Origin of the sequence: Solwaraspora sp. WMMA2101, from assembly GCF_049179175.1 — a bacterium.
Taxonomy (GTDB): Bacteria; Actinomycetota; Actinomycetes; order Mycobacteriales; family Micromonosporaceae; genus Micromonospora_E.
Map to the genome: position 1 here is coordinate 5,265,011 of NZ_JBMHMA010000006.1, position 56,998 is coordinate 5,322,008.

Genomic DNA, 56,998 nt, shown 5'->3' on the forward strand with positions numbered 1-56,998 from the left:
TAACTTAGGGAGAAGGGGGGCCGGAGACGTGAAGCCCCTTGCGGGTGGAGCGTTGTATGGCCGCAGAGACCAGGGGAAAGCGACTGTTTACTAAAAACACAGGTCCATGCGAAGAAGTAATTCGATGTATATGGACTGACGCCTGCCCGGTGCTGGAACGTTAAGGGGACCGGTTAGCTCTTCGGGGCGAAGCTGAGAACTTAAGCGCCAGTAAACGGCGGTGGTAACTATAACCATCCTAAGGTAGCGAAATTCCTTGTCGGGTAAGTTCCGACCTGCACGAATGGCGTAACGACTTTCCTACTGTCTCAACCACAGGCCCGGCGAAATTGCAGTACGAGTAAAGATGCTCGTTACGCGCGGCAGGACGGAAAGACCCCGGGACCTTTACTATAGCTTGACATTGGCACTCGAATTAGCTTGTGTAGGATAGGTGGGAGACTGTGAAGCTGGTACGCCAGTATCGGTGGAGTCATTGTTGAAATACCACTCTGGTTGATTTGGGTTTCTAACTTCGGACCGTGATCCGGTTCAGGGACAGTGTCTGGTGGGTAGTTTAACTGGGGCGGTTGCCTCCTAAAGAGTAACGGAGGCGCCCAAAGGTTCCCTCATCCTGGTTGGCAATCAGGTGTTGAGTGTAAGTGCACAAGGGAGCTTGACTGTGAGACTGACAGGTCGAGCAGGGACGAAAGTCGGGACTAGTGATCCGGCACTTGCGTGTGGAAGCGGTGTCGCTCAACGGATAAAAGGTACCCCGGGGATAACAGGCTGATCTTCCCCAAGAGTCCATATCGACGGGATGGTTTGGCACCTCGATGTCGGCTCGTCGCATCCTGGGGCTGTAGCAGGTCCCAAGGGTTGGGCTGTTCGCCCATTAAAGCGGTACGCGAGCTGGGTTTAGAACGTCGTGAGACAGTTCGGTCCCTATCCGCCGCGCGCGTAGGATACTTGAGAAGGGCTGTCCCTAGTACGAGAGGACCGGGACGGACGAACCTCTGGTGTGCCAGTTGTCCCGCCAGGGGCACGGCTGGTTGGCTACGTTCGGAAGGGATAACCGCTGAAAGCATCTAAGCGGGAAGCTCGCTTCAAGATGAGGTGTCCCACCCACTTGATGGGGTAAGGCTCCCAGTAGATGACTGGGTTGATAGGCCGGAGATGTAAGCCAGGTAACTGGTTCAGTTGACCGGTACTAATAGGCCGAGGACTTGACTTCGAAGGTGTACGCGTCCACTGTGTGATTCTGGGCAAACGAACATTCCTGTGGGTGTGTTTGGTTTGTTGTTAGGGTTACGGCGGTTATGGCGGAGGGGAAACGCCCGGTTACATTCCGAACCCGGTAGCTAAGCTCTCCAGCGCCGATGGTACTGCACTCGTGAGGGTGTGGGAGAGTAGGTCACCGCCGGACATCTTTATACTTCAGGGCCACCCGTTTCGGGTGGCCCTGAAGTGTTTCTGGCCTGAAGTGTTTTCCGGCAGGGGAGGGCGCTCCGCGCGCCCCAACGACACCGTTCCTCAGTCTCGTTGCTGAATGTCGTCGCGTAGCTGCGCCAGCAGGTCAGCGGCCTCGTCCACGGTCCGGCCAGGGAACAGCGCCACCGCGATGCTGCCGTGGTCGGCCCAACCGCAGACCGGCATCTCCTCGGCATCGGCCGGCGTGCTGCCGCATTTCATCACCCCGCCGTACCGGCCGGCCGGCACACTGTGCAGCCCGGAGACGGCGCCCTCCTCGTCGCCGACCAGGCCGATCAGTGTGTCCAGGTCCCGTTCCGGTGACCAGAGCATCGTGGTGCCGCCAAAGAACAGCACACTGCGGTCCGGGTCGGCCGGGTCGCGGTAGACGACGGCGGAGCTGTGGTCAAGATCGATGCCGGCAGCGAACGCGCTGTGCAGGTACTCGGCGGTGTCGCGGGCCGACGCGCTGTTGTCGCGGACCAGTCCGGCGGCCTCCGGCGTCGGCAGCAGGGTGGCGTCCTTCTGCTGCAGGATGCGCAGCGTGGCGGAGCCGAACAGTCCCGCGCCGAGCAGACCGGTGGCGACCACCGCACCGATCACGATCCGCCGGGTACGGCGGGTCCGAGGCTCGCGGTCGGAGCCGTCGCCGGGATCCTGGCCGGCGGCGTCACGGGCCGGTGGGGTGACGTCCACTGGCTCGGGGTCCTGGTGGGCCCGCCGGCCGCCGAAGATGTCGTCGACCATTGCGCCACCGTACGTCACCGGGGCGGCCTGTCCGGGCCTGGGTCAATTCGGGTGTGGCGGCTCCGTAAACTCGATGGGTGACCGAGAATCCGCAGACCCGCCCCAGCGACGCCTCCGACCTGCCGGCGCAGTACCAGCCCGGTGAGGTGGAACAGCGACGGTACGCGCGGTGGGTAGCCGAGGGCTATTTCACGGCCGACGCGACCAGCGGTAGACCGCCGTTCACGATCGTGCTTCCGCCGCCGAACGTCACCGGTTCGCTGCATGTCGGCCACGCCTTGGACCATTCGATCCAGGACACCCTGACCCGCCGTAAGCGGATGCAGGGTTTCGAGGTGCTCTGGCTGCCCGGCATGGACCACGCCGGGATCGCCACGCAGAACGTCGTCGAGCGTCAACTGGCCGCCGACGGGCTGTCCCGGCACGATCTGGGCCGGGAACGCTTCGTGGAGCGGGTCTGGCAGTGGAAGGCGGAGTCCGGCGGGGCGATCCTCGGGCAGATGCGTCGGCTCGGTGACTCGGTCGACTGGAGCCGTGAGCGGTTCACCATGGACGAGGGCCTGTCCCGTGCGGTGCAGACGATCTTCAAGCGGCTCTACGACGACGGGCTGATCTATCGGGCGGAACGCATCATCAACTGGTGCCCCCGCTGCCTCACCGCGTTGTCCGACATCGAGGTCGAGCACAGCGACGACGAGGGCGAGCTGGTCTCCATCCGGTACGGCGACGGCGACGCGTCGATCGTGGTGGCCACCACCCGGGTCGAGACGATGCTCGGCGACACCGCGGTCGCGGTGCACCCGGACGACGAGCGTTACCGGCATCTGGTCGGCACCGAGGTCGAGCTGCCGTTGACCGGCCGACGGATTCCGATCGTCGCCGACGCGCACGTCGACCCGGCGTTCGGCACCGGCGCGGTGAAGGTCACCCCGGCGCACGACCCGAACGACTTCGAGATCGGCCAGCGTCACCAACTGCCCAGCCTGACGATCCTCGACGAGCGGGGTGTGGTCACGGCGGCGGGGCCGTTCCAGGGTCTGGACCGCTTCGAGGCGCGGCCGGCGATCGTCGCGGCGTTGCGCGCCGACGGGCGCATCGTGGCAGAGAAGCGGCCGTACGTGCACGCGGTGGGGCACTGCTCGCGGTGCCGGACCACGGTCGAGCCGAGGCTGTCGCTGCAGTGGTTCGTCGACACCGGTCCGCTGGCCAAGGCGGCCGGCGACGCGGTGCGTGACGGCCGGACCCGGGTGGAGCCGCCGGAGCTTGCCCGGCGCTATTTCGCCTGGGTCGACAACATGCACGACTGGTGCATCTCCCGCCAGCTGTGGTGGGGCCACCGGATCCCGGTCTGGTACGGCCCGGCCGGCGAGGTCGTCTGTGTCGGCCCGGACGAGCAGCCGCCCACCGGCGAGGGCTGGCGGCAGGACGAGGACGTGCTCGACACCTGGTTCTCCAGCGCGCTGTGGCCGTTCTCCACGCTGGGCTGGCCGGAGCAGACCGACGACCTGCGGACCTTCTACCCGACCAGTGTCCTGGTGACCGGCTACGACATCCTCTTCTTCTGGGTGGCCCGGATGATGATGTTCGGGCTGTACGCGATGGACGGCCGTCAGCCGTTCGACGTGGTCGCGTTGCACGGCATGGTCCGGGACCAGTACGGCAAGAAGATGTCGAAGTCGTACGGCAACGTGGTCGACCCGCTGGACTGGATCGAGCGCTTCGGCGCCGACGCCACCCGGTTCACCCTGGTCCGGGGCGCGAACCCGGGCGCCGACGTGCCGGTCAGCGAGGAGTGGTGCCAGGGTTCCCGGAACTTCTGCAACAAGCTGTGGAACGCCACCAGGTTCGCGCTGCTCAACGGCGCGCATCTGACCGGGCAGCTGCCGGCCGCAGCCGACCTGGGGATGACCGACCGGTGGATCCTGTCCCGGTTGCAGCAGGTGGTCACCCAGGTCGACGAGCAGTTCGAGGCGTACGAGTTGGCGAAGGTCTGCGACACGCTGTACCACTTCGCGTGGGACGACGTCTGCGACTGGTACCTCGAGTTGAGCAAGCCGGTGCTGGCGGCGGGTGGCGAGGCCGCCGAGCGGACCCGCCGCGTCCTGGGCCACGTGCTGGACCAGCTGCTGCGGCTGCTCCACCCGGTCATTCCGTTCGTGACCGACGAACTGTGGCTGGCGTTGTCGCGGGCCGGCGCGGACCAGGCCGGCAGCGTGATGGTCGCCAGCTGGCCGGTCGCTGACCGGTCCTGGCACGACCCGGCGGCCGAGGCAGAGCTGGCTGCGGTGCAACGGGTGGTGACCGAGGTGCGCCGGTTCCGCTCCGACCAGGGGCTGCGGCCGACCCAGCGGGTCAGCGCCCGGCTGACCGGTCTGGCCGACGCCGGCGTCGGTGGGCACGAGCCGCTGATCCGGTCGTTGACCCGGTTGGACACCCCGGCGGCGGACTTCTCGGCGACCGCGAAGCTGGCTGTCACCGCACAGATCACCGTCGAGTTCGACACCCGGGGGGCGATCGACGTGGCCGCCGAACGGGCCCGGCTGGAGAAGGACCGTGCCGCCGCCGAGCGTGAGGCCCAGCAGTGCCGGGGCAAGCTGGGCAACAGCGCGTTCGTGGACAAGGCACCGGCCCCGGTGGTGGAGAAGATCCGGGCCCGGTTGGCGGTGGCCGAGGCGGAGCTGGCCCGGATCGCGGGCGCGCTCGCGGCGCTGCCGGCCGGTGACGGCGGGCAGTCGTGACGGCGCGGCGACCGGAGCGCTCCGGCGACGGTGCGGCCCGCCCGGGGCGTACGGGCAGCGAGTTCGCGGCCGTCGAGCAGGCCCTCGACGGCCGGGGGTTCACCCGGATGGTGTTCGACCTGGACCGGATCGGGCAGTTGCTGGACCTGCTGGGCAGCCCGCAGCGGGCGTACCCGTCGATCCACCTGACCGGGACCAACGGCAAGACCTCGACCGCCCGGATGATCGATTCGCTGCTGCGGGCGTTCGGGCTGCACACCGGCCGGTACACCAGCCCGCACCTGGAGACGGTGCGGGAGCGGATCAGCCTGGACGGTGAGCCGGTCAGCGAGGAGCGGTTCGCCGCCGTGTACCGGGAGGTCGCCCCGCTGGCCGAGCTGGTCGACAAGCAGGCGGCGGAGCCGTTGACCTACTTCGACATGACGACCGCGGTGGCGTTCGCGACGTTCGCCGACGCCCCGGTCGACGTCGCCGTCGTCGAGGTCGGTCTCGGCGGTGCCGAGGACGCCACCAACGTGCTCTCCGCCGGCGTCTGCGTGATCACCCCGATCGGACTGGACCACACCGAGTGGCTCGGCGACACCGTGACCGACATCGCGTTGGCGAAGTCCGGCATCGTGCACGCCGGGGCGACGGTGGTGACGGCGGTGCAGCCGGCGGAGGCGGCGGAGCCGATCCTGCAGCGGTGCGCCGAGGTGGGGGCCACCATCGCCCGGGAAGGTGGCGAGTTCGGCGTCGCGCAGCGGGCGGTCGCCGTCGGCGGGCAGATGCTGTCACTGCAGGGGCTCGGTGGCCGCTACGACGAGATCTTCCTGCCGCTGCACGGTGCCCACCAGGCCCAGAACGCGGCGCTGGCGTTGGCGGCCGTCGAGGCGTTCCTCGGTGCCGGTCCGGGCCGGATGCTCGACACGGAGCCGGTCCGGCAGGGTTTCGCGGCGGTGTCGTCGCCGGGGCGGCTGGAACGGGTCCGCAGTGCGCCGACGATCCTGCTCGACGGGGCGCACAACCCGCACGGAATGGCGGCGACGGTCACCGCCCTGCAGGAGGAGTTCGCGTTCCGGCGGCTTGTCGTGGTGCTCGCCGTGCTCGCCGACAAGGACGCCGAGGCCCTGCTCGACCTGCTGGAGCCGGTCGCCGACGCGGTGGTGGTGACCGGTAACTCGTCACCGAGGGCGATGCCGGTGGGGCAGTTGGCCGGGCTCGCCGTGGAGGCGTTCGGGGTGGACCGGGTGCGGGTGGCGGCGGACATGCCCGACGCGATCGAGGCGGCGGTGGTGCTCGCCGAGGAGGATGTCGACGGTGAGCTCAGCGGGGTCGGCGTACTGATCACCGGCTCGGTGGTGACCGTCGCCGACGCCCGCCGGCTGCTGACCCGATGACGCGCCGGTCCGGGCTGCGCAACCCGGCGGCGGCCGCCCGGGGGCTGGGGGCGGCGACCCTCGGGCTGGAGGCGCTGGTCCTGGTGCTCGCGATCCAACCGATCCGGATGCTGGGCGACGGTGTCGGCGTGGCGGCGATGTCGGTCAGCGCGGCCCTGGCGGTGGCGGCGGTCGTCGTCGCCGGCCTGCTGCGGTACGGGTGGGCCTGGCATGCCGGGACCGTGCTGCAGGCGGCGGTGCTGCTGGCCGGCCTGCTGCACTGGTCACTGCTGGGAGTGGGCCTGGTGTTCGCCGCCGTCTGGGCGTACGTCTGGCACGTCCGTCGGGTCATCCTCAGCTGACCCGCGCTGGCGTTCCCGCCATTCGATGATGGCGATGCCGTGGCCGTCCGGGTCACGGAACGCGGCGGCCCACAGCTCCAGCCGGGCACCACGGTTGACCGCACGTGGTGCGTAGGTGAACCGCACGCCTTTGGACTTGAGCTCGTCGTGGACCCGCTGCAGGTCGTCGACTTCGAGGTTGAGGTGCATGAGTCGGCGGTTGACCGGGGCGACCTCGGGGATCGACCGCAGCACGAGTCGGGTCTGCCCGGAGGCGAGCACCGCGTTGCCGTCGCCGCCGTCGATCTCGAAGAAGCCGAGCATGTCGCGGTAGAAGGCGACCGAGCGGTCGAGGTCGGCGACGAGCAGGGTGAGTCCGACGCCGTGGATCGGACCGGGGTCGTCGTCGGGGTCTGCCGGCGTGTCGGGCCCGTCGACGTCGATGTCGATGTCGACAGGGGGCGACGGGTCGCCGGTCAGGTCCGCGCCGGCCGGCGGATCGGCCAGGGCGGTGCCGGTGGCGGCCGTGCCGACGGTGGTTTCCGGCCGGGTGTCGGCGCGTGCCGGGTCGGTGGCCGCGGTGGTGCCGCTGCCCGCCGTCGGTGTCTGCTCCGGGCCGGCCGTGCCGTGCGGGGTGGGCCGGGGGCGTCGGGGCAGCGGCACCGGTGGTGGGTCGACCAGGGTGCCTTCCAGGACGATCGGGCCGCCGGGTGTCTGGCTCACCACGACGGTGTCACCGGGGCGGTCGTCTGCGGACCGGGGGGTGGGTGCCTCGATGTCCGGGTCGAAGTCGGGTCGGGTGAAGTCCGGGCGCGGGTTCTCCGCCGGGTCCCGCCTGCTCTCGGGCGGCCTGCGGTCGTCGGCGTCCCCGCGCGGTGCCTCGGCGACGGGTAGGTCGTCGGAGTCGGCGAAACGGTCATCGTCGTCGTCGTGACCTGGCCGGGCCCAGGGCGGCTGGTCGTCGCCGTCGAGCAGGTCGTCGTCGGTCACCAGGTCGTCGCCGGCGAGGTCGAACTCGGGCTCGTCGAACTCCGGCGGCAGCTCGGTGGGTTGGGCGGCGGCCTCCGCGTGGGTGAGGACGTCGTCCCACATGATCCGTACGTGCCGTTGGTCGTCGATCGCCACCATGATCGGCAAGGTGGCGCCGGGGTCGGGCCACTTGGCCACCGGTACCCGTGGATCGCGGATCTTGACCGAACGCGGCGGCACCCCGGGGGCGTCGACCAGGATCTGCAGCTCGCAGCGGCCGTAGGTGGACGACGCCGGTGGTTCGGAGACGCTGCGGACGTGGGCGATCCCGGCGACCCAGGCCCGTTCCGCGCCCGGGAAGGCGGTGATCAGCACCAGGCTGATGGCGAGCACCAGCAGCGCCACGCCGAGCGCGGCGATCGCCCAGCTCGTCATGCCGGCGCCGAACAGGATGATGAACGTGGCGAGGGTGCCGAGCACCGCCGCGACGAGTTTGCGGGCGGTGGAAACCGGTCGACGGCCGTTCGCCACAGTAGACCTCCCTGCGTTATGGCCAGGCTAGGCCGGGCACGGCGCGGATGGAAGAGTCTCCATCATGCCGCGCCGTCCGTCGACCCGCCCGATCCGCCTGCGTCGTGGCGCGCCGTCAGCGGCGTACCGCCGGTGTCGGCCGTGCCGCAGGGCCCCGGGTCGGCGGCATTGTGGGCAAGCCGGTCGGGGCGTACCCGCCACCCACTAGGCTGACAGCGCCAGGTCCCGTACCGGGCGGCGTCGCCGTGGCCCGCCGTCGCGGTCCGTTGAGGAGGAGTCAGCGTGTCCAGCCCCACCGAGGTGCAACGTACCCTTGTCCTGATCAAGCCGGACGCGGTCCGCCGTGGCCTGGTCGGTGAGATCCTCGGCCGGTTCGAGCGCAAGGGTCTGCGGGTGGTGACCCTGACGCTGCGGGAAATGGACGCGGAGCTGGCGGACGCCCACTACGCCGACCATGTGGACAAGCCGTTCTACCCGCCGCTGAAGGAGTTCATGACCGGGGGTCCGCTGGTCGCGCTGGTGCTCGCCGGGGACCAGGCGATCGACGTCGTCCGGGGGCTCATCGGGTCGACCGACGGCCGGAAGGCGGCGGCCGGCACGATCCGTGGTGACCTGGCGCTGTCCAACCGGGAGAACCTGGTGCACGCCTCGGACTCTCCGGAGAGCGCGGCCCGGGAGATCAAACTCTGGTTCGCCGACCTGGCCTGACTGGTCGCGGCCGGGTCGGGCGGGTCCGACGACGCCTGACCGGTCGGGTCGGGCGTTCGTGTCGGCGTCGCCCGGCGGTCACCTCATCCGGTGGCTGCCGTTGTGTTCCATCGATAGACCTCAGGGGCCACATCAGTTCGCCCAGGAGGAGCTTCGATGGATTTCGTTGATCGCCGTACCGCGCTGCGGGCCGGCCTGGCCGCCGGCGCCGGACTCGCCGGCGGCGCGCTGCTCGGCGGGCCCGGCGCGGCCGCCGGTGCCGGCCGACCGGGCGCCCCGGCCTGGCGGCCCAGTGGCCGACCGGTGCTGACCCACGGCGTGCAGAGCGGCCTCGTCGGCCCCGGCCGGGCGGTCGTCTGGACCCGGGCGGACCGGCCGGGCCGGCTCGTCGTGGAGATCGGCCGCCGACCCGACCTGCGCGACGCCCGGCTGGTGCCCGGCCCGGTGCTGGACGCCGGTCGGGACTTCACCGGCAAACTGCGGCTGCGCGGGCTGCCGGCGGGCGAGCGACTGCACTACCGGGTGCGGGTCACGAGTCTGGACCGGCCCGGACTGGCCAGCGAACCACTGACCGGCTCGCTGGTGACCGGCCCACCTGCCCGGCCGGGCCGGCGTCACTGCGCCGATGTGCGGTTCGTGTGGACCGGTGACATCGCCGGCCAGGGCTGGGGGATCAGCGACGAGTTCGGCGGCATGCGGATCTTCGAGGCGATGCGCCGCCGCGCGCCGGACTTCTTCCTGTGCAGCGGCGACACCGTGTACGCCGACAACCCGCTCGCCGAGTCGGTGACCCTGCCCGACGGGCGGGTGTGGCGCAACCTGGTCACCCCGGAGAAGACCAAGGTCGCCGAGACGCTCACCGAGTTCCGCGGCCAGTTCGCGTACAACCTGCTGGACCGGCATCTGCGGGCGTTCGCCGCGCAGGTGCCGCAGCTCAACCAGTGGGACGACCACGAGGTCACCAACAACTGGTACCCGGGGGAGGTCCTCACCGACGACCGGTACACCGAGACCCGGGTCGACGTGCTCGCCGCCCGCGCCGCACAGGCGTTCCACGAGTGGCTGCCCACCCCGGGCGACGGTCCGCTGTACCGGGTGGTGCCGCACGGGCCGCTGCTGGACGTGTTCCTGCTGGACATGCGTACCTACAAGGACCCCAACGACGGCAACACGTACGCCGACCCGCGCCGTGGGCTGCTCGGCGCGCAGCAGCGGGCCTGGCTGGTCCGGGAACTGAAGCGGTCCACCGCGACCTGGAAGGTCATCGCCAACGATCTGCCGCTGGGGCTGATCGTGCCGGACGGCGCCGCCCAGGAAGGGATCGCGCAGGGCGACGACGGCGCGCCGGCCGGAAGGGAACTGGAGTTCGCCGAGATCCTCGGCGCGGCACACCGGGCCGGGGTCACCGGCATCGTGTTCCTCACCGCCGACGTGCACTACACGGCCGCGCACCACTACGACCCGGCGCGGGCCGCGGTCGGCGACTTCACCCCGTTCTGGGAGTTCGTCTCCGGGCCGGCGCACGCCGGTGGGTTCGGGCCCAACGCGCTGGACGGCACCTTCGGCCCGCAGGCGGTGTTCGTGCACGCCCCGCCGCGCGCCAACACCTCCCCGGCGGAGGGCTTCCAACACTTCGGTGAGGTGCACATCGACGGGGCGTCGCGGGCGCTGACCGTGCACCTGCGTGACCGCGACGGCGACTCGCTCTGGTCGACCACCCTGCCGGCGGCCGAGCGCTGACCCGTGCCCCCGCCACGGGGGGCGGGGGCACGGAGGGCGGGGGCGGCGGAAACGGCTGGCGCGGTCCGCTACGCTTGGTGTCACCAGGCGACGACCCGGCCATCACCGGCGAGCCCCCGGAAGAACCGGCCGTCGACCCGACGGCCGCAGTAGAACCGGGCGGGTCCGGCCCGTCACAGCCGGCCGACGAGCGGGCGGTCGATCACTCGACCGTCAAGCGAGGTGGTACCGCGGCCCATCGTGGGCGGCACCCGGCCGGCGGCCGGTTGCCTTCCCGGCGGGTTCGTCCTCGCAGACCACGACGACAGTGAGCTGCGCGAGGAGAACGACCACCATGGCGTACCCGATGACCGGCCCCGTCACCGGGGCGTCCGACGGCAGCGGCGGCCCGGCCGCGACCGGCGTGCCGGCCAGCCCGGACCTGCCGGCGGTGGAGCGCCGGGTCCTGGAGTACTGGGCGGCGGACAAGACCTTCGAGGCCAGCGTCGACCAGCGCGACCCCGGCCCGGACGGCGCCAACGAGTACGTCTTCTACGACGGCCCGCCGTTCGCCAACGGGCTGCCGCACTACGGCCACCTGTTCACCGGCTACGTCAAGGACGTGGTGCCGCGCTACCAGACGATGCGGGGCCGGCGGGTCGAACGACGGTTCGGATGGGACTGTCACGGGCTGCCCGCCGAGGTCGAAGCCGAACGCCAGCTCGGTATCTCCACCAAGGCGGAGATCGTCGAGCTGGGCATGGAGCGCTTCAACGAGGTGTGCCGCAGCTCGGTGCTGACCTACACCCAGGACTGGGAGCGTTACGTCACCCGCCAGGCCCGCTGGGTCGACTTCGCCAACGACTACAAGACGCTCGACCTGGACTACATGGAGAGCGTCATGTGGGCCTTCAAGGCCCTGCACGACAAGGGCCTGATCTACGAGGGCTTCCGGGTGCTGGCGTACTGCTGGCGGTGCGAGACGCCGCTGAGCAACACCGAGACCCGGATGGACGACGTCTACCGCGACCGCCAGGATCCGAGCGTCACCGTCTGGTTCGAGCTGGCCCCGGCGCAGCCCGGCGGGCCGACGGAGCGGATCGGGGTGTGGACCACCACGCCGTGGACGCTGCCGTCGAACCTGGCCCTCGCCGTCGGCCCGGACATCGAGTACGCGGTGCTGCAGCGCGACGGGCAGCGTCACCTGCTCGGGGCGGCGCGGGTCGAGGCGTACGCCAAGGAGCTGGAGGGGTTCGAGCGGGTCGGCACGGTACGCGGCGCCGACCTGGTCGGCCGCCGTTACACCCCGCTGTTCGACTTCCTGGTCGACCGGGCCGGCCCGAACGCCTACCAGGTGCTCGGCGCGGACTTCGTCACCACCGAGGACGGTACCGGGGTGGTGCACATGGCCCCGGCGTTCGGCGAGGACGACCAGAACGCCTGCACCGCCGCCGGCATCCCGACGATCGTCACCGTCGACGACCACACCCGGTTCACCGCACTGGTCCCGCCGTACGCCGGCGAGCAGGTGTTCGACACCAACAAGCCGATCATCCGCGAGCTGCGGGAGCGGGGTGTGCTGGTGCGCCACGACACCTACACCCACTCGTACCCGCACTGCTGGCGCTGTGACACGCCGCTGGTCTACAAGGCGGTGTCGTCGTGGTTCGTGGCCGTGTCCAGCTTCCGGGACCGGATGGTGGAGCTGAACCAGCAGATCGAGTGGTCGCCGGCGCACGTCAAGGACGGCTCGTTCGGCAAGTGGCTGGCCGGTGCCCGGGACTGGTCGATCAGCCGTAACCGGTTCTGGGGCTCACCGATCCCGGTGTGGCGGTCCGATGACCCGGCCTACCCGAGGGTCGACGTGTACGGCTCGCTGGAGGAGCTGGAGCGTGACTTCGGGGTGCGCCCGGCCGACCTGCACCGGCCCACCATCGACGAGCTGACCCGGCCCAACCCGGACGACCCGACCGGCCGGTCGACGATGCGCCGGGTGCCGGAGGTGCTGGACTGCTGGTTCGAGTCCGGGTCGATGCCGTTCGCCCAGGTGCACTACCCGTTCGAGAACCGGGACTGGTTCGAGCACCACTACCCGGGGGACTTCATCGTCGAGTACATCGGGCAGACCCGGGGCTGGTTCTACACCATGCACGTGCTGGCGACGGCGCTGTTCGACCGGCCGGCGTTCCGTACCTGCGTCAGCCACGGCATCCTGCTCGGCGCCGACGGGCGCAAGATGAGCAAGAGCCTGCGCAACTACCCGGACGTGTACGAGGTGTTCGACACCTACGGCTCGGACGCGATGCGCTGGATGCTGATGTCCTCGCCGGTGCTGCGTGGCGGTGACATGGCGGTGGTGGAGAGCGGCGTGCGCGACGCGGTCCGGCAGGTGCTGCTGCCGCTGTGGAACGTCTGGTACTTCTTCGCGTTGTACGCCAACGCGGAGGACCACACCGCGACCCGGCGGACCGACAGCACCCACCTGCTCGACCGGTACGTGCTGGCCAAGACCGGTGAACTGGTCGACGAGGTCACCCGGCAGATGGACGGCTACGACATCGCCGGCGCCTGCGCCAGTGTGCGGACCTACCTGGACGCGTTGACCAACTGGTACGTACGCCGGTCCCGGGACCGGTTCTGGTCCGGCGACGCCGACGCCTTCGACACGCTCTACACGGTGCTGGAGACCCTGGCCCGGGTGGTGGCGCCGCTGGCGCCGCTGACCAGCGAGGAGATCTGGCGTGGGCTGACCGGGCAACGGTCGGTGCACCTGACCGACTGGCCGACGGCGGCCGAGTTCCCCGCCGACCACGACCTGGTGGCAGCGATGGACGCGGTCCGCGAGGTCTGCTCGGCCGGCCTGTCGCTGCGCAAGGCCCGTGGCCTGCGGGTGCGGCTGCCGTTGCCGGCGTTGACCGTGGCCACCTCGGCGGCGGACCGGCTGCGGCCGTTCGCCGACCTGGTCGCCGACGAGGTCAACGTCAAGGCGGTCGAGTTCACCGACGACGTGCAGACGTACTGCCAGCAGGTGTTGACCGTGGTGCCCCGGGTGCTCGGGCCCCGGGTGGGTGGCCAGGTCCAGACGGTGATCAGGGCGGTGAAGGCCGGTGACTGGGAGCTGGGCGACGACGGTGCGCCGCTCGCCGCCGGGGTCCGGCTGGCCGAGGGGGAGTACGAGCTGAAGCTGGTCGCCGCCGACCCGGACAGTTCGGCGCCGCTGCCCGCCGGGCAGGGGGTGGTGGTGCTGGACACCACGGTCACCCCGGAGTTGGCGGCCGAAGGCCTGGCCCGGGACCTGGTCCGGGTGATCCAGCAGGCCCGGCGCGACGCCGACCTGCGGATCACCGACCGGATCCGGGTCACGGTCGCGGCCAGCGACGGCGTCGCCGAGGCGGTCCGGGCGTACCGCGACTTCGTCACCGGTGAGGTGCTCGCCGACGAGGTCACGGTCGTTGCGGTGGCTGCCGAGGGTGCCGCGTCGGCGGTGGGGTTCGCCGGCGAGGTCGGCGACGGCGAGCCGGTGTCGGTGCGGGTCGAGCGGGTCTGACCGGGCGGGGGGTGACCCCGTCCGCTACCGTGTCTGTCCGACCCACCCCACGCCTGTCCCGTCGCCGGAGGATCCGTGCCGCCGCTGTATTCGATCGGCAAGCTCACTGTCGGACCCGCGCTGCTGCTGGGCTGGCGGCCCAAGGTGGAAGGCTGGGAGAACGTCCCGAAGACCGGTGGGGTGATCCTGGCCGCCAACCACCTGTCCGTCGCCGACGAGTACTTCCTCGGGGCGGTGCTGCCCCGGCACGTGGCGTTCTGGGCGAAGGCCGAGTACTTCGACGGCACCGGGGTGCGGGGGCTGTTGACCAAGGGTCTGGTGACCGGCCTGGGGGCGATCCGGGTGGAGCGTGGCGGCGGCCGGGCGGCGTTGAGCGCGTTCGACGGTGCGATTCCGTTGCTGCGGGCCGGCCGGCAGGTGGCGGTCTTCCCGGAGGGGACCCGCTCACCCGACGGCCGGCTCTACCGGGGCCGCACCGGGGTGGCCCGGCTGGCCCTGGCCGCCGGGGTGCCGGTGGTGCCGGTCGGGATTTCCGGCACCGACGAGATTCAGCCGATCGGGCGGCTCTGGCCGAAGCTCAAGCCGGGCCGGATCACCTTCCGGTTCGGTAAGCCGCTGGACTTCACCGGCCGGGGCGACGACCGGTCCGAGATGCGCCGGATCACCGACGAGGTGATGAGCGAGATCCAGCGGCTCACCGGCCAGGAGTACGTACCCCGTTATGCACCGCCACGGGCCGCTCCCGGCGGTGCGGCGGCGGCCGAATGACCACCGCCGGCTGATCACTGCCGGCTGATCGCGTCGCCGCGCAGCCGGTAGGTCAGTTCGGCGCTCTCCTCGACGGAGCGGCGGGTGAACAGTGCCGTGCCGAGGCTGCCGTGGTCCGTCCACACACAGACCACCACGTCGGTGCCGTCGGCCTGCCCGGTGCCGCAGTTGAGATGGCTGCCCCGGTCGTCGGTGTCGAACGCGGTGACCGTGTCCAGCTGGTACTCGTCGGCGATCCGGCCGAGCTCGTCGTCGAGGTCACTGCCCGGCGTCATCCGGAACCCGGTGATGCCGTAGAGCACCACCTGTTTTCCGTTGCCGTCCCGGTAGACCCCGGCGAAGGTCTCCTCGGCCAGCAGGTGGGTGCTGCGCATCTCGCCTTCCAGCCGGGCCACCGTCTCCTGGCTGTTGCCGTCGTCGCTCAGCCGCAGGTCGGCGAACTGCCCGGGCAGAGCGGGACTGGCCGGATACTGGTCCCACAGCGGTTTGCCGTAGTAGGCGGGGCAGCCGCAGCAGCAGGCCACCGTCAGCAGCGTCAACAGTGACATCGTCGTCGGCCAGCGGCGCCGGCGCCGGGGCCGACGGGCGGCCGGTGGCGGACCCTTCGGTGCCGGAGGCGGAGGCGGGGCTGGTGGAGCCGGCCGGGCGGCCGGGGCCGGGCGCGGCGCGCGACGTGCCGGTTGCCCGTGCGGCGGCATGGTGAAGGGCGCAGGGGCTGCCACCTGCGGTGGCGGCGGTGGTGCCTGGTGGACCTGCGGCGGTGGTGCCTGCGGCGGGCGGGGCTGCTGCTGCTCGGCCTGCGGTTGGCTCGGCGGCTGCGGGTGGGCCGGCGGCGGGTAGCCGGGGTGGTCGGTCGCGGCCCAGTCGTCGTGCGTACCGCCGGGATGGGCGACCGGCCACGGGTCGGCGCCGGCCCACGGGTCCACCGGCGTCCGGGTCTCCGGGTCGTCGGACGGCAGGTCGCCCGCCGGCAGGAGCAGCGTGGGATCCCGAGGCGGTGGCGGGCCGGCCGGGCCCTGGTCGCGCTGCCACCAGCGCTGCTTCGGCCGGGGCGGCGGGACCTGCGCCGCGCCGCGCCACGGCGCGGGCGACGTCGGCGGTTCGTCGCCCGGGGCGCGGTCGACAGCGGTCCGATCGACGGCGGTGCGGTCGTCGAAGGTGGTCCGATCGTCGTTCGGACGATCGATGGTGCCGTCGCCGGTGGTGCCGTCGGCGCGGACGCTGTCGGGCAACGGCGCGGTCGGTGGACTGCCGACCTCGGGCGTCTGGTCCGTACGGGGATCCTCGTCCGGTTGCGGCGGCCGCATCGCAGTTGCATCTCCTCTCGGACCCGTCCGAGGTTAGTACCGCGTGGCGAACAGCGTCACCGGCGTACCGCCGGACCCGGCCCTGCGGTTGCCCCGCCGGTGCCGTCGTGGGTACGCGTACCCTGGGTGGTTGATCCGGCGTCCGGTGCGGTTTGGAGGAGGTTTGATGGGTGTCACGGCGGTTCCCGCCCCGACGGCGACCACGGGTGCGGCCCCGACGCCTGCCCGGTCGGTCTGGCCCCGGTTGGAGCCGTTGCTGCCTCAGGTCAGCAAGCCGATCCAGTACGTCGGCGGCGAACTGGGCGCGGTGACCAAGGACTGGGACGCCGCGGTGGTGCGCTGGGCGCTGATGTACCCCGACGCCTACGAGGTGGGCCTGCCCAACCAGGGTGTGCAGATCCTCTACGAGGTGCTCAACGAGCAGCCGGACGTGTTGGCCGAGCGGACGTACGCGGTCTGGCCGGACCTGGAACGGCTGATGCGTGAGCACGGGGTGCCGCAGTTCACCGTCGACGCGCACCGGCCGGTCGTCGACTTCGACGTGTTCGGCGTCTCCTTCGCCACCGAGTTGGGCTACACGAACCTGCTGACCGCGATCGACCTGGCCGGCATCCCGCTGCTGGCCGCCGACCGAGACGACGCGCACCCGGTGGTGCTGGCCGGCGGACACGCGGCGTTCAACCCGGAGCCGATCGCCGACTTCATCGACGCGGCGGCGCTCGGCGACGGCGAGGAAGCCGTCCTGGAGATCACCGCGATCGTCCGGCAGTGGAAGGCCGACGGGTCGCCCGGCGGGCGCGACGAACTGCTGCTGCGGCTGGCCCGGACCGAGAGCGTCTACGTGCCGCGCTTCTACGACGTGGACTACCTGCCGGACGGGCGGATCCAGCGGGTCGTGCCGAACCGGGCGGACGTGCCGTTCCGGGTGCACAAGCGCACCACGATGGACCTTGACGCGTGGCCGTACCCGAAGAAGCCGATCGTGCCGCTGGCCGAGACGGTCCACGAACGCTACGCGGTGGAGATCTTCCGCGGCTGTACGCGCGGCTGCCGGTTCTGCCAGGCCGGCATGATCACCCGTCCGGTGCGGGAACGCTCGATCACCACGGTCGGCCAGATGGTCGCCGACGGGCTGGCGTACTCCGGTTTCCACGAGGTCGGCCTGCTCTCGCTCTCCTCGGCCGACCACTCGGAGATCGGCGACATGTGCTCCGGTCTGGCCGAGCAGTACGCCGGCACGAACGTGTCGCTGTCGCTGCCGTCGACCCGGGTCGACGCGTTCAACATCGACCTGGCCCAGGAGCTGTCCCGCAACGGCCGCCGCACCGGGCTCACCTTCGCGCCGGAGGGCGGCTCGGAGCGGATCCGGCGGGTCATCAACAAGATGGTCTCCGAGGAGGACCTGATCCGTACGGTGGTGACCGCGTACACCAACGGCTGGCGTCAGGTGAAGCTGTACTTCATGTGCGGGCTGCCCACCGAGACCGACGAGGACGTGCTGCAGATCGCCCGGCTCGCCCACGAGGTGATCAAGGCTGGACGGGCGGCGACCGGGTCGAAGGACATCCGCTGCACCGTGTCGATCGGCGGGTTCGTGCCCAAACCGCACACCCCGTTCCAGTGGGCGTCGATGCAGCCACCGGAGGTCATCGACAACCGGCTTCGTCTGCTCAAGCAGGCGATCAACGCCGACCGCTCGCTCGGCCGGGCGATCGGTCTGCGTTACCACGACGGCGAACCGTCGCTGATCGAGGGCCTGCTGTCGCGGGGCGACCGGCGGGTCGGTGCGGTGATCCGCCGGGTCTGGGAGTCCGGCGGCCGGTTTGACGGCTGGAGCGAGCACTTCTCGTACCAGCGGTGGGTCGACGCGGCCGCCGAGACGCTGCCGGCGTACGGGGTCGACCTCGACTGGTACACGGTCCGGGAGCGGGACGCCACCGAGGTGCTGGCCTGGGACCACCTGGACTCCGGGCTGGACAAGGACTGGCTCTGGCAGGACTGGCAGGACGCGACGAGCGAGTACGAGCAGGACGACTGCCGGTGGACACCCTGTTTCGACTGCGGGGTGTGCCCGTCGATGGACACCGAGATCCAGATCGGCCCGACCGGGCAGAAACTGCTGCCCCTGACGCCGGTGAACACCGGTCTGCGGGCTCCGGCGGCGGGCTGACTGGCGGACCTCGCCCGGCTGGGCGAGGATGACGGACATCCCTTGTCCCTTTCCGAGGAGCGTCACAATCAGCAGGAAGCCACAGCCGGAGGGCGGTCAGGCACCGGTCGTCCAGCGGATCCGGATCCGGTACGCCAAACGCGGGCCGCTGCGGTTCACGTCGCACCGTGACTTCGCCCGCGCGTTCGAGCGGGCGTTGCGCCGGGCCAACGCGCCGGTCGCCTTCTCCCAGGGGTTCACCCCGCACCCGAAGATCTCGTACGCCAGCGCCGCGCCGACCGGCGTCGCCAGCGAGGCCGAGTACCTGGAGATCGGCCTGCAGCGGGCCGTCGACCCGGACGAACTGAGGGTGGCGCTCGACGCCGCCCTGTCACCCGGGCTCGACGTGTTGGCCGCGGTGGAGTCGGCCGGCGGCAGCCTTGCCGACCGGATCGACGCCTCGCACTGGCGGATCGAACTCGCCGGCGTCGGGTCGGCGCAGGCCGAAACAGCGGTCGCAGCCTTCCTCTCCGCCGGTGAGGTGCTCGTCGAGCGCCTCACCAAGCAGGGGCGGCGCACCTTCGACGCCCGCGCCGCGGTACTGCGTATGACGGTCGCGGCCGGGGCCGCCACCCCCGCCGGACCAGGTGTCCGACCCCCGGACGGCCTACCTTCCGAGGTCAGCTCGGTGCCGTGTGCGATACTCGACCTAGTCGTCCGGCAGGTCACCCCGTCGGTACGACCCGATGACGTCCTTTCCGGCCTGCGCGTCATGGCCGACCTGGAGCCGCCGGTGCCGCCCCGCGTGACCCGGCTAGCACAGGGAACACTGACCGCGCAGGGGGAGATCGTCGATCCGTTGGAGGCGGATCGCGTCGGACAGCCATCGGTGAACGCCAGCCGTGTTCCGGCCGGCGCTCAGTAAGCCAGACTTCGGCGGTCTGCCTCCAGGTCTTTGGCCCACCCGGGTCGGGAGCCCAGCGGTGTGACCGCCGGAACACCTTTTGCGGCAACCCTGCGTGGCAGCGCTCACCCGCGCCCGGGGCAGCCAGAACTGGAGAACGTCCAATGCTCGACAACGAGCCCGAGGGCGGGAAGCGTACCGGTGGGGAACCGGGCGACGACACCGCCGATGTGACCCGATCCGCACCTGCCCGGACCACCCGGCGGCGGACCAGCAAGGCTGCGGCCGCCGCTGCGGCCGAGCCGGCCGCCGCGACGGGGGCCGCTGCGGCCGCCAGCCCGGATCCGGCCGCCGCTGCCGCCGAGGCCGGCGGGCAGACACCGCCGGAACCGGCTGTCGCGCCACGGACCCGCCGACGCCGCGCGGTCGCGGCCGAGCCGGTCGGCGAGGCCGTCGCGGTGGAACCGACCGGGGAGGCCGTCACACCAGCGCCGGCCGAGCCGGTGGAGCCGGTGAAGAAGGCGACCCGGACCCGGCGCAAGAAGACCGCCGAGCCGGCGGTCGTGGTACCGGTCGAGGCCAGCGAGCCGGCCCCCGGCGCGGCGGCCCCCCGGATGACGGCACCGTCGGCGGTGGAGCCGGCCGGGCCGCCCACCCCGGCCAGCGAGCCGTTGACGACCGGCCCGGCGACGGAGGCGACCGACGGCGAGGCGGCTGTCGAGGAGCCGGCTGCCGACCAGGTCGCGGCACCGACCACCCGTGGCCGGCGGCGCAGCGCCGCCACCCCGCCCGCCGTGCTGTTCATGGCACCGGACCCGCAGACCGCACCGCCCGTGGTCGGGCGGGCCGCAGCGGTGGCGACCGCCGCGACCACTGCCGCACCTGCCGCCGCCGCGCCGACGGCCAGCGCCGTCCCAACCGAGGGTGACACCGAGACCGAGGAGCCGGTACGGCGCCGTCGGCGGGGCCGCCGTGGCGCCGACAGCGAGGAACCGGCGGCGTCGCCGGTGCCCGACGAGGCCGCCGCCGTGCCGGTCGACGAGGCCGATGACGCGACCGATGAGGCCGACGAGGCCGACGACTCCGACGACGACACCCCTGCGGGCCGTCGGCGGCGTCGCCGGGGCCGGCGCGGCCGTGGCCGGGGCAAGGGCGGCACGGACGACGACACCGACGTCGACGAGGAGTCGGCGTCGGCGGATGCCGAAGCGGAGGCGGCCGACGACGGCGACACCGCCGACGGTGACTCGCTGACCCGTCGGCGCCGCCGTCGGCGTCGACGCGGATCCGGCGACGCGGAGTCGGGTGCCGAGGACGGCGTACCGACGGTGGTGAAGATCCGTGAGCCGCGTAAGAACGTCGACGAGGTGCAGGGTGTCACCGGCTCGACCCGGCTGGAGGCCAAGCGGCAGCGCCGCCGGGACGGCCGCGAGCAGCGCCGGACCCGGCCCCCGATCCTGAGTGAGTCGGAGTTCCTGGCCCGTCGGGAGGCGGTCGACCGGGACATGGTGGTCCGCCAGCGTGGGGACCGTACCCAGATCGCGGTGCTGGAGGACGGCATCCTCGTCGAGCACTACGTGACCCGGGCCTCGTCCGGCACGATGGCCGGCAACGTCTATCTCGGCAGGGTGCAGAACGTGCTGCCGAGCATGGAGGCCGCCTTCGTCGACGTGGGGCGGGGCCGCAACGCCGTGCTGTACGCCGGCGAGGTCAACTGGGACGCCACCGGGTTGGAAGGGCGGGCCCGCTCGATCGAGCAGGCGCTGCGCTCCGGTGACTCGGTGCTCGTGCAGGTCACCAAGGACCCGATCGGCCACAAGGGGGCCCGGCTCACCAGTCACATCGCGCTGTCCGGGCGGCACCTGGTGTACGTACCGAACGGCAACGCCTCGGGGATCAGCCGTAAGCTGCCCGACACCGAGCGCAAGCGGCTGCGGGACATCCTGAAGAAGCTGGTGCCCGACGGCGCCGGCGTGATCGTGCGGACCGCCGCCGAGGGGGCCAGTGAGGACGAGCTGGCCCGCGACGTCAAGCGGTTGCAGGCGCAGTGGGACGACATCCAGGCCAAGGCCGGTTCCGGCGGCGCGCCGACGCTGCTGTACGAGGAGCCGGATCTGGTCATCCGGGTGGTCCGGGACCTGTTCAACGAGGATTTCCGCGAGCTGGTCGTGCAGGGCGACACCGCGTACGGGCTGGTCGAGTCGTATCTCGCGCACGTGTCGCCGGACCTGCTGCCCCGGTTGCGCCGGCACGCCGGCGTGGCGGACGTGTTCGCCGACCGGCGGATCGACGAGCAGATTCTCAAGGGTCTGGACCGCAAGGTCTTCCTGCCTTCCGGCGGCCACCTGGTGATCGACCGGACCGAGGCGATGACCGTGATCGACGTCAACACCGGCAAGTACACCGGTGCCGGCGGCAACCTGGAGGAGACGGTCACCCGCAACAACCTGGAGGCCGCCGAGGAGATCGTCCGTCAGCTGCGGCTGCGCGACATCGGTGGCATCGTGGTGATCGACTTCATCGACATGGTGCTGGAGTCCAACCGTGAGTTGGTGCTGCGTCGGCTGACCGAATGCCTGGGCCGGGACCGGACCAAGCACCAGGTGACCGAGATCACCTCACTCGGGCTGGTGCAGATGACCCGCAAGCGCATCGGTGCCGGGCTGCTGGAGGCGTTCAGTGAGACCTGTGACTGCTGCAAGGGCCGCGGACTGATCATCCACACCGAGCCGGTGCCGGAGAAGGCCCGCTCGGCCGGCGGCGGCGCGGGGGAGAAGGTCAAGGCGGTCGCCGCCGCAGCCCCGGCCGCCCCAGCTGCCCCGGCCGCGCCGACGACGGCCGCTGGTCGACGGCGCGCCCGCAAGGCCGCCGAGACCGCACCCGAGGTCGCCGAGGTGGCAGCTGACATCGTCGAGGACGTGGTCGAGGTCGCGCCGGACGTGGTCGAGGCGGCGGGTGACATGACCGGGTTGCCGGGCGTCGACGCAGCGGGCACCGCGCCGGAGCCGGCTGTGACGCCGCCGGCCAACGCGGCGTCGGTGCCGGTCGTGGCACCGGAGCCGACGGCTGCCGCAACACCGGCCGGCCCGTCGACCGGGCCGGTCGTCTCCGGGGTGATCACCGGGGTCATCGGTGGTTCGGGCGTCGTCAGCCCGCAGCCGGTCGTGGCCGCGACGGAGGACGAGGACGAGACCATGGGCTACGACCTGTCCCGGTACGAGGTGGACGAGGTCGAGCCGGTCAGCAACGGGGCGGGGTCGACCCGCCTCGCCGGGGACGGCGACCCGGATCTGGCCGGCGATCCGGACGAGGACGACCCGGAATCGGACGTCTCGGGCGGGGAGCATGCCTCCGGCGGTCGGCGGCGGGTGCGCCGGACCGGTACCCGGCGTCGTACCCGCCCCTGACCGGGGCACCGATTTGAGGGACGCCACCGGCATGGCGTAGTCTTGCCGGTGGCGTACCCGGTGCGCCAGGTTCCCGTGTGCCCGTGACCCTCAAGGTCCGCCACCCCCGGTGCCGTGTCCGTACGGATCGCCGCGAGGGTGACGAACCGTCACGAACACCATCCGCCAGCGACAAACGACAGGAGTCCGCGTCCGATGTACGCGATCGTCAAGACCGGCGGCAAGCAGTACAAGGTCGCTGAGGGCGACGTGATCGAGGTCGAGAAGCTCACCGGTGCCCCCGGCGACGCGGTGGCGCTTCCCGCAGTGCTCCTCGTCGATGGCGACGACCTGGTGACCGACGCGACCGCGCTTGCCCAGGTCGCGGTGACCGGCGAGATCGCCGCGCACACCAAGGGTCCGAAGATCCGGATCCACAAGTTCAAGAACAAGACCGGCTACCACAAGCGCCAGGGTCACCGCCAGCCGCTGACCCAGGTCAAGGTGACCGGCATCTCGAACGGGAAGTAGGCACCAGACATGGCACACAAAAAGGGTGCATCCAGCTCGCGTAACGGTCGCGACTCGGAAGCCAAGCGCCTCGGTGTCAAGCGCTTCGGCGGTCAGGTCGTCAGCGCCGGTGAGATCCTGATCCGCCAGCGTGGCACCAAGTTCCACCCCGGCGACCTGGTCGGCCGGGGCGGCGACGACACGCTGTTCGCGCTGGCCGCCGGGTCGGTGCAGTTCGGCACGAAGCGTGGCCGCAAGACGGTCAACATCGTGCCGGCGGCACAGTAGCGACTGCCGACAGCGCCGCCACGGCGGCCGCTGGGCGTCGCGACGGCGACGTGTCGAGTAGAACGCGACGAGCGGGCTGTGGACCTGGTGTCCCGGCCCGCTTTGTCGTGTACGTCGGCGGTCGGCGACGACGTCCGGTCATGCTGACGCGTGGGGTGGGTGGCGGATCTGCACCCGCAGACCGCGCGATCGAGGAGAGGATAAGGCTGTGACGACCTTCGTCGACCGGGTTGTGCTGCACGTACTGGCCGGCAACGGCGGGCACGGTTGCGTCTCGATCCACCGGGAGAAGTTCAAGCCGTTCGGTGGTCCGGACGGCGGTAACGGCGGGCACGGCGGAAGCGTCACCCTCGTCGTCGACCCGCAGGTGCACACCTTGCTGGACTTCCATTTCCGGCAGCACGCCAAGGCCGAGAACGGCAAGGGCGGTGCCGGCGGCAACCGAGACGGCGCCAAGGGCGCCGACCTGGTGCTCAAGGTGCCGAACGGGACGAACGTGCTGACCCTCGACGGTGAGGTGCTGGCCGACCTCGTCGGGGTGGGCACCAGCCTGGAGATCGCCCGGGGTGGCCGGGGCGGTCGGGGCAACGCCGCACTGGCCAGCGCCCGACGCAAGGCACCCGGCTTCGCCGAGCTCGGTGAGCCGGGCGAACAGCTCGACGTCGTACTGGAGCTCAAGAGCGTCGCCGACGTCGGACTGGTCGGGTTTCCGTCGGCCGGCAAGTCGTCGCTGATCTCGGTGATCTCGGCGGCCAAACCCAAGATCGCGGATTATCCGTTCACCACCCTGGTGCCGAACCTCGGCGTGGTCCGCGCCGACGAGCACACCTTCACCGTCGCCGACGTACCCGGCCTGATCCCCGGCGCGGCGACCGGCAAGGGACTCGGTCTGGAGTTCCTGCGCCACATCGAGCGGTGCGCGGTGCTGGCGCACGTGGTGGACACCGCCACGCTCGAGCCGGGGCGGGACCCGATGGCCGACATCGACGCGATCGAGGCCGAGCTGGCGGCGTACGGCGGCCTGGCCGACCGTCCCCGGTTGGTGATCCTGAACAAGATCGACGTGCCGGACGGTCGTGCGATGGCCGAGCTGGTCCGCGCCGACCTGGCCGCCCGGGGGCTGCCGGTCTTCGAGGTCTCCACGGCCACCCGGGAAGGACTGCGGGAGCTGACGTACGCCCTGGCGGACATGGTCGCGCAAGCTCGGGCGGACGCACCGGAGCTGGAGCCGACGAGGATCGTGCTGCGCCCCGCCGCGGTCGACGACGCCGGGTTCACCGTGGAGCCGCTGGCCGACGGCGAGTTCCGGATCCGCGGCACCCGGCCGGAGCGGTGGGTACGGCAGACCAACTTCGACAACGACGAGGCTGTCGGTTACCTGGCCGACCGGTTGGCCCGCCTCGGGGTGGAGGAGGCGCTGGCCAAGGCGGGGGCCCAGCCGGGTGCGCTGGTCCGGATCGGCTCGTGGGAGTTCGACTGGCGGCCGGAGCACTTCGCCGAGGTGGAGTACGTGCCGGGTTCGCGGGGCACCGACGTGCGGCTGGAGGAGCCGTCGACGCGGGTGGGTGCCGCCCAGCGGCTCGCCGACCGCAAGGCGCGGCGGCAGCGCTTCGAGGACGTCGCGGGTGCGTCGACCGGTGGCGTTGGCGAGACCGCCGGGGCTGCTGCGGGCGACCCGGCAGGCCCACGAGTGGACGTACCCGAAAGTAACTGAACGTTACGGTAGTGGTGTGGTCGGCTGATCGGCGAGTTGTCGAAGTTGGGCCTGATCCTGGCCAACTGGACGAAACCTCCAGGAAACGCGCCGCGCCTACCGTGACAGAGTGTTAATTGAGCGTCGCCCGTCCATCGATCCGGAGGTCGCCGCGCTGGTCGCGACCCAGCAGCGCGAGCTGGCCGAGTCAACCGAGGCGCCCCGTGGTGGTCGGCCGGTCGTTGCGATCGGCCGACCGGGCCACGACGATGCCCGGTACCTGGTCTGTGTGGTCGACGGGCGTGCGGTGGCCTGCGGCGCCGTCCGGTCGGTCGACGGGCAGACCGCCGAGATCACCCGGATGTACGTGCGGCCGGCGTACCGGGGCCGAGGGATCGCTCGGCATCTGCTGACCGCGTTGGAGGAGTCGGCGTACGCGCTGGGCCACACGGTGTTCCGGCTGGAGACGGGCAGCAACCTCGCGGTCGCGCTGCGCCTGTACGCCTCGGCGGGGTACGCGCAGATCCCGGCGTCCGGTGACGACCCCGCCGGTCCGTACCGCGTCTGTTTCGAAAAGCGGCTTCCCGCTGCTGCCGCGTGACGCCGGGTCCGGGCGACGGGGTGGCCGATGTCGGGGCAATGGTGGACGATGTCAGGCCATGAGCGATTCGCCGGTTCTGAACAGCATCGAGGCCATTGACGCGCATCTGGCGGTCGCCATCGAGCGGTGGGAACGCAAATGCCGAGGGGTCCGGTTCGTGCTCTGCGATGGCGATGACCGGGTGCAGATTCACTGCCCGGTGGACGATCTGCCGACGAACCCGGACCCGGCTGTCTGTCGCCGGGCGGTCGAGATCTTCGCGACCGCGCTCGCCGAGCGCGCCAGGGGCGGATCGATGTTGGTGGTGCTGACCCGGCCCGGGTCGAGTGCGGTCAGTGATCCTGACCGGGTCTGGTTCCACGCCGCGTACGACACCTGCGGCAGAGTCGGGGTGCGGCTGCTCGGAGTCCACCTGGTGACGCCGACGGACCGGCGGCCGATCCTGCTCGACGACGCACTCTGAATCGGCCCGGTCGTGTAAAAGATTATTGACATCTCGTCAGGTCTTCTTTACCTTGGAGATGTCAAACTTCCTTTACATGAGGGGCGTGCGGTGTCGTACGAGGAGAAGGGCACCTGGGTGTTCCTGGTGACCACCCTGGGCACGTTCGTGGGCTACGTCGTCGCTGTCGCCCGCCGGGCCGGTGATCAGCCGCTGACCGAGGCGCCGTACGTGTCGACGATGTTGTGGGCGGTCGGCATCGCCGTCGTCGCGTCCATGGTCGTGCGGATCGTGGTCGAGATGGCCGCGCCCAGCGAGACCTACCAGATCGACGTGCGCGACAAGGACATCAACCGGCAAGGTGACTACGTCTCCGGGCTGATCCTGTCGGTCGGGATGGTGCTGCCGCTCGGGCTCACCCTGGCCGAGCTGGACCACTTCTGGATCGCCAACGCCATCTACGCGGTGTTCGTGGTCTCCACCTCCATCGGCGCGATCGTCAAGATCGTCGCGTACCGGCGGGGGTGGTGACGCGTGGGCAAACCGACCAGGGTGACCAACTCGATCCGGGCACTGCGCTTCGCCAACGGTGAGATGACCCAGGCCGAGCTGGCCAAACGACTCGGCGTCACCCGGCAGACGGTGATCGCGATCGAGCAGGGCAGGTACTCGCCGTCGCTGGAGATGGCGTTCCAGATCGCCCGCGTCTTCGCGGTCCCGCTCGACGCCGTCTTCCAGTACGCCGACGACGAACCGGCCTGACCGCCGGTTTCTCCGCCACCCCGTCCACCACCCTGTTTCCGGGAGGGCCCGCCATGCAAGCGATCACCCAGGACGCGTACGGCCCGCCGCAGGACGTGATGGTCCTGCGCGACGTTCCCCGCCCGGTGCCGGGCGAGCGTGACGTACTGGTCCGCGTGCACGCCACGCCGGTCAGCGGCACCGACTGGCACCTGGCCCGGGGGCTGCCGTACGTCGCCCGGCCGATCACCGGCTGGCGTCGACCGAAGTCCCGGATCCCCGGCTACGACCTGGCCGGCACCGTCGTCGAAGCTGGCCCGGCGGTGACCACCCTGCGCCCCGGTGACCAGGTGTACGGCTGGGCGGCCGGCACCTTCGCCGAGTACGCGGCGGTGCCGGAGAAGCAGTTGGTGCCGATTCCGACCGCCCTCACCCTGGAGCAGGCGGCGGCGGTCCCGATCGCGGCCTTCACCGCGCTGCAGGCGGTCCGCGACGGCGCCGGTCTGCGGCCCGTCGGCACCGGGGACTCGCCGTCTGCCGGCGGCCCGGGCCGCCGGGTGCTGATCACCGGGGCGTCCGGCGGTGTCGGGACCTACGCCGTTCAGTTCGCCAAGGCGTACGGCGCCCAGGTCACCGGCATGTGCCGGACCAGCAAGATGGACCTGGTCGCCGGGCTTGGCGCCGACGAGGTGGTCGACTACACCACCACCCCGCTGCGCGACCTCGGCCGCCGATTCGACGTGCTGATCGACCTGTACGGCAATCCGTCGCTGGCCGAGGTCGCCCGGGTGCTGGTCCCCGGCGGCACCATCGTCTACGTCGGCGGCACCGGTGGCCGGTGGTTCATGGGCGTCGACCGGTGGCTGCGGGGCATGGCGCTGGCACCGCTGCGCCGGCTCCGCACCCGACCGGTGATCCACTCCGACAGCCGCGACGACCTGGTCACCATCACCGCGATGATCGAGTCAGGGGCGGTCCGACCGGTGCTGGACCGCACGTTCCCGCTGGCGCAGGCGGCCGAGGCGATCCGCTACGTCACCGCCGGCGAGGTACGCGGCCAGGCCGTACTGCGCTGCGCCGGCTGACCACCGGTCACACCTCGGTCAGCACCTGACGGCACCGCGCCGCGCGACTGGTCACCCGCTGGACCAGGCGGACCGGCAGTGTGCTGCCGAGTGAGCGGACCGCGTCGTCGTCGGCAGCGGCCGCGAAACAATCCGGGGTACGGGCTGCCAGAGCGTCCACCTGCGTCAGTATTTCCTGTGCGTCGAGTCCGTTCTGTTCGGCGAACCGACGCCAGTGACGACCCCGGACAGCATCGACCCGGTATTCACCACCGATCCGCATCGCCATCCGCAGTTTCGGCAGATACATGTCGTCGTAAGGTAGCGCGCTGGCCACGTCGTAGAGCGGTGCCAGCCGCACCTGCGACCCGGCAAGTAGGAGAGAGTAGTTCTTCGCGTGCGCATCGGTGCCAGCGATGATCCAGTTGAACGCCAGGGCATCGACGAATCGGGAAATATGTTCGGCGGCGACCCCTGCCGGTCTGACTTCTCGCCGAAGTAGCTCGATGATCTGCTCGGGTGACGGCCCGCCTTCGTTCTGGTACTTCCGCATCGGCGCTATCGCGAGTGCCTGGCACGTGTCTTCCTGGTGGATCCGGTGCAACGCCCCGCGACTGAGGGGCCTCGCGTTTTCCGGACAGTGGTTCGGCCGGTTCTTTCACGCCGCGATTTGAAGGTTCTCGAACTCTGCGTGGACTTCCCGGGGAGGTCGGTAGCCCACCGCTGAATGCAGACGCTGACGATTGTACCAGAATTCGATGTAGGCAGTAACGTCCCGGCGTGCCGCCTCACGAGTGGGATACTTCACACGCGACACGCGTTCGTTCTTCAGCGCACCGAAGAACGATTCCGCCATCGCATTGTCGAAACAAGTTCCGGTCCGGCCAGCAGATCGCCGCAACCTCAGATCCCGCAGCGTTCTGCCGTAGTCGTCCGACATGTAGTTGCTGCCCCGGTCCGAATGAAAGATGGCGTTCTTCCTGAGTTCGCGATTCCGGGCGGCGTTACGGATGGCGCGGGATATCAACGGCGTCTGGTAGTGGTCGTCCATCGCGTATCCGATGACTTCCTTCGTGCAGCAGTCGATGACGGTCGCCAGATACAGCCACCCCTCGCCGGTCGGGATGTACGTGATGTCGCCGACGAGCTTCTCGCCAGGCGCGTCGGCGGTGAACTCCCGGCCGACGAGGTCAGGCACCGTGCCGGACGACGACTGGGTGAGACCCCACCGCCTCGGGCGGGGCTGGCACGGCACGAGCCCGAGCTCGCGCATCAGCTGGCGGACGAGTTCCGGCCCGGCGGACACGCCCTGGCGCCGCAGTTGCGCGTGGACACGTCGATGCCCGTAGGTGCCGTCGGACGCGGCGAACACCTCCTCGATGGCCGATCGAAGGTGGGCGCGGCGGGTGGCGGTCGCGGAGTCGGGGCGGGTTCGCCATTCGTAGTATCCGGACCTGGACACGCCGAGTTGTTCGCACATGAAGTCGACGGGGTAGGCGTACTTCGCGGTGTCGAGTCGCATCGTCTCGATGAACTCGTACAAGCTCGTTACCGAGGGTCCTTCGCGAAGTACGCCGCGGCTTTTTTCAGGAAGCTGTTCTCCATTTCGAGTTCCCGGTTGCGACGTTCGAGTTCCTTCAGTCGAGCGCGCTCGTCGACGCCGATCGGTGGGCTGTCCTGGGCGCCGCTGTTTTCCCGCCGGTACTGGCGGACCCAGGAACGGAGCGTCTCCGGGTGAACGTCGATCTCCCGGGCAACCTGCGACACTGGCTTGTTCGACTGTAGAACGAGTTGCACTGCTTCTTCACGGAACTCTGGGGTGTATGAGCTTATGCGTGCCATCGCGCTTCTTCCCTCGACTTTCCTTACAGGGTAACCTTATTGGCTCCCTGTCCGGAATCCTCGGGGCACCTCAACGGCCGCCTGCACGCGTTCCTGGGTGACGAGTTGGGCCGCGCCCGCGCAGTCCTCGCCGACGTGTCGAAGAAGGGCGAACGGGTTGCCGGCCGAGACCTGGTAGTCACGTGCCCAACGCTCCAGGACCCGCTCGTTGTCCGGTAACAGGCCCCACATCATCGTCCGCACCGCTGGATCATCGTGGGTACGGTGTGCCAGCGGCATCGACAGGGATATCGGTGTCGCATCCTGTCTGGCCTGCCAGTCGTTCTCGTACGAGAACATGAACCGGCCATCACGCTGTTGGGTGATCACCCCGACCACGGAGCCGGCCATGATTGCGGTCAACGTCGTCGCGGCGCTCGTCTCAGTCTGCTCGGCCACGGCCACCCTCAAAGTCCTTCAACAGCTCGTCCAGGTCGATGCCGTTTGCGCCGGGAGGAGGGAACGAGACGTTCACGGTGGCACCCAGCGCGCTCAGGGTCCGCAGGGCCAGGCCGACCTCGGCTGATGTCTTTCCCGCCTCCAGGTCGGAAAGCCACCGTCGACTCACCCCCGCTTGCTGGGCAAGACGGGCCTGCGTCCAGCCCTTGTCCTGTCGGCTCTGCCGGACGAAGAGCCCGAGGTCTCGTGCGTCGCTGATTCGCATCCTGTTCCGATCGTGTGCGCGTACGTACCCAGGTTAGCTGTTGTGCGCGTACGTACCCAGCATTTCATTTGTGCGCGTACGTGCTCATTCGTCGGGCTGTGCGCGTACGTGCACCAGTGGTGGAGCCGGCGAGCGCGAATCCTGTCCGGGTGGGCTGGTGTAATGGCGCTGTGAGCCGTGCGGTCGAGGAGTCCAACCGTCGGATGCTGCGCGCCCGCGACGCCATGGACCGGGCGTACGCCGAACCGCTGGACATCCCGACGCTGGCCCGCATCGCGTTCGTGTCCCCGGCACACTTCATCCGCACCTTCCGGGCCACGTTCGGCGAGACGCCGCACCGCTACCTGCAGCGGCGCCGGGTGGAGCGGGCGATGTTCCTGTTGCGCGACAGCGAGCGCAGCGTGACCGAGATCTGCATGGCGGTCGGGTTCACCAGCCTCGGCACCTTCAGCCGTACGTTCCACGACATCGTTGGCGAGTCGCCGACGGCGTACCGGCGCCGGGCCGTCCCGCTGAGCGCGCCGGGCTGCTTCGCGATGGCCTACTGCCGACCCGCGTCACTTTTGGATAAGCCCGAGGGTGCCGGCGCGGGTTAGCGTGATTCCATGCTGAACAAGACGCGTATTTCGCATATTTTCGTCTTCGACCAGGACGAAGCGCTCGAGTTCTACGTCGGCAAGCTCGGCCTGGAGGTGGCCGACGACATCGACATGGGCTTCATGCGCTGGCTGACCGTGCGGGTGCCCGGCGACGACCCGGACCGGATCATCCTGCTGGAGAAGCCCGGCCCGCCGGCGATGGACGCCGCCACCGCCGCGCAGGTCCGCGAGCTGATCGCCAAGGGGGCGAGTGGATTCTCGGTCGGCTTCACCACCGACGACGCCCGCAAGACCTTCGACGAGCTCAAGGCCAAGGGCGTCGAGCTGACCGACGGGCCGAACGAGCGGCCGTACGGCACCGACTTCGGTGGCCGGGACCCGTTCGGCAACAACTTCCGGATCGTCCAGATGCCCACCGCCTGACCTGGCTCGCCTCGGTGCGGTCGGCAGTCAAGATCAGTTGATGTAGAACCGTACGACACGCCGGCAGCATCCCGGTTCTACATCAACTGATCTTCAAGCTCGACGACGAATCAGCCGACCGCCGAACAGGTGCGGTGCCGAGCTGGGCAGGGCGAAGACCGCGGCGGGGACCTCGTCGACCGTACGCCCGACGAGCTGGCCGCCACCGACGTCGAGATCGACGGCTGGACCGGGGCGGCCGGCGGCGTTACCGCTCGGCTTCACCATGCACGTCGCCTTCGGCACGCAGACCCTGGCCGACGCCCGCGAGCAGGCGGTGCGGTACGTGGAAGGGCTGGCGATCCTGCGGCCCGCGGTGGCCCTCGGCGTGGCCCGGCTGTCCTACGCGGACGCCTGGCACCTGGCCGAGCCGCTGTTCTGCGGGGCGGTCGGGCCGGACGGCGAGACCTGTGTCGACGTACCCGAACATCCCGGCTTCCACCGCGCGGCCGGGATCAACGGGCTGAGCTGGGGTGGCGGCGACCCGGGGTAGACCGTGCGTCCCGGGGCCGCCGCGACCACGGGGTCACTCCAGGTCGAACTCGCCGTCCTGGGCGCCGGCGACGAACGCGTCCCACTCGGCCTGAGTGAAGACCAGGATCGGGCCGTCCGGCTCGGCCGAGTTACGCATCCCGATCAGGTCGTCGACGAACGCGATCTCGACCGCGCCCTCGGAGTCGTCACCTTCGGCCCGCTGCCACACCGCACGGGACAGGTCGAAATCGCCCTTGGGGTGCTGCGCCATCGTCGACTCCTTCTGCACGGGAACACACGCGGGTGATGTCGGGCGGTACACGCCCGGTTACCGGCACAGGCTAGCCGCCGCCGCTGCCCGGGCGTGCGGCAGGATGGTCGGATGCCGAGCCTGACCCGCGCCGAGGCCGTCGAGCGCGCCGCGACGATCACCGTCGAGTCGTACACCATCGACCTCGACCTGACCACCGGCGACACCGAGTTCGGGTCGACCAGCGTGATCGAGTTCCAGGCCACGCCGGGAGCGGCGACGTTCGTCGAGGTCGCTCCCGTGACGCTGACCCGGGTACGGCTCAACGACGTCGATCTCGACCCTGCGACGCTCGACGACAACCGGATCCCGCTGACCGGGCTGGCCGGGCACAACACGCTGACCGTGCAGGCGCGGATGGCGTACTCGAACTCAGGGCAGGGGCTGCACCGCTTCGTGGACCCCGCAGACGGCGAGACCTACCTGTACGCCATGTCGTTCCTGGACGACGCGCCGCGCATCTTCGCCTGCTTCGACCAGCCCGACCTGAAGGCGCCGGTACGGCTGCGGGTCACCGCGCCGCCGCAGTGGACGGTCGCGGCCAACGGCCAACCGACCGGGCAACCGGTCGACGGGCGCTGGGAGTTCGCGCCGACGGCGCCGCTGGCGACGTACTTCGTGACCCTGATCGCCGGGCCGTACCACGCCCGCCACGCTGAGCACGACGGTGTCCCGCTGGCGGTCTACTGCCGGCGGTCCCTCGCCGAACATCTGGACGCCGACGTCGAGGAGATCTTCACGGTCACCCGGCAGTGCCTGGACCGGTTCCACGAGCTGTTCGGCGTGCGCTATCCGTTCGGCGGGTACGGGCAGGCGTTCGTGCCCGAGTTCAACGCCGGCGCGATGGAGAACCCGGGCCTGGTGACCTTCCGCGACGACTACGTCTTCCGGTCTGCGGTCACCGACCGGGAACGGGAACGGCGGGCCACCACGATCGCCCACGAGATGGCCCACATGTGGTTCGGTGACCTGGTCACCATGCGCTGGTGGGACGACCTGTGGCTGAACGAGTCGTTCGCCGAGTACCTCGGGGTGCGGGTGACCGCCGAGGCGACCCGGTTCACCGACGCCTGGGCCACCTTCGGCATTCTCTACAAGTCGTCGGGGTACGCGGCGGACCAGCGTCCGTCCACCCACCCGGTCGCGCCGCAGGAGGTCGCCGACGCGGCTCAGGCGCTGCTGAACTTCGACGGCATCTCGTACGCCAAGGGGGCGTCGGTGCTGCGCCAGCTGGTGGCCTGGCTGGGCGACGAGCCGTTCCTGGCCGGGCTGCGGGCCCATTTCGCCGCCCACCGGTTCGGCAACGCCACCCTGGCCGACCTGCTCGACGCGCTGACCAGGTCCAGTGGTCGGGACCTGTCCGACTGGGCGGCGCGGTGGCTACGCCAGGCGCAGGTGAACACGATCCGTGCCGAGGTGACCGTCGACGAGGCTGGCCGCTACCAGCAGGTCGCCCTGGTACAGACCGCCCCGGACAGCCACCCGGTGCTGCGGCCGCACCGGATCGGCCTCGGTCTGTTCGACGCCGCTGCGACCGCCGACCGGCCGGTGACGCGGCGGGCCGCGCTGACGGTCGACCTGGACCCGGACGTCGACGGTGGCCGTACCCTGGTGCCGGCGCTGGTCGGCGAGCCGGCAGCCGACCTGCTGCTGCTCAACGACGGCGATCTGGCGTACGCCAAGGTGCGGCTCGACCCGGGATCGGCGGCCGCGCTGCCGGCGCTGCTGCCCGGTATCACCGACCCGCTGGCCCGGGCGCTGTCGTGGACCGCCACCCTGGACGCGGTCCGCGACGCACAGCAGCCGGTGGCCGCGCTGGCCGAGCTGATCGAGCAGGCCCTGCCGGCCGAGACCGCAGTGGTCGTCGTCGAGGACGTGCTCCGGCTGAGCCGGTCGATCATCGACAGGTACGCGCACTCCGTGGACCGGCCGGCGCTGCGGTCCCGGCTCGCCGCCGCCTGTGCGCGACTGCTGGCCGCCGCGCCGCAGGACGGTTCAGCGCGGTCGGCCGCGCCGCAGGACGGTTCGGTGCGGTTGGCGGCCGCGCGGGGCGCGATCGCCGCGAGCGCGGACGTCGACCTGTTGCGGGGGTGGCTGGTGGGGCGGGCGGTGCCGGACGGGGTCGCCGTCGACGCCGAACTGCGCTGGCTGCTGCTGTACCGGTTGGCGGTGCTCGGTGGGGTCGAGGCGGCCGACATCGACGCCGAGCTGGGGCGCGACCGCAGCGCGGCCGGTGAGCAGTGGGCGGCGAAGTGCCGGGCGGCGCTGCCGGACGTCGCGGGCAAGGAGCGGGTCTGGCAGTCGATCGTCGCCGACGTCAGCCTGTCGAACCGGATCGTCGAGGCGTACGCCGAAGGGTTCTGGCAGCCGGAGCAGGCCGAGTTGACCGCCCCGTACGTCGATCGGTATGTCGCCGACATGCCGGCCGCGACCCGGCGGCGTTCGGCGTGGCTGGCCGACCAGGTGGCGCAGTTGGCCTTCCCGCAGTACGCGGTGAGCGAGCAGACCCGTACGGCGGCCGCCGCGCTGCTCGCCCGCGACGACCTCACCCCTGGGCTGCGGCGGGTGGTGACCGACGCCGCCGATGATCTGGACCGGGCGCTGGCTGCCCGCCGTCGGTACAAAGCGGGAGCAGGCACCCGTTAGTGTTGCCTACGCCACGCGACGGCCTGTTCATGGAGATCATCGGCATACGATTCTTCGATGGACGTTGGCACCCGTCGGGTCGGCATCATGGGCGGCACTTTCGATCCGATCCACCAGGGGCATCTGGTGGCGGCCAGCGAGGTGGCGGAGCGGTTCGCGCTCGACGAGGTGGTCTTCGTCCCGACCGGGGATCCGTGGGAGAAGGCCGGGTTGACGGTCAGCTCGGCCGAGGACCGGTATCTGATGACGGTGATCGCGACGGCATCCAACCCGCGTTTCCAGGTCAGCCGGGCGGACATCGACCGGCCGGGGCCGACGTACACCGTCGACACGCTGCGCGACCTGCAGGCGGTGTACGGACCGAAGGCGCAGCTGTTCTTCATCACCGGCGCGGACGCCCTGGAGAAGATCCTGTCCTGGAAAGACACCGACGCGATGTTCGAGCTGGCGCACTTCATCGGGGTGACCCGGCCGGGCTTCGAGTTGTCCGACGCGCACCTGCCGGCCGACACGGTGACCCTGGTCGAGGTGCCGGCGATGGCGATCTCGTCGACCGAGTGCCGGGCGCGGGTCGCCGCCGGCAAGCCGCTGTGGTACCTCGTGCCGGACGGTGTGGTGCAGTACATCGCCAAACGCCGGCTGTACGAGCCGGAATCTTCGAGTGAATGATACGCCTTTCTAGTAGTTTGGGCGCTTCATACCGATTACCGCCTCGGCCGAGTGTGAGAGGCTAGAGCAGCGAAAGTCGCCTAGCTGAAGGAGTGTTGTCGAGGTGATCCGATGAGCGCCTCAGAGCGCGCGCGGGAGCTGGCCCTCACGGCCGCCCAGGCCGCTGCCGACAAGAAGGCGCAGGACATCGTCGTCATCGACGTGGCCGACCGGATGGCGATCACCGACGCCTTCGTGCTCGCCTCGGCACCCAACGAGCGCCAGGTGCTGGCGATCGTCGACGCCATCGAGGAGAGCCTGGTCGGGCTGCCGGAGAAGGCCAAGCCGATCCGCCGCGAAGGTGACCGCGCCGGCCGGTGGGTGCTGCTCGACTTCAACGACATCGTCGTGCACGTCCAGCACACCGAGGAGCGCGAGTTCTACGCGCTCGACCGGCTCTGGAAGGACTGCCCGGTGATTCCGTTCGTCGACCGGGACCTGGTCGACGCCGAGGCCGGCGCTGCCGAATGACCCGGCTGATCGTCTGGCGGCACGGCAACACCGACTGGAACGCCGGCGACCGGGTGCAGGGCCAGACCGACACCGCCCTCAACGACCTCGGTCGGTCGCAGGCCGTCGCCGCCGCGCCGCTGCTGGCGGCACTGCGACCGGACGCGATCGTCGCCAGCGACCTGCAGCGCGCCGCCGACACCGCGGCGGCGCTGGTGGCCCTCACCGGCCTGCCGGTGCGCACCGACCGCCGGCTACGCGAGCGCTACTACGGCCTCTGGCAAGGGCTCACCATGACGACCATCGCCGAACGGTTCCCCACCGAGCACGCCCGCTGGCGCTCCGGCGACCAGGCACCCGGCTGCGAGGTGGAAAGCCTCGACGACCTCGGCAAACGAGTCGGCGAAGCGCTGCAGGACGCCGCTGACACCGCCCCCGGTGGCACGGTCGTCGTCGCCACCCACGGCGGCGCCGCCCGGCAGGGCTGCGGCCACCTGCTCGGCTGGGGCACCGACGTGCTGCGCACGGTCGCCCCGCTGCAGAACTGCCACTGGACCGAGTTGCGGCACGATCCGGCGCGTGGCTGGCAGTTGCGGGCACACAACGTCGGGGTCACCAGCACCCGGGACATTCCGGCACCGGTGTGACCAGGCGCGGGCCGCGCGTCGGTCCGTCCCGGCGGTCAGGGTGATCATCGGCTACCGTGCCGGAATGCCCGTCGCGGTCGTCACCGACTCCACCGCCTACCTGCCCGGTACGCTGGCAGACCGGCCCAGCCTCACGGTGGTGCCGTTGACCGTGGTCGTCGACGGCGTCGCTCACCAGGAAGGCCTCGACCTCACCCCGGCCGACGTGGCCCGGGCGCTGTCGGTCCGTCGACCGGCGGTCAGCACCTCCCGACCCGCACCGGAGCAGTTCGTCGAGACGTACCGGCGGCTGCTCGCCACCGACGGCCCGCAGGCCACCGACGACCGGGACGGCCCGCGTACCCAGGGAGGTTCGGACGGTCCGGCGGGCCGGGCGTCGGCGATCGTGTCGGTGCACCTGTCCGCCGAACTCTCCGGCACCGTGGAGGCCGCCGAACTGGCGGCCCGCGAGGTCGGGCCGGACCGGGTCGCCGTGGTGGACAGCGGCTCGACCGGGATGGGCCTCGGCTTTCCCGCCCTGGCCGCGGCCGCCGTCGCGGCCGCCGGTGGTGACCTGCACGAGGTACGGTCTGCGGCGGTCGAGACAGCGGCCCGGACCCGGACCTTGTTCTACGTCGACACGTTGGAGCACCTGCGGCGGGGCGGGCGGATCACCGCCGCCTCCGCGCTACTGGGTACCGCGCTGTCGGTGAAGCCGATCCTGCACATGCAGGACGGGCGGATCGTGCTGCGCGACAAGGTCCGTACCGCCACCAGGGCGCTGGCGAAGCTGGTGGATCTGGCCTGGGCGGAAGCCGGGGACGCGGTGGCGGTCGACGTCGCCGTACACCATCTGGGCGATCCGGACCGCGCCACGATGCTGCTCGCCCAACTGGCCGAGCGCCTCGGCGACCGGTTGCGGGACAGCTACGTGGCGCCGATCGGCGCGGTGGTGACCGCGCACGCCGGACCCGGCCTGGTGTCGATCGTGGTGCACCGGCGCGCCGGTTAGGCGGCCCGGACAAGGCCCGGGGCGGCCTGGTCGGGCCGGGGCGGCGGCCTGCGCATTAGCACACTGCGGCTCGACGTGTCGCCCCGTCCACAGGGGCAGCGGTTGTCCACAGGTGGCATCCGGGCGATGCGCGTACGCCGAGCGGGTTGCCTAGCTTCGGGGCGTGACCGACCACGACACAGTCCGGCGCCGGCTGGCCCGACTCCGCCAGCCGGTGGACCGCTCGCCGTCCCCCTCGTCATTCGTGGACCTGGGTGGCCCCGGCGGGCCGACCGATCCGGTGGACCGCCTCGGCTCCACCGACGGTGTCGACGGCGAGTCCGACGACGATCCCGCCGAGTGGGAGCAGCCTCTCGACGACGGGCGCGCGACCGGCGGGCCGGGTCGGCTGGCGGCCTTCGATCCCGGTCACCGGGGAGTCAGGGCCCTCGCGGCCGTCGCTGTCGTGGTGGTGGCCGTCGCCGCGTTCCTGGCCTGGCGGTCCCGGCCACCGGTCGACCCGGTGTCGCCGCCTGCGGCGACGGCTGGCAGCGCCGCCCCGGGCAGCGCCGCCCCGGTCAGCGGCGGTCCGCCGACCGGAGCGGCGACAGCCGACCCCGCCGCAGGCACCGCGTCAGCCGAGGTGGTCGTCGCCGTGACCGGTCGGGTCCACCGGCCCGGCCTGGTGACCCTGCCCGCCGGGGCGCGGGTCGCCGACGCGCTGGCTGCGGCGGGCGGCGCGCTGCCCGGCACCGACCTCGCCTGGCTCAACCTGGCCCGACAGGTCACCGACGGTGAGCTGGTCGCGGTCGGCGTCACCCCGCCGCCCGGTGTGGTGCTCGACCCCGGCGGGCACAGTGGCGGCGGGCACAGCGGCGCGGGCAGTGCCGTCGGTGGGGGCAAGGTCAACCTGAACAGCGCCACCCTGCAGCAGCTGGAGACCCTGCCCGGGGTCGGGCCGGTGCTCGCCCAGCGCATCATCGACCACCGCGAGCGGGTCGGCGGGTTCGGGACGGTCGCCGATCTGCGCGAGGTCAGTGGGATCGGCGATGCCCGGTTCGAGCAGTTGCGTGACCTGGTGATCGTGTGAGCAGCGGCCGGGGTGGCCCCACCGATCTGCCCGACCTGCGGTTGGCCGGGTTCGCGACGGCCTGCTGGCTGGCCGCACTCGTGGTCGTGTACGGATCCGTCAGCCGTGGTGTGGCACTGATCGTCGGAGGCCTGGTGGTCGCGGTCGGGCTGGTCGCCGGGATGTCGATCATCCGCCGGGCGCGGTGCCGCCCACCCGGTCGGGAAGATGGCCGCTGGTCGGGTCGGGCGTGGTGGCACCGGTCCCGTAGGTTCGGCTGGATCGGGGTGGCCCTGGCGATCGGCGTCGTCTGCGGGAGCGCGGCGGCGACCGCCCAGGTCGCGGTCCGGGATGCTCGCGCGCTCGCCGACCTGGTCGACGCGCACGCGGCGGTCACCGTCGACCTGGTCGTCCGCGACGACCCACGGCAGATCCGGTCTGCGGTCGCCGGCCCGGCGCTCTGGCTCGTCACGACCCGGCTGGTCGTGGTGCGACCGGCCGACGTCGGGTCGCGGCAGCCGGCCACCGCTGCGGACCAGGGAATCGACGCGGCGCAGGGGTCCGTCGTCAGCGGCCGGTTCGCCATCGGGGTCCGGCTGCTGGTGCTGGGCACCAGCGGAGGCTGGGCCGGCCTGCTGCCCGGTCAGCAGATCCGGGTCGACGGCCGGTTGATGCCACCCCGAGGCGGCGACCTCACGGCGGCGGTGCTCTCGACCGATGCCGAGCCGGTGCCACACGGCCGGCCGAGCCTGGCGCAGCGGGCCGCCGGAGCGCTTCGAGCCGGCCTGCAGGACGCCTGCGCCGAGCTGGCCGATGAGCCGGGTGGCCTGTTGCCGGGCCTCGTGGTGGGCGACACCAGCCGACTCGACGCCGGCGTCGAGGAGGATTTCCGGGCCACCGGGCTGACCCATCTGGTAGCGGTGAGCGGTTCCAACGTCGCGATCATCGTGGGGTTCGTGCTGCTGCTGGTGAGATGGTGTCGGGCCGGTCCCGGGCTGGCGGCTGCGGCCTGCGCCGTCGCGCTGGTCGGCTTCGTGATCCTGGCCCGTCCGTCGCCGAGCGTCGTGCGCGCCGGTCTGATGGGTGCCATAGCGTTGCTCGCGTTGGCGACCGGTCGGCAACGGGCGGCACTGCCCGCGCTGGCGACCACCGTGGCGGTGCTGGTCATGATCGATCCACAGTTGGCGGTCGACGCGGGCTTCGCCCTGTCCGTCCTGGCGACGGGAGGGTTGTTGCTGCTCGCCCCCCGGTGGCGGGACGCGCTGGTGGCGCGTGGCATGCCGCAGGGAGTGGCCGATGCCCTGGTGATCCCGGCCGCCGCCCAGTTCGCCTGCACGCCGGTGGTGGCGGGACTCTCCGGCACGGTGAGCCTCGTCGCCGTACCGGCGAATCTGCTGGCGGTGCCGGCGATCGCGCCGGCGACGGTCTGTGGCGTCGCCGCCGCCGTCGCCTCCGTCGTCTGGCCGGCCGGAGCCGAGTTCGTGGCGTGGGTCGGTCACTGGCCGGCGTGGTGGTTGGTGCTGGTCGCACGGCACGGCGCGGCGACACCAGCGGGCGCACTGCCGTGGCCCGACGGGGTGGCCGGAGCCTTGTCACTGGCGGCGTTGTCGGTCGCCGTACTGCTGCTCGCGCGGCATGGGCTCACCCGTCGGTTGCTGGCGGTCGTCGCCGTCGGGTCGGTGATCGGGGCGCTGCCGGTGCGGCTCGTCGCGCCGGGTTGGCCACCGGCCGGCTGGGTGGTGGCGGTCTGCGCGGTCGGTCAGGGCGATGTCGTGGTGCTGCCGGCGGGTCCGCGTACCGCCGTCGTGGTCGACGCCGGTCCGAACCCGGCGGCGGCCGACCGGTGCCTGCGCCGACTGCGTGTCCGGTCGGTGTCGTTGCTGGTCGTCAGCCACTTTCACGCCGACCATGTGGCCGGCGTCGCGGGTGTGCTGCGGCACCGGCAGGTGGGTGCGGTGGCCACGACCGGCTGGTTGGAGCCGGCGGCCGGGCGGGACGCCGTGCGACTGGCCGCGGCACGTGCCGGGGTCGCGGTCGGTGCGGTGCCGGCCGGCTGGACCTACCGGTACGGGCCGGTCGAGCTGGTGGTCCTCGGGCCGGTCGAGCCGTTCGTCGGAACCCGGTCCGATCCGAACAACAATTCGTTGATGCTCCTCGCGACGGTTCGTGGGGTGCGGATCCTGCTCACCGGGGACGCCGAACACGAGTCGCAGCGCGCGTTGCTGGAGCGGTTCGGTCCGGCGGGGCTGCGGGCCGACGTACTCAAGGTGGCCCATCATGGGTCGGCGCTGCAGGAGGTGGCATTCCTGGACGCCGTCGATCCGGCCGTCGCGGTGGTGCCGGTCGGGGCGGGCAACCGGTACGGCCATCCGGATCCGGGGGTGCTCACCCGGCTGGTGGCCGGCGGCGCGCGGGTGCTGCGGACCGATCTGGACGGCGACCTTGCGGTGGTGCGCCGCGACGGCCGGCTGGCGGTGTCGACCCGCCCCCTGGACGCCACCGACGGCGGTCCGGGCCGCTAGCCGCGACGTCCGTGGACGGCAGCATGGCCGACTCGCCGATCGGTCCGTGGCGGTTGGTCGTAACTCGACAATAAATGTCCCTATTATCGAAGAGTGATCGAACCGCTACGCAGAGCCAAAGTGGGGGTTGTTGTGGCCGCTACGGGCCGTGCGAACATGGCGGGCGTGAATCTTGCCGCACCGCCCGCCGTCCTGCTCGTGCTGGGCGACGAGGAACTGCTGTCCACCCGGGCGGTGTCCGACGCCGTCCAGGTCGCCCGGGCCGCTGACCCCGACGCCGACGTGCGCGAGTACGAGGCCGGTACGGTCGCCGCCGGCGAAGTCGCCGAGATGCTCAGCCCGTCGCTGTTCGGCGGACGCCGGCTGCTCGTGCTGCGCAGCGGGCAGGACGCCCGCAAGGACCTCGTCACCGCCCTGCTGGCATACGCGAAACAGCCCGACCCTGAGGTGACCCTGGTGGTCACCCACGCTGGCGGGGCCAAGGGAAAGGCGTTCGCCGACGGGCTGCGCGCCGCCGGAGCCACCGTGGTGCCGGCGGCCAAACTCAAGGGCCATCGCGAACGGGTCGCCTTCGTCCGTGACGAGTTCCGGCGTGCCGGCGGCCGGTGCACCGACGACGCCGCCGAGGCGCTGCTCGCCGCCGTCGGCAACGACCTGCGTGAGCTGTCGGCGGCGTGTGCCCAGCTGATGGCGGACACCACCGGGCGGATCGACGCGTCGACAGTGGGGCGGTACTACCGGGGGCGTGCCGAGGTCAGCGGCTTCACCGTCGCGGACGCGGCGATCATCGGCGATGTGCCCGGCGCGTTGGAGGCCCTGCGGTGGGCGCTGCACGTCGGAGTGGATCCGGTGCCGATCGCCGACGCGCTGGCCGACGGTGTCCGTACCGTCGCCCGGGTCGCCTCGGCCGGCCGGGGGAGTCCGTACCAACTGGCGAGCAGCCTCGGCATGCCCGCCTGGAAGATCGAGCGGGCACAGCGACAGAGTCGAGGGTGGAGCCCGGAGGCGTTGGTCGACGCGATGCACGCGGCCGCCCGGTGCAACGCCGACGTCAAGGGCGGCTCCGACGACCGCGGGTACGCCCTGGAACGGGCCGTGGTCGCGGTCGCACAGGCGCGGCGCGGCGGTGACCGCCGATGAGGTCGGCCCGGATCCAGCAGCGGTCGGCGCATCCCGGACCGGCGGCGTTCGCCCCGACGCCGGCCAACAACGTCGACGTGGAAGCGGATCTCGTCGGCGTCGACGCGGACCTCACCGGGATCGATGCGGACCTGGACGACGTCGACGACTTCCCGCCGCTCTACGCCCGGGTGCTGCGGCTGCGCCACCTTCGCCCCAACGGCCTGACCTGCCTGCTGTTCTTCGAGGGCAGTCTGGTCGTCGGTGGCCTGCTGGCCCTGGCTGAACTGATCCCGTGGTGGGGCATGTTCGTGCTGGCGGTGGCGGTGGCTGCCATGGTCAAGGTCAACGACGTGGTCGCCGCCGCCGTTCACCGCAGTGCCGAACTGGTCCCCGAGCGGGAGCAGGAACGGTTCCGCTGGGACATGACACCGGCGGTCGGCCGTACGCCCCGACCGGTGATCGGCGACCGGCCTGTCCTGCCGGGCCACGACGACGGAGTGCGGCCGGTCGTCGGACCGGGTATCCGGATCCGCCGGCTCGCCGGAGCCCACACCGGGGCGACGTCGGCGTCGACCCGCGCCGCGTTGGCGGCACCCACCGTCTACCTGGAGACGGTGCCGACCTACCTGGAGACGGTGCCGACGACCGACCCGGCGGGGTGCGCCGCGCTGGCTGGGCCGACGGTCCTGCTCGACGTGGTGCCGGGCGCCGCAGGTGCGCCACGGTCCGGCACCCAGGGCGGCGACTGACCGCGAGTGGTGTCAGGCCACGACCACAGCCGCGTGGCGTGACAGCCGCTCCGGGATCGACGTGGGCGGCGGCGACCGGCACGCCCGTCCATGACGACAGCGCGCGGTGCCGGTCAGCTGACCGGCACCGCGCGCTGCGGAAACGTCGGAGCGTCCGCGCCTGTCAGGAGGCGAGCGACTGCAGACGCTTGGCGATCGCCGACTTGCGGTTCGCCGCCTGGTTCTTGTGGATCACGCCCTTGCTGACCGCCTTGTCGAGCTTGCGGCTCGCTTCCCGCATCAGCGCTGCGGCCTGCTCGGAGTCACCGCTCGTGCTGGCCTCGTTGAACTTGCGGACGGCGGTCTTCAGCGCCGACTTGACCGACTTGTTGCGCAGCCGACGCTTCTCGTTCTGCCGGTTGCGCTTGATCTGGGACTTGATGTTCGCCACGCGACAGCCTCGCCCTGCTCATCCGAAATCGAAAACGACCAAATGACAATCCGCCTGTGGCGTACGTCGCCGCCGACGCACCCGCTGGCGTGGGGGAGGGCGACTGGGCCCTGCCGCAGACGACGGCGATGCATACTGGCGGCGCGTGTCGCCACGCGCGAAAAGCCAGGCTACCAGTTGACCTGGCCGGCGGCCAAAACGGCCCACGGGTCAGGGTGCCGACCAGCCCTGCCGGTGCGCCAACCAGCTGAGCGCGGTCTCGCCGCTGAACCGTTGATGGGTGCGCGCGTGCGGCGACGCACCGGTCGGCCCGGCGGCGGAGCGGGTCAGCCAGTAGCCGGCCAACGCGGCCAGTGCGGCGTCCAGGCCGCCCGGTGGCGCGTCGGCCGAGGTGGGATGCGCGGCGAAGACCGCGTCCGCGTCCAGGCCGCTGGCGTACGCGGTGACCAGCAGGCTCGCCGTGTCGAACCAGGCCGGGCCGTGACACAGCCACGTCCAGTCACAGATCCAGGCCGTCCCGGCCCGGTCGATGAGAATGTTGTCCAGCCGCAGGTCGCCGTGGATCACTGCGTCGTCGACGACCAGATCGGGCAGGCGAGCCTCGATCGCGGCCAGCTCCGCCAGGTACCGCCGGACCAGTCGGTGGGTGTCGCCGCCGTCGGCCGGCAACGGGACCACCTCCCGGCCCGCCGCGATCTCCTGCCACCAGGCCAGGTCGGCGCGGGCAAGATCGGCCAGCCGGGGCAGGCCGACCCGGACGAGTCCCTCCGGCGGGCGCCGCAGCGCCGCAGCGGCACCCGCCCAGGCGCTCAGCGCGGCGTTGAGCTCCTCCGGCACCCACGGCAGCGCGGGCATCCGCCCGTCGACCGCGTCGAGGCAGAGCACGAAGTGGCCGGCGGTGGTCAACGTCCACCGGGGCCGGGCGGCGGGTACGGCCGGCGGCAGTTCGGCGGTCAGCGCCGCCTCGCGGGCGTACCAGTCGCTCAGATGGCGCTGCTGCACCAGCGACGCCGCCTTGACGAACACGCGCTCGCCGGCCGCCGTGGTGCAGACCGCAGCGAAGCCGCGGGTGAATCCGCCGCCGGCGCTGGTGGCCCAGGCCACCGGGCTGCCGAGCCGGCCGGAGATCGCCGCCCGGAGGTCGGCGGGTAGGTCCGCCCAGGTGGGTCGGACCGCTGTCGCGTCGTAGTTGATCGCGGGCAACCGCACTGTAGCCACCCCTCAATCCTGCCTCCTCGCCCGGCGCCTGCCCGGCAGCGGCGCACGGGCCACTGGTGGGCATGGCCGCCACCGGGTCGATCGGGGCGTGGGAACATAGGAGTCGACCGGCGGTGACGTCGGTGCAGACGACGTACTCTCCAGCCGAGCAGAACGGACCACCGTGCCACCGACGCCCGACTCCGGCGTGAACGCCCCTGGCGCCACCGATCCCGGCCGTATCCGCAACTTCTGCATCATCGCGCACATCGACCACGGTAAGTCGACCCTGGCCGACCGGATGTTGCAGCTCACCGAGGTCGTCGATCCCCGGCAGATGCGCGCGCAGTATCTGGACCGGATGGACATCGAGCGGGAACGCGGCATCACGATCAAGAGCCAGGCGGTACGGATGCCCTGGACCATCCGCGAGGGTGAGCGCCAGGGCGAGTCGGCGGTGTTGAACATGATCGACACCCCGGGGCACGTGGACTTCACCTACGAGGTGTCCCGGTCGTTGGCCGCCTGCGAAGGCGCGGTGCTGCTGGTTGACGCGGCGCAGGGCATCGAGGCGCAGACGCTGGCCAACCTCTACCTCGCGCTCGAGAACGACCTGCACGTCATCCCGGTACTCAACAAGATCGACCTGCCGGCGGCGCAGCCGGACAAGTACGCCGAGGAGCTGGCCCACCTGATCGGCGGAGATCCGGCCGACTGCATCCGGGTCTCCGGCAAGACCGGGGAGGGCGTCGCGCACCTGCTCGACGAGATCGTCCGCCAGTTCACCCCGCCGGTCGGCGACGCGGACGCGCCGGCCCGCGCGATGATCTTCGACTCGGTGTACGACGTCTACCGGGGCGTGGTCACCTACGTCCGGGTGATCGACGGGCGGATCGAGGCTCGGGACCGGATCAAGATGATGTCCACCGCAGCGGTGCACGAGCTGCTGGAGATCGGCGTCATCTCGCCTGAGATGATCAAGGCGCAGGCCCTCGGCGTCGGCGAGGTGGGGTACCTCATCACCGGCGTCAAGGACGTCCGGCAGTCCCGGGTGGGCGACACGGTCACCATCAACAGCCGGCCGGCCAGCGAGGCGCTCGGCGGTTACAAGGACCCCAAGCCGATGGTCTACTCCGGCCTGTACCCGATCGACGGGTCGGACTATCCGGCGTTGCGGGAGGCGCTGGACAAGCTCAAGCTCAACGACGCGGCACTGGCCTACGAGCCGGAGACCTCCGGTGCGCTCGGCTTCGGTTTCCGCTGCGGCTTTCTCGGGCTGCTGCACCTGGAGATCATCCGGGAGCGGCTGGAGCGCGAGTTCAACCTCGACCTCATCTCCACCGCACCGAACGTGGTCTACCGGGTGGTGCTGGAGGACGGGGAGACGATCACCGTCACCAACCCCAGCGAGTACCCGGTCGGCAAGATCGCCGAGGTGCACGAGCCGGTGGTCCGGGCCACCGTACTCACCCCGAACGACTTCGTCGGCGCGGTGATGGAGCTGTGCCAGGGGCGACGTGGCTCGCTGCAGGGCATGGACTACCTCTCCGCCGACCGGGTGGAGCTGCGCTACACACTGCCGCTCGCCGAGATCATCTTCGACTTCTTCGACCAGCTCAAGAGCCGGACCAAGGGCTACGCCTCGCTGGACTACGAGCCGTCCGGGGAGCAGCCGGCGGACCTGGTCAAGGTGGACATCCTGCTGCACGGCGAGCCGGTGGACGCCTTCAGCGCCATCGTGCACAAGGACAAGGCCTACGGGTACGGCACGACCATCGCGGCCAAGTTGCGGAGCCTGATCCCGCGCCAGCAGTTCGAGGTGCCGATCCAGGCGGCGATCGGCAGCCGGGTGATCGCCCGCGAGACGATCCGGGCGATCCGCAAGGACGTGCTCGCCAAGTGCTACGGCGGTGACATCAGCCGCAAGCGCAAGCTGCTGGAGAAGCAGAAGGAAGGCAAGAAGCGGATGAAGATGGTCGGTCGGGTGGAGGTGCCGCAGGAGGCCTTCATCGCCGCGCTGTCGACCTCCGACGGCCCGACCTCGGACGGGAAGTCCGGCGGTAAGCGGTGAGCCGGACGGGGCCCTCGCCGGCGGTGACCGGCTCCGGCGAGGCCCGGGGGTACGGTCCGGCCGCCGCGTACTGCCCGCGGTGCGGCAACCGGCTGGCCGGCCCGCCGCCGACATGCTGTGGGCGCTGCGCGTACCAGCTGTTCCACAACGCGCGGCCGGCGACCAACGTGATCGTGCTGGACGCGACGGGCACCCGGTTCCTGGCCATCCGGCGGGCCCGGCCGCCACGGGCGGGCTGGTGGGAGACCCCGGGCGGGTTCTGCGACGGCGCGGAGCATCCGGCGGCGGCGGCCGTGCGGGAGTGCCGTGAGGAGCTCGGCGCCGAGGTCGAGCTGGGCGAACTGGTCGGGCTCTACCCCGGCGAGTACGAGTTCCAGGACGAGGTGCTGACCGTACTCGAGTGTTTCTACCTCGCCACGCTCGTCGGCGGGCAGCTGCGGCCGGACGCGGCCGAGGCGAGCGCCACCGCCTGGTTTCCGCTGGACGCGCCGCCACCGTTGGCCTTCGCCACCATGGACGCGGCGGTCCGGGACGTGGCGGCGTCGCTGCGGCGATGAGGCCGGTGGCGCACGGATGGGCGCGAAGATGCACACCTGCGGACGATGAACCGGTTTGGTTGTCGGGATGGCTGGGAACTTGACGGTCACCAAGGACAACACGACATCTCCGACAAGGAGGCAGGAAAATGACCGTTGCCGGCATTCTCTCCGCGCTCATCATCGGCCTGATCATCGGCGCGCTCGGGCGCCTGGTGGTCCCCGGGAAGCAGAACATCCCGATCTGGCTGACCATGCTGATCGGTGTCGGCGCCGCGCTGCTGGGCACCGTGATCGCCCGGGCCGCTGGCTTCGCCACCACCGCCGGGTTCGACTGGCGGGAGTTCTTCCTCCAGGTCCTGCTCGCCGCGGTGGGTGTCGCGCTGGTGGTCGGCGTCAGCGGCCGGCGCAGCGTGAGCCGGTACTGACCCGGGCGGTACCGGCCGAGACGTGCCGAAGAACCGTCCGACGGACAGGCAGCGGGCCTGTCGGCGGCACCCAACCGGATCTTCCGGTACGGTCGCCGCCGACAGGCCCGCTTCGTTCGGTCTGACCAGCGCCCCGGGTCGTCCGGTGTGATCAGCGGTGCCGGTCAGCTGTCAGCGGTGCCGGTCAGCGCAGCCAGGGGATGCTGCGGTCGAGCAGGCCGCGCTCCTTGAGCTCCTTGCGCAGCGGGATCTCGTCGTCGATGTAGCCGTTCCAGTTGATGCCCCAGTAGTTGGCGGTGTGCGTGCCCTCGCCGAGCAGCTGGCGCTGCACCGGGGTGCGGTTGGCCCACCAGGGTCCGTCCTTGTCCAGCGGCATGTCGTCCAGCGGCCGGATCCAGCGGTACGTGTACCCGATAAAGAGCATCTTGCGGGTGACCGTCGACAGGTTCGTCGACCGGGAGTGCCACTGGCGGCGGTCGAAGATGAACGCGTCACCCGGGTTCGCGGTGATCTCCACGGTCCCTTCCGGGTCCGGGTTCTGCACCGTCAGGTCGTCCGGCCGGGGCAGCGAGTTCCACAGGTGGCTGCCGGGGATGACCTTGGTCGCGCCCCGGCCGTTCTCCGACAGGTCGGACAGGACGTAGGCCACCTTCAGCGAGAACATCGGCCGGGGCAGGTTCGGGTCCATCGTCTCGGGGTCCGAGTTCTGCCGGTAGCCGTCCTGGTGCCACCCCCAGTAGGGCTTCTCCGGCTCCAGCGCCGGCGGCGTGACGTCCAGGTGGTTGTGATGGGTGTAGATGTTCCAGCCGGCCAGCCCCCACATGTAGGGGAAGGCGATCGGGTGGGTGAGCAGGTCGCCGAAGAGCTCGTCACGCTCCAGGAAGCCGAGCAGGTGCAGGGTGCCGTCGGCGGTGGTGTTGCCGGCCGCCTTCTCCTCGGCGTACACCCGGTCCACCGCCGCCTCGAGCGCCGCCCGGTGGTCCTCGGTGAGCACGTTGCGCAGCAGCAGGAAACCTTGCTCGCGGAATTCTTTCCGGTCGATGTCACTGATTGCTTCGTAACCGGTTCGCCCACCGTAATCGAACACAGCTGTCCCGTCCCGTCGAGTTGATTCAGCCCGTAATGGGCCCGGCGAACGGTGATCGTAGCCCGCAGACCTCCGCGCTGTGCACGTCGCTTGCTGGCAAATCTCCGAGGCGCCCCATCATCGGGCGGGACATCCACCAATTGTGATTCGGCGATTACTTAACGCCATCTTGATGCTGAAGATTGTTGCTTTACAAGCTTTATGCCGGATTTTGCGCTAACCGTCTGTTAAGGAATGCAACCTGTTCGGGGGTCGGCCCGTCAGGCGAAGACCTCCGCTACGACCTGTCCCGTCTGCCCGTCACCGTCGGAAATCGACGACCAACCACCCTCTTCGGCAGTCCATTCCTGATCAGCGAAGGTGACCCTTTTGACGCCGTGATCTGTGGCGTGCGAAACGAGCCAATGGGCGTACCGCCAACCGGCCTGCTGGTCGTCCGCCGCGACACTCAGCCCGGGGGCCTCCAGCGCGGACAGGACGGTCTCCAGATCACCCCAGTCCAGCCGCAGGCCGTCGGTGAGCGCCGCCGTGGCCGCGACGCCGCGCAACACCGGATCCCGGTCGACCGAGCAGGACACCGCCCCTGTCGCCTCACCCAGCAGCGCGGCGGTCAGCACCTGCGACTCGTCGGCCCACTTCTCGTACGCCTCGGGAAACGCCGACCGCTGGACCGCCTGCGCCGCATCGGTCACCCGCATGTCCTGCCAGCCACGGACCCGTTCCAGGCCCGTGTAGAAGGCGTTCGTGGCGTACCGGGTGTCCATGATCTGCTCCACGGTGCCCCAGCCCTGGCTGGGGCGCTGCTGGAACAGCCCCACCGAATCCCGGTCGCCGCCGGTCAGGTTGCGCAGCTTCGACTCCTGGAACCCGGTCGCCAGTGCGACGACCACCGCCCGTGGCGGCAACCCCCGCTGTACGCCGATCGCCGCGATCGTCGCCGCGTGCGCCATCTGCTCCGGGTCCAGCGTCACCCGGCGCAACTGCTCCGCGCCGGCCCCGGGCATGGAGTCGGGCAGTTCGACGACGCAACCCCGCGCCGCCCCGGGAAGCGACAGGTCACCGATCCACCGGCCCAGACCCACGCCACCGAGCAGAACGACCACCGCCAGCACCGCGACCACGACCAGCAACGTCCGAGCCCGCACCGTCACCCCCAGTTGAAACTGCTGGGACCTTTGGTACACCAGTGAGCAATGTGCCGTCCAGCCACGGCGGAGCCGGTGCCGGCGGCGGCACTACGCGGTTACCACGTCGCGCCGCCCGGTACCCACCACGGGGCACGCTTTTCCCGGAAGGCCCGGACGCCCTCGCGGCCCTCGTCGGACAGGAAGTAGTCGGTGGAGATCTCCCGCAACGCGGCCACGTCGTCGCGGAAGTCGTCCGGTGCCGTACGGCGTAGCAGCTGTTTGGTTCCGGCGAGCGCCGTCGGCGCGCCCCGCACCAGGTCGGCGCAGACGGCGGCCACCGTGGCGTCCAGCGCCTCGGCGGGGACCGCTGCGCTGACCAGGCCGACCTGCTGCGCCCGTCGCCCGTCGAAGACCTCCCCGGTCAGGTACAGCTGCGCCGCCGCCCGGCGGTCCAGCCTGCGCAGCACGCTCGCGGAGATCACCGCAGGCACCACCCCGAGGCGTACCTCGGTGAATGCGAAGGTCGCGGCGGCGTCGCAGACGGCGATGTCGGCGGCGGCCAGCAGGCCCAGCCCACCGGCCCGGGCCGGGCCGCCGACCCGGGCGACCACCGGCTTCGGGCACTCCCAGACGGCGGCCAGCACGTCGCCGAGCATCGCCACCGGGACCTGGCGGGACTCGTACGCCCGTTGGGTCTCGGCCAGGTCGGCCCCGGAGCAGAAGACCGGGCCCTCGTGGCTGAGCACCACGACCCGGACCTGTGGATCGTCGACGGCCGCCGCCAGCGCGGCGAGGAGCTGGGTCATCAACGGGGTGGACAACGCGTTGCGGTTGGCCGGGCTGTCCAGGGTGATGGTGGCGATCCCGGCGGCGGTGGCCGTCCGGATCATCGGCTGCGCGGACCTGGTGGGTCGGGGCTCGTCCATGCCGGGCAGACTAGCCGTATGCCTGGAGCCCTCCCCGCCGGCGAGCCGGTGCCCGCCGACGGCGTGCTGCCGGCGTCCGCCCTCGCCACAACCGGCGACCACGGGTTCGGGGTGTACGTGCACGTCCCGTTCTGCGCTGTCCGGTGCGGCTACTGCGACTTCAACACCTACACCCCGACGGAGCTCGGTGGCGGCGTACCGGCCGACAGCTACCTCGACGCCGTACTGGCCGAACTCGACCTGGCCGGCCGGGTCCTGGCCGACCGACCGCCCCGGCAGGTCGACACGGTCTTCGTCGGCGGCGGTACGCCCAGCCTGCTGCCCGCCGACGACCTGGCCCGGCTGCTCGACGCGATCGACACCACCTGGGGGCTGGCGGCCGACGCCGAGGTCACCACCGAGGCCAACCCCGAGTCGGTCACCCCGGCGTCGCTGCGGGCGCTGCGCCGGGCCGGCTACACCCGGATCTCCCTCGGGATGCAGTCGACGGCACCGGCCGTCCTCGCCGTCCTGGACCGCACGCACGCGCCGGGGCGGGCGGTGGCCGCCGCCCAGGAGGCCCGCGCGGCCGGGTTCGACCGGGTCAATCTGGATCTGATCTACGGTACGCCGGGGGAGCGCCCCGAGGACTTCGCCGACTCGCTGGCCGCCGTGCTGGCCGCCGGTGCCGACCACGTCAGCGCGTACGCGCTGATCGTGGAGGACGGCACCCGGCTCGCCGCCCGGATGCGTCGCGGCGAGCTGCCCTACCCCGACGACGACGTGGCCGCCGACCGCTACCTCGCCGCCGACGAGACCCTCGACGCGGCCGGGTTCGCCTGGTACGAGGTCTCCAACTGGGCGAACTCGGCCGACGCCCGGTGCCGGCACAATCTGCTCTACTGGACCGGCGGCGACTGGTGGGGGCTCGGCCCGGGGGCGCACAGCCACGTGGGCGGGGTCCGCTGGTGGAACGTCAAGCATCCGACGGCGTACGCGCGGCGGCTCGCCGACGGTCAGTCGCCGGGGCAGGGTCGGGAGCTGCTCACCGACGCCGAGCGGCACATGGAAGAGGTGATGCTGCGGCTGCGGCTGGCCGACGGGCTGCCGCTGGCCCGGCTGTCGGCGGCCGGTCGTGTCGCGGCCGGGCGGGCCGCCGCCGCCGGGCTGGTCGACCCCGTCGTCTTCGCTGCCGGGCAGGCGGTGCTCACCCTGCGTGGACGGCTGCTGGCTGACGGGGTCGTGCGGGACCTGCTCGGCTGACCGGCGGTTCAGCTCCGGTGCCCCGACCCGGTCGCCTCCACCGCGTCCCCGGCCCGCACCGGATCCCGACCGGAAATGGCCGCGCCCGGATCCTGTCGGGAAGAGGCCGCCCCCGGATTCCGTCGGAACCCGGGGGCGCCGGTGTCACTTGATGAAGTTCGCCGACATCGGGTACTTGTACAGCGCACCTTCGTTGGCCTTCACCCCGGCGATGACGCCGAAGATGATCTGGATCGCGAAGGCCACGATGCTCGGGATGAACAGCAGGCACCAGCTGATGAACAACAGCACGAAGGCGATGCCCGACCAGAGGATCTGGAAGTTCAGCGCGGCGAGCGCGTGCGCCCGCACGGCCGGGGACTGCTGACCCTTGGCCAGGTAGGCGATCAGCGGGCCGACGAAGCCGAGCGGACCGAAGCTGATGAACGCGCCGAGCGCGCCACCGAAGTGGGCGATCAGCGCCCAGGTCTTCTCGTCGTTGTTGGCGTAGCCAGCCGGGGGTGGACCTCCATACGCCGGACCGCCGGGCGGGTAGCCGCCCGGAGGTGGGTAGCCGCCCGGCGGGTTCTCGCCGCCGGGCGGCGGGACGTATCCGGGAGAGGAGGCCTCGCCCGGCATCGAGTAGGACGCGGGGGGTGGTGGCGGAGAGGTCGGGTCCGGCGGCGTGCCGCCGAAGCCGCTCTCTCCTGGTGGGCGAGGTGGTTCAGTCATGCCCGTCACGGTAGGGGGGCGGATCAAGTCATGCCAGCTAGCCCTGCCGACGAATTTGTCCACCGGACAGCTCGACTTGACTGCCCGCCCGGGGCAGTGGGACCGCCCACAACGATGAAATGTCGGGTATCGGAAACACTGTCCCCGTTCGCTATGGCCCGGCGAACTGATCGTCGCCACCCCGGCCGCGGGGACGTATGCTGGCACTCACAATCGGCGAGTGCCAGCACCACAGGTGATTCGGTCCGCCCCGTGCGGTACCCGGTCGGGACCACACCCGGTCGGCGTACCGCCGACGTGTCGCCAGGAGGTGGGGAATGGGTCTGGACGATCGCAAACTCGACGTGCTCCGGGCGATCGTGGAGGACTACGTCGCCACCCAGGAGCCGGTCGGCAGCAAGGCCCTCGTCGAGCGACACCAGCTGGGTGTGTCGCCGGCCACCGTCCGCAACGACATGGCCGTGCTGGAGGAGGAGGGCTACATCCGCCAGCCGCACACCAGCGCGGGCCGGGTGCCGACCGATCGCGGTTACCGCCTGTTCGTTGACCGGTTGTCCCGGGTGAAGCCGCTGAGCCCCGCCGAGCGGCGGGCGATCGAGCGGTTCCTGGTCGGCGCGGTCGACCTCGACGACGTCGTGCACCGGACCGTACGGTTGCTGGCCCAGTTGACCCGGCAGGTGGCGGTGGTGCAGTACCCGAGCCTGTCCCGCTCCGCCGTGCGGCACCTGGAGCTGGTGCCGATCTCGACGACCCGGCTGATGCTCGTCCTGATCGTCGACACCGGCCGGGTCGAGCAACGCCTCGTCGAGCTGCCGGCGCCGATCAGCGCCGACGACGTGACCGACCTGCGTCGGCTGGTCAACGAGAAACTCGGTGGGTGTCGGCTGTCCGACACCCCGCCGTTGGTCCAGGCGCTCGTCGACGAGGCGTCCCCGACGCTGCGACCGGCGATGACGACGCTGTCGACCGTGCTGCTGGAGACGCTGGTCGAACGGCACGAGGAGCGGCTGGCGCTCGCCGGGACGGCTAACCTGACCAGAGGGGGACTGCTCGACTTCCAGGGCTCCCTGCGCCCGATACTAGAGGCACTGGAGGAGGAGGTCGTGCTGCTCAAGCTGATCGGCGAGGTCGAGCCGAGCACGCTTCGGGTACGCATCGGTGACGAGAACGAGATCGACAACCTGCGGGCCGCGTCAGTGGTCAGCACCGGCTACGGCCCGGGTGCCACCATCGTCGGTGGCCTCGGCGTACTCGGCCCGACCCGGATGGACTACCCCGGCACGATCGCCACGGTCCGCGCCGTGGCACGCTACGTCGGCGATCTGCTGGCGCAGAACTGACCGGCGAGCAGGATCACAACTGACCCGGCGAACTGGACACGCGAGACTGACACATGAGGACACCGAACGCAGTGGCCAAGGACTATTACGGGATTCTCGGCGTGAGCCGGGACGCCTCCGCTGACGACATCAAACGGGCCTACCGCAAGCTGGCCCGGCAGTACCACCCGGACGTCAATCCGGACCCGGCGGCGGCTGACAAGTTCAAGGACATCAACGCCGCGTACGAGGTGCTCTCCGACGACCAGAAACGGCAGATCGTCGACCTCGGCGGTGACCCGCTCGCGCCCGGCGGCGGCCCTGGTGGCGGCCCGGGCGGTGCCGGACCGTTCGTCGGCTTCCAGGACATCATGGACGCCTTCTTCGGGGCCGCCGCCGGCTCCCGGGGGCCGCGTTCGCGGACCCGGCCCGGTGCCGACGCGATCCTGCGTCTGGAGCTGGACCTGACCGAGACCGCCTTCGGGGTGGAGGCACCGATCACCGTCGACACGGCGGTGATCTGCACCACCTGCACCGGGGCCGGTACGGCGGCCGGCACCCACCTGGCGACCTGCGAGGCCTGCGGTGGGCGCGGCGAGGTCCAGTCCGTCCAGCGCACCTTCCTCGGCCAGGTGGTCTCCTCCAAGCCCTGCGTGGCCTGCCAGGGCTACGGCACGGTGATCCCGCACCCCTGCCCGACCTGCGCCGGCGACGGCCGGGTCCGGACCCGGCGGTCGCTCACCGTCAAGATCCCGGCCGGGGTGGAGGACGGCATGCGGATCCGCCTCGCTCAGCAGGGCGAGGTCGGTCCGGGCGGCGGCACCGCCGGCGACCTCTACGTCGAGATCCACGAGCGGCCGCACGACGTCTACTCGCGCAAGGGCGACGACCTGCACTGCCGGGTCACCGTACCGATGACCGCCGCCGCGCTGGGCACCCGGCTGACCATCCGGACCCTGGACAGCGACGAACCGGTGGACGTCAAGCCCGGCACCCAGCCCGGCGCGACCCTGCGGTTGCGCGGTCGGGGGGTGCCCCACCTGCGCGGCACCGGGCGCGGTGACCTGTACGTCCACCTCGACGTGCGGACCCCGACCAAGCTCGACGCCGAGCAGGAGCGGACGCTGCGCGAGTTCGCCAAGGCGCGGGGCGAGGAGGTCGCCGAGCTGACCAAGCAGGGCGGCTTCTTCTCCCGGATGCGCGACGCGTTCAACGGCCACGGCTGACGGCTGGCCGGGGCCGGGCGCGAGGTGAGCGCACCACTGTTCCTCGTCGACCGGCTGCCGGACGGCCCGACGTACACCCTCGACGGGGCCGAGGGCCGGCACGCCGCGACCGTCACCCGGCTGCAGGTCGGGCAGCGGCTGCTGCTCACCGACGGGCGCGGCGGCACCGCGTCCGCCGAGGTGACGGCGGTCGGCCGGCACAGCCTGGACCTGCGGGTGACCGACACCGACCTGACGCCCCCCGCCGATCCCCGGCTGGTGGTCGTGCAGGGCATCGCCAAGGGTGACCGTGGCGAGTTGGCGGTGCAGGCGATGACCGAGGTCGGGGTGGACGAGGTCGTCCCGTGGGCGGCGGCCCGTTCGGTGACCCGTTGGCGCGACGAGCGGGGGGCGCGGTCCCGGCAGCGGTGGGTGAGTACCGCCCGGGAAGCGGCGAAACAGGCCCGTCGGCCCTGGCTGCCCGACATCGGCGGTACGGACGACCGGCCGGCGGAGTCCACCGGCGCGGTCGTCGACCGGCTGGCGGGGGCCGACGCCGCGTTCGTGCTGCACGAGTCGGCGCGACGCCCGTTGACCGGGGTCGACCTGCCGGCCACCGGCACCGTCGTGCTCGTGGTGGGTCCCGAGGGCGGGGTGGACGACGCCGAGTTGGCCGCTTTCGCCGCGTGCGGTGCCGAGGCGGTGCGGTTGGGCCCGCAGGTGCTGCGGACCTCCACGGCGGGCGTCGCGGCGTTGGCCGTCCTGTCCGCGCGGCTCGGCCGCTGGTAGAGCCGCTACCATCCGTGACGTGAGTGACAACTGTGTCTTCTGTCGGATCGCCGCCGGTGAACTGCCGACGCCGCTGGTGTACGCCGGCCGTAACACCGTCGCGTTCCGCGACCTGCACCCGCAGGCACCCAGCCACCTGCTGGTCATCCCGAAGCAGCACCACCCGGATGTCGCCGCGTTGGCGGCCGCCGACCCGGCGGTGGCGGGCGAGGTGCTGGCCACCGCCGCCGCCGTGGCCGAGGCCGAAGGGCTGCTCGCGGACGGCTTCCGGCTGATCTTCAACACCGGGCGGTACGCCGGCCAGGAGGTCTTCCACGTGCACGCCCACGTGCTCGGCGGTGCCCCGCTGGGCCCGATGGTGTCGCGGTGACCGACCCGGCGACGACGGCGTGGAACCCGGCGACGACAGCGTGGAGGACGACGGCGTGGAAATGGACACGGTGCGTCCGACGTTGAGCGGATACGATAGGGAACAATCCGCTCGCCACGGCCGCTCAGGGCCGGGGCGCTGAGATGGAAGCAGGTGCGAAAGGCCCTCAGGCCGACCCATGACCGGCACTCCACCTCCCGGGCAGGCCCGGGTGCAGACCAGGATCACCGTCCCGGATCCGCAGATCATGGTCAACCTGCTCGGTGCAGGCGACGAGATCCTGCGGTTGGTCGAGCAGTCCGTCGCCAGCGACGTGCACGTGCGCGG

Annotated in this window: 54 protein-coding genes and 2 rRNA genes (2 of these 56 cut by a window edge); 41 read left to right on the forward strand and 15 right to left on the reverse strand. The window is 71.2% G+C overall.

Translation table 11 applies throughout. The features are described from left to right. A 23S ribosomal RNA gene (locus ACN28F_RS24965) occupies positions 1-1,213 on the forward strand; it begins 1,894 nt to the left of the window's first position. A gap of 75 nt (positions 1,214-1,288) precedes the next feature. After that, positions 1,289-1,405, forward strand: a 5S ribosomal RNA gene (gene rrf, locus ACN28F_RS24970). A gap of 107 nt (positions 1,406-1,512) precedes the next feature. On the opposite strand, the gene ACN28F_RS24975 is transcribed toward rrf, so the two are convergent. Further along, entirely contained in the window at positions 1,513-2,196 is a 684-nt protein-coding gene (locus tag ACN28F_RS24975; protein WP_289210299.1) for a hypothetical protein, read from the reverse strand. A 77-nt stretch (positions 2,197-2,273) separates the two neighbouring features. Between ACN28F_RS24975 and ACN28F_RS24980 the strand changes: the two genes are divergently transcribed. The 3 genes from ACN28F_RS24980 (at position 2,274) to ACN28F_RS24990 (ending at position 6,654) form a co-directional block, all read left to right on the forward strand. Beyond that, on the forward strand, positions 2,274-4,934 hold the full coding sequence (locus ACN28F_RS24980) for a valine--tRNA ligase (RefSeq protein WP_289210300.1): 2,661 nt from the start codon (positions 2,274-2,276) through the stop codon (positions 4,932-4,934). A gap of 107 nt (positions 4,935-5,041) precedes the next feature. Next, positions 5,042-6,313: a bifunctional folylpolyglutamate synthase/dihydrofolate synthase gene (locus ACN28F_RS24985; protein ID WP_289210879.1), complete on the forward strand. Its 1,272-nt coding sequence runs from the start codon at positions 5,042-5,044 to the stop codon at positions 6,311-6,313. Next, entirely contained in the window at positions 6,310-6,654 is a 345-nt protein-coding gene (locus ACN28F_RS24990) for a DUF4233 domain-containing protein (RefSeq protein ID WP_289210301.1), read from the forward strand. The genes ACN28F_RS24985 and ACN28F_RS24990 overlap by 4 nt, the downstream gene beginning before the upstream one ends. On the opposite strand, the gene ACN28F_RS24995 is transcribed toward ACN28F_RS24990, so the two are convergent. Then, positions 6,577-8,133 carry a VOC family protein gene (locus ACN28F_RS24995; RefSeq protein ID WP_421359960.1) on the reverse strand — a complete coding sequence of 519 codons (1,557 nt, stop codon included), beginning with the start codon at positions 8,131-8,133 and terminating at the stop codon, positions 6,577-6,579. The two genes, ACN28F_RS24990 and ACN28F_RS24995, sit on opposite strands and share 78 nt — an antisense overlap. Before the next feature lie 282 nt (positions 8,134-8,415). Here ACN28F_RS24995 and ndk point away from each other — a divergent pair, with 282 nt between their 5' ends. The 4 genes from ndk to ACN28F_RS25015 all read left to right on the forward strand — a co-directional run bounded on the left by ndk (position 8,416) and on the right by ACN28F_RS25015 (position 14,875). After that, on the forward strand, positions 8,416-8,841 hold the full coding sequence (gene ndk, locus ACN28F_RS25000; RefSeq protein WP_289210303.1) for a nucleoside-diphosphate kinase: 426 nt from the start codon (positions 8,416-8,418) through the stop codon (positions 8,839-8,841). Positions 8,842-8,997: 156 nt separating this feature from the next. Beyond that, a complete protein-coding gene (locus tag ACN28F_RS25005) occupies positions 8,998-10,581 on the forward strand; it encodes an alkaline phosphatase D family protein (protein ID WP_289210304.1) in 1,584 nt (527 codons plus the stop codon). 334 nt (positions 10,582-10,915) lie between these two features. Next, the gene (gene ileS, locus ACN28F_RS25010) at positions 10,916-14,107 is read left to right on the forward strand and encodes an isoleucine--tRNA ligase (RefSeq protein WP_421359962.1); all 3,192 of its coding nucleotides are present in this window, start codon (positions 10,916-10,918) and stop codon (positions 14,105-14,107) included. Positions 14,108-14,182: 75 nt separating this feature from the next. Further along, complete coding sequence (locus tag ACN28F_RS25015; protein WP_421359963.1) at positions 14,183-14,875, forward strand: lysophospholipid acyltransferase family protein; 693 nt, start codon at positions 14,183-14,185, stop codon at positions 14,873-14,875. Between the two features lie 14 nt (positions 14,876-14,889). On the opposite strand, the gene ACN28F_RS25020 is transcribed toward ACN28F_RS25015, so the two are convergent. Further along, on the reverse strand, positions 14,890-16,182 hold the full coding sequence (locus tag ACN28F_RS25020) for a hypothetical protein (protein ID WP_421359965.1): 1,293 nt from the start codon (positions 16,180-16,182) through the stop codon (positions 14,890-14,892). A 166-nt stretch (positions 16,183-16,348) separates the two neighbouring features. Here ACN28F_RS25020 and ACN28F_RS25025 point away from each other — a divergent pair, with 166 nt between their 5' ends. From ACN28F_RS25025 to ACN28F_RS25075, 11 genes are all read left to right on the forward strand, one after another. Then, positions 16,349-18,352, forward strand: coding sequence for a TIGR03960 family B12-binding radical SAM protein (locus tag ACN28F_RS25025; RefSeq protein WP_421359967.1), 2,004 nt, complete (start codon positions 16,349-16,351; stop codon positions 18,350-18,352). Between the two features lie 148 nt (positions 18,353-18,500). Next, the gene (locus tag ACN28F_RS25030) at positions 18,501-19,256 is read left to right on the forward strand and encodes a TIGR03936 family radical SAM-associated protein (protein WP_421361497.1); all 756 of its coding nucleotides are present in this window, start codon (positions 18,501-18,503) and stop codon (positions 19,254-19,256) included. A gap of 143 nt (positions 19,257-19,399) precedes the next feature. Then, positions 19,400-22,642, forward strand: a complete 3,243-nt coding sequence (locus tag ACN28F_RS25035; RefSeq protein WP_289210309.1) for an Rne/Rng family ribonuclease — start codon at positions 19,400-19,402, stop codon at positions 22,640-22,642. A gap of 195 nt (positions 22,643-22,837) precedes the next feature. Then, the gene (gene rplU / locus ACN28F_RS25040) at positions 22,838-23,152 is read left to right on the forward strand and encodes a 50S ribosomal protein L21 (RefSeq protein ID WP_282228659.1); all 315 of its coding nucleotides are present in this window, start codon (positions 22,838-22,840) and stop codon (positions 23,150-23,152) included. Positions 23,153-23,161: 9 nt separating this feature from the next. Continuing rightward, positions 23,162-23,419 carry a 50S ribosomal protein L27 gene (gene rpmA, locus ACN28F_RS25045; protein ID WP_278114042.1) on the forward strand — a complete coding sequence of 86 codons (258 nt, stop codon included), beginning with the start codon at positions 23,162-23,164 and terminating at the stop codon, positions 23,417-23,419. A gap of 208 nt (positions 23,420-23,627) precedes the next feature. Further along, positions 23,628-25,133, forward strand: coding sequence for a GTPase ObgE (gene obgE / locus ACN28F_RS25050; RefSeq protein ID WP_289210310.1), 1,506 nt, complete (start codon positions 23,628-23,630; stop codon positions 25,131-25,133). A 109-nt stretch (positions 25,134-25,242) separates the two neighbouring features. Then, positions 25,243-25,713 carry a GNAT family N-acetyltransferase gene (locus tag ACN28F_RS25055; RefSeq protein WP_289210311.1) on the forward strand — a complete coding sequence of 157 codons (471 nt, stop codon included), beginning with the start codon at positions 25,243-25,245 and terminating at the stop codon, positions 25,711-25,713. 58 nt (positions 25,714-25,771) lie between these two features. Next, a complete protein-coding gene (locus tag ACN28F_RS25060; RefSeq protein ID WP_289210312.1) occupies positions 25,772-26,176 on the forward strand; it encodes a hypothetical protein in 405 nt (134 codons plus the stop codon). Positions 26,177-26,266: 90 nt separating this feature from the next. After that, positions 26,267-26,686, forward strand: a complete 420-nt coding sequence (locus tag ACN28F_RS25065) for a hypothetical protein (protein ID WP_289210313.1) — start codon at positions 26,267-26,269, stop codon at positions 26,684-26,686. A 3-nt stretch (positions 26,687-26,689) separates the two neighbouring features. Continuing rightward, entirely contained in the window at positions 26,690-26,917 is a 228-nt protein-coding gene (locus ACN28F_RS25070; RefSeq protein ID WP_353850534.1) for a helix-turn-helix transcriptional regulator, read from the forward strand. Between the two features lie 53 nt (positions 26,918-26,970). Beyond that, positions 26,971-27,981 carry an NAD(P)-dependent alcohol dehydrogenase gene (locus ACN28F_RS25075; RefSeq protein WP_289210314.1) on the forward strand — a complete coding sequence of 337 codons (1,011 nt, stop codon included), beginning with the start codon at positions 26,971-26,973 and terminating at the stop codon, positions 27,979-27,981. Between the two features lie 7 nt (positions 27,982-27,988). Here ACN28F_RS25075 and ACN28F_RS25080 read toward each other — a convergent pair whose 3' ends face one another. The 4 genes from ACN28F_RS25080 to ACN28F_RS25095 all read right to left on the reverse strand — a co-directional run bounded on the left by ACN28F_RS25080 (position 27,989) and on the right by ACN28F_RS25095 (position 30,505). After that, a complete protein-coding gene (locus tag ACN28F_RS25080; protein WP_421359972.1) occupies positions 27,989-28,564 on the reverse strand; it encodes a HipA domain-containing protein in 576 nt (191 codons plus the stop codon). Positions 28,565-28,618: 54 nt separating this feature from the next. After that, positions 28,619-29,802, reverse strand: a protein-coding gene (locus ACN28F_RS25085) for an IS3 family transposase (RefSeq protein WP_421359974.1) whose coding sequence is annotated in 2 segments (ribosomal slippage) — positions 28,619-29,547 and positions 29,547-29,802 — 1,185 coding nt in all. Because the reading frame shifts where the segments join, the coding sequence is not laid out codon by codon here. A gap of 36 nt (positions 29,803-29,838) precedes the next feature. Next, on the reverse strand, positions 29,839-30,246 hold the full coding sequence (locus ACN28F_RS25090; protein WP_421359976.1) for a HipA N-terminal domain-containing protein: 408 nt from the start codon (positions 30,244-30,246) through the stop codon (positions 29,839-29,841). Beyond that, on the reverse strand, positions 30,224-30,505 hold the full coding sequence (locus tag ACN28F_RS25095; protein ID WP_289210316.1) for a helix-turn-helix domain-containing protein: 282 nt from the start codon (positions 30,503-30,505) through the stop codon (positions 30,224-30,226). Before ACN28F_RS25095 ends, ACN28F_RS25090 begins: the two co-directional genes overlap by 23 nt. Positions 30,506-30,675: 170 nt before the next feature. Here ACN28F_RS25095 and ACN28F_RS25100 point away from each other — a divergent pair, with 170 nt between their 5' ends. Together ACN28F_RS25100 and ACN28F_RS25105 are read left to right on the forward strand one after the other, a co-directional pair. Next, positions 30,676-31,101, forward strand: coding sequence for a helix-turn-helix domain-containing protein (locus tag ACN28F_RS25100; protein WP_289210317.1), 426 nt, complete (start codon positions 30,676-30,678; stop codon positions 31,099-31,101). Between the two features lie 9 nt (positions 31,102-31,110). Then, on the forward strand, positions 31,111-31,527 hold the full coding sequence (locus ACN28F_RS25105) for a VOC family protein (protein WP_289210318.1): 417 nt from the start codon (positions 31,111-31,113) through the stop codon (positions 31,525-31,527). Positions 31,528-31,620: 93 nt separating this feature from the next. Here the strand turns inward: ACN28F_RS25105 and ACN28F_RS25110 are convergent, their stop codons facing one another. Continuing rightward, positions 31,621-31,794: a hypothetical protein gene (locus ACN28F_RS25110; protein WP_289210319.1), complete on the reverse strand. Its 174-nt coding sequence runs from the start codon at positions 31,792-31,794 to the stop codon at positions 31,621-31,623. Here ACN28F_RS25110 and ACN28F_RS25115 point away from each other — a divergent pair. Beyond that, complete coding sequence (locus tag ACN28F_RS25115) at positions 31,793-32,059, forward strand: hypothetical protein (protein ID WP_421359979.1); 267 nt, start codon at positions 31,793-31,795, stop codon at positions 32,057-32,059. The two genes, ACN28F_RS25110 and ACN28F_RS25115, sit on opposite strands and share 2 nt — an antisense overlap. Positions 32,060-32,092: 33 nt before the next feature. On the opposite strand, the gene ACN28F_RS25120 is transcribed toward ACN28F_RS25115, so the two are convergent. Then, the gene (locus ACN28F_RS25120) at positions 32,093-32,311 is read right to left on the reverse strand and encodes a DUF397 domain-containing protein (protein ID WP_281551022.1); all 219 of its coding nucleotides are present in this window, start codon (positions 32,309-32,311) and stop codon (positions 32,093-32,095) included. Positions 32,312-32,422: 111 nt separating this feature from the next. Between ACN28F_RS25120 and pepN the strand changes: the two genes are divergently transcribed. From pepN to ACN28F_RS25165, 9 genes are all read left to right on the forward strand, one after another. Next, the gene (pepN, locus tag ACN28F_RS25125; RefSeq protein ID WP_421359982.1) at positions 32,423-34,996 is read left to right on the forward strand and encodes an aminopeptidase N; all 2,574 of its coding nucleotides are present in this window, start codon (positions 32,423-32,425) and stop codon (positions 34,994-34,996) included. Between the two features lie 57 nt (positions 34,997-35,053). Continuing rightward, positions 35,054-35,665, forward strand: a complete 612-nt coding sequence (gene nadD, locus ACN28F_RS25130) for a nicotinate-nucleotide adenylyltransferase (RefSeq protein ID WP_289210322.1) — start codon at positions 35,054-35,056, stop codon at positions 35,663-35,665. A 111-nt stretch (positions 35,666-35,776) separates the two neighbouring features. Beyond that, positions 35,777-36,175: a ribosome silencing factor gene (gene rsfS / locus ACN28F_RS25135; protein WP_289210323.1), complete on the forward strand. Its 399-nt coding sequence runs from the start codon at positions 35,777-35,779 to the stop codon at positions 36,173-36,175. Then, positions 36,172-36,801, forward strand: coding sequence for a histidine phosphatase family protein (locus ACN28F_RS25140; protein WP_289210324.1), 630 nt, complete (start codon positions 36,172-36,174; stop codon positions 36,799-36,801). The genes rsfS and ACN28F_RS25140 overlap by 4 nt, the downstream gene beginning before the upstream one ends. 64 nt (positions 36,802-36,865) lie before the next feature. Then, entirely contained in the window at positions 36,866-37,792 is a 927-nt protein-coding gene (locus ACN28F_RS25145) for a DegV family protein (protein WP_289210325.1), read from the forward strand. A 163-nt stretch (positions 37,793-37,955) separates the two neighbouring features. Then, positions 37,956-38,861: a ComEA family DNA-binding protein gene (locus tag ACN28F_RS25150; protein ID WP_421359985.1), complete on the forward strand. Its 906-nt coding sequence runs from the start codon at positions 37,956-37,958 to the stop codon at positions 38,859-38,861. Further along, positions 38,858-41,362, forward strand: coding sequence for a ComEC/Rec2 family competence protein (locus ACN28F_RS25155; protein ID WP_289210327.1), 2,505 nt, complete (start codon positions 38,858-38,860; stop codon positions 41,360-41,362). The genes ACN28F_RS25150 and ACN28F_RS25155 overlap by 4 nt, the downstream gene beginning before the upstream one ends. A 156-nt stretch (positions 41,363-41,518) precedes the next feature. Then, positions 41,519-42,502 carry a DNA polymerase III subunit delta gene (holA, locus tag ACN28F_RS25160; protein ID WP_289210328.1) on the forward strand — a complete coding sequence of 328 codons (984 nt, stop codon included), beginning with the start codon at positions 41,519-41,521 and terminating at the stop codon, positions 42,500-42,502. Next, positions 42,499-43,233: a hypothetical protein gene (locus tag ACN28F_RS25165; protein WP_289210329.1), complete on the forward strand. Its 735-nt coding sequence runs from the start codon at positions 42,499-42,501 to the stop codon at positions 43,231-43,233. The genes holA and ACN28F_RS25165 overlap by 4 nt, the downstream gene beginning before the upstream one ends. Before the next feature lie 163 nt (positions 43,234-43,396). Here ACN28F_RS25165 and rpsT read toward each other — a convergent pair whose 3' ends face one another. After that, positions 43,397-43,663 (reverse strand): 30S ribosomal protein S20, encoded by a 267-nt coding sequence (rpsT, locus tag ACN28F_RS25170; protein ID WP_289210330.1) that lies wholly within the window; start codon positions 43,661-43,663, stop codon positions 43,397-43,399. Positions 43,664-43,873: 210 nt separating this feature from the next. Continuing rightward, on the reverse strand, positions 43,874-44,881 hold the full coding sequence (locus ACN28F_RS25175) for a phosphotransferase (protein ID WP_289210331.1): 1,008 nt from the start codon (positions 44,879-44,881) through the stop codon (positions 43,874-43,876). A gap of 163 nt (positions 44,882-45,044) precedes the next feature. Here ACN28F_RS25175 and lepA point away from each other — a divergent pair, with 163 nt between their 5' ends. The 3 genes from lepA (at position 45,045) to ACN28F_RS25190 (ending at position 47,895) form a co-directional block, all read left to right on the forward strand. After that, positions 45,045-46,931: a translation elongation factor 4 gene (gene lepA / locus ACN28F_RS25180; protein ID WP_289210332.1), complete on the forward strand. Its 1,887-nt coding sequence runs from the start codon at positions 45,045-45,047 to the stop codon at positions 46,929-46,931. Continuing rightward, on the forward strand, positions 46,928-47,488 hold the full coding sequence (locus ACN28F_RS25185) for an NUDIX hydrolase (RefSeq protein ID WP_421359987.1): 561 nt from the start codon (positions 46,928-46,930) through the stop codon (positions 47,486-47,488). The genes lepA and ACN28F_RS25185 overlap by 4 nt, the downstream gene beginning before the upstream one ends. A gap of 128 nt (positions 47,489-47,616) precedes the next feature. Further along, entirely contained in the window at positions 47,617-47,895 is a 279-nt protein-coding gene (locus ACN28F_RS25190; protein ID WP_289210334.1) for a GlsB/YeaQ/YmgE family stress response membrane protein, read from the forward strand. A gap of 184 nt (positions 47,896-48,079) precedes the next feature. Here the strand turns inward: ACN28F_RS25190 and ACN28F_RS25195 are convergent, their stop codons facing one another. From ACN28F_RS25195 to ACN28F_RS25205, 3 genes are all read right to left on the reverse strand, one after another. Then, positions 48,080-48,982 carry a phytanoyl-CoA dioxygenase family protein gene (locus tag ACN28F_RS25195; protein ID WP_289210335.1) on the reverse strand — a complete coding sequence of 301 codons (903 nt, stop codon included), beginning with the start codon at positions 48,980-48,982 and terminating at the stop codon, positions 48,080-48,082. Positions 48,983-49,242: 260 nt separating this feature from the next. Next, positions 49,243-50,133 (reverse strand): hypothetical protein, encoded by an 891-nt coding sequence (locus tag ACN28F_RS25200; RefSeq protein ID WP_421361499.1) that lies wholly within the window; start codon positions 50,131-50,133, stop codon positions 49,243-49,245. Between the two features lie 92 nt (positions 50,134-50,225). Then, entirely contained in the window at positions 50,226-51,035 is an 810-nt protein-coding gene (locus tag ACN28F_RS25205) for an enoyl-CoA hydratase-related protein (RefSeq protein WP_289210336.1), read from the reverse strand. 18 nt (positions 51,036-51,053) lie between these two features. Between ACN28F_RS25205 and hemW the strand changes: the two genes are divergently transcribed. Continuing rightward, complete coding sequence (hemW, locus tag ACN28F_RS25210) at positions 51,054-52,277, forward strand: radical SAM family heme chaperone HemW (RefSeq protein ID WP_289210337.1); 1,224 nt, start codon at positions 51,054-51,056, stop codon at positions 52,275-52,277. Between the two features lie 144 nt (positions 52,278-52,421). On the opposite strand, the gene ACN28F_RS25215 is transcribed toward hemW, so the two are convergent. Further along, complete coding sequence (locus ACN28F_RS25215; RefSeq protein ID WP_289210338.1) at positions 52,422-52,988, reverse strand: DUF4870 domain-containing protein; 567 nt, start codon at positions 52,986-52,988, stop codon at positions 52,422-52,424. Positions 52,989-53,305: 317 nt separating this feature from the next. Here ACN28F_RS25215 and hrcA point away from each other — a divergent pair, with 317 nt between their 5' ends. The 5 genes from hrcA to ACN28F_RS25240 form a co-directional block, all read left to right on the forward strand. Continuing rightward, a complete protein-coding gene (hrcA, locus tag ACN28F_RS25220) occupies positions 53,306-54,328 on the forward strand; it encodes a heat-inducible transcriptional repressor HrcA (RefSeq protein WP_289210339.1) in 1,023 nt (340 codons plus the stop codon). Positions 54,329-54,399: 71 nt separating this feature from the next. After that, positions 54,400-55,533 (forward strand): molecular chaperone DnaJ, encoded by a 1,134-nt coding sequence (gene dnaJ / locus ACN28F_RS25225; protein ID WP_282229387.1) that lies wholly within the window; start codon positions 54,400-54,402, stop codon positions 55,531-55,533. A 24-nt stretch (positions 55,534-55,557) separates the two neighbouring features. Continuing rightward, complete coding sequence (locus ACN28F_RS25230; RefSeq protein WP_289210340.1) at positions 55,558-56,301, forward strand: 16S rRNA (uracil(1498)-N(3))-methyltransferase; 744 nt, start codon at positions 55,558-55,560, stop codon at positions 56,299-56,301. Between the two features lie 19 nt (positions 56,302-56,320). Then, positions 56,321-56,671 carry an HIT domain-containing protein gene (locus ACN28F_RS25235; RefSeq protein ID WP_289210341.1) on the forward strand — a complete coding sequence of 117 codons (351 nt, stop codon included), beginning with the start codon at positions 56,321-56,323 and terminating at the stop codon, positions 56,669-56,671. Positions 56,672-56,849: 178 nt separating this feature from the next. Further along, a protein-coding gene (locus tag ACN28F_RS25240) for a PhoH family protein (RefSeq protein ID WP_289210342.1) crosses the window boundary here: on the forward strand, positions 56,850-56,998 show its start. It continues 910 nt past the right edge of the window; 149 of the gene's 1,059 nt are visible here — the first part of the coding sequence; the start codon lies at positions 56,850-56,852; its stop codon lies beyond the right edge, outside the window.

Bases quoted from the DNA above. Each gene is read 5' to 3' on its own strand.
- ACN28F_RS24975 (WP_289210299.1), bottom strand. From the start codon at position 2,196: ATGGTCGACGACATCTTCGGCGGCCGGCGGGCCCACCAGGACCCCGAG.
- ACN28F_RS24985 (WP_289210879.1), top strand. From the start codon at position 5,042: ATGGTGTTCGACCTGGACCGGATCGGGCAGTTGCTGGACCTGCTGGGC.
- ACN28F_RS24990 (WP_289210301.1), top strand. From the start codon at position 6,310: ATGACGCGCCGGTCCGGGCTGCGCAACCCGGCGGCGGCCGCCCGGGGG.
- ACN28F_RS25005 (WP_289210304.1), top strand. From the start codon at position 8,998: ATGGATTTCGTTGATCGCCGTACCGCGCTGCGGGCCGGCCTGGCCGCC.
- ileS (WP_421359962.1), top strand. From the start codon at position 10,916: ATGGCGTACCCGATGACCGGCCCCGTCACCGGGGCGTCCGACGGCAGC.
- ACN28F_RS25020 (WP_421359965.1), bottom strand. From the start codon at position 16,182: ATGCGGCCGCCGCAACCGGACGAGGATCCCCGTACGGACCAGACGCCC.
- ACN28F_RS25025 (WP_421359967.1), top strand. From the start codon at position 16,349: ATGGGTGTCACGGCGGTTCCCGCCCCGACGGCGACCACGGGTGCGGCC.
- ACN28F_RS25035 (WP_289210309.1), top strand. From the start codon at position 19,400: ATGCTCGACAACGAGCCCGAGGGCGGGAAGCGTACCGGTGGGGAACCG.
- rplU (WP_282228659.1), top strand. From the start codon at position 22,838: ATGTACGCGATCGTCAAGACCGGCGGCAAGCAGTACAAGGTCGCTGAG.
- rpmA (WP_278114042.1), top strand. From the start codon at position 23,162: ATGGCACACAAAAAGGGTGCATCCAGCTCGCGTAACGGTCGCGACTCG.
- ACN28F_RS25060 (WP_289210312.1), top strand. From the start codon at position 25,772: ATGAGCGATTCGCCGGTTCTGAACAGCATCGAGGCCATTGACGCGCAT.
- ACN28F_RS25075 (WP_289210314.1), top strand. From the start codon at position 26,971: ATGCAAGCGATCACCCAGGACGCGTACGGCCCGCCGCAGGACGTGATG.
- ACN28F_RS25095 (WP_289210316.1), bottom strand. From the start codon at position 30,505: ATGCGAATCAGCGACGCACGAGACCTCGGGCTCTTCGTCCGGCAGAGC.
- ACN28F_RS25105 (WP_289210318.1), top strand. From the start codon at position 31,111: ATGCTGAACAAGACGCGTATTTCGCATATTTTCGTCTTCGACCAGGAC.
- ACN28F_RS25115 (WP_421359979.1), top strand. From the start codon at position 31,793: ATGCACGTCGCCTTCGGCACGCAGACCCTGGCCGACGCCCGCGAGCAG.
- ACN28F_RS25110 (WP_289210319.1), bottom strand. From the start codon at position 31,794: ATGGTGAAGCCGAGCGGTAACGCCGCCGGCCGCCCCGGTCCAGCCGTC.
- ACN28F_RS25120 (WP_281551022.1), bottom strand. From the start codon at position 32,311: ATGGCGCAGCACCCCAAGGGCGATTTCGACCTGTCCCGTGCGGTGTGG.
- pepN (WP_421359982.1), top strand. From the start codon at position 32,423: ATGCCGAGCCTGACCCGCGCCGAGGCCGTCGAGCGCGCCGCGACGATC.
- nadD (WP_289210322.1), top strand. From the start codon at position 35,054: ATGGACGTTGGCACCCGTCGGGTCGGCATCATGGGCGGCACTTTCGAT.
- rsfS (WP_289210323.1), top strand. From the start codon at position 35,777: ATGAGCGCCTCAGAGCGCGCGCGGGAGCTGGCCCTCACGGCCGCCCAG.
- ACN28F_RS25140 (WP_289210324.1), top strand. From the start codon at position 36,172: ATGACCCGGCTGATCGTCTGGCGGCACGGCAACACCGACTGGAACGCC.
- ACN28F_RS25145 (WP_289210325.1), top strand. From the start codon at position 36,866: ATGCCCGTCGCGGTCGTCACCGACTCCACCGCCTACCTGCCCGGTACG.
- holA (WP_289210328.1), top strand. From the start codon at position 41,519: ATGGCGGGCGTGAATCTTGCCGCACCGCCCGCCGTCCTGCTCGTGCTG.
- ACN28F_RS25165 (WP_289210329.1), top strand. From the start codon at position 42,499: ATGAGGTCGGCCCGGATCCAGCAGCGGTCGGCGCATCCCGGACCGGCG.
- ACN28F_RS25190 (WP_289210334.1), top strand. From the start codon at position 47,617: ATGACCGTTGCCGGCATTCTCTCCGCGCTCATCATCGGCCTGATCATC.
- ACN28F_RS25205 (WP_289210336.1), bottom strand. From the start codon at position 51,035: ATGGACGAGCCCCGACCCACCAGGTCCGCGCAGCCGATGATCCGGACG.
- hemW (WP_289210337.1), top strand. From the start codon at position 51,054: ATGCCTGGAGCCCTCCCCGCCGGCGAGCCGGTGCCCGCCGACGGCGTG.
- ACN28F_RS25215 (WP_289210338.1), bottom strand. From the start codon at position 52,988: ATGACTGAACCACCTCGCCCACCAGGAGAGAGCGGCTTCGGCGGCACG.
- hrcA (WP_289210339.1), top strand. From the start codon at position 53,306: ATGGGTCTGGACGATCGCAAACTCGACGTGCTCCGGGCGATCGTGGAG.